Raw genomic sequence first — 53949 nt, 5'->3', positions numbered from 1 at the left:
TCGCCCACGACGAGGCCGGCCACACCCTCCTCGCCGACCGCATCCGAGAATGGCTCGCCCGCGGCGACCGCCACATCACCATCCGCCCCGTGATCAACCTCAACGACCACTGCAACGGCAGCGAAGACACCGGCCACCACGGTCACCAGGGGCCAGACCCCTACGTCCCCACCTTCCTCACCGCCGAGAAAGTCCGCCTCCGCAACCCCACCTGCGTCTTCCCCCACTGCACAAAGAAGTCCAGGTCCTGCGACCTCGACCACCTCACCGCCCACACCAGAACCGGCATCACCTGCGAATGCAACCTCGCACCCCTATGCCGACACCACCACCAGCTCAAGACCCACGCCGGCTGGCGATACCAACAACTCACCCCCGGCACCTTCCTCTGGCGAGAACCCCACGGCCAGACCATGCTCGTCACCCCCACCGGCACAAGCGACCTCACCGACCCCTGAGGTGCGCGGGCAGGGTCAGCGCGGCTCAAGCCGGAGCGCCCGCAGCGCCAGGTCGAGCTCGACCGGCGGACAACCGTCGGTGAAGGTCATCCCGGTGAGGTCACCGGCGCGCCTCAGCCGGTTGATCACGGTGTTGCGGTGGCAGTGGGCCGCCTCGGCGGTGCGGGTCGAGGACCCGCCCGCTGCGACCCAGGCCCGCAGCGTGTCGACGAGGACACGACGCTCGGCGTCGGGAAGCTCCAGGACCGGACGCAGCCAGATCGACACCAACCGGGCGGCGACCTCTGGCGAGCTCAGCAGCAGCGCCTCGGGCAGCTGGCGGTCGAAGGGTGCCAGTCCCGGCTGCCCGTCCTGCACGCGCAGCGCCAGCGAGGCCTGCCGGTAGCCGTGGTCGATCCCGGCGAGTCCGTGGACCACCACCGAGACCCCCAGCGGGGCGCGCAGTGAGGAGGCAAGCTGCTCCAGCGCGGCCAGCGCCTCGTCCGGACGGTCGTCGCGCAGCGCGACCACTCCCACGAGCCCGCCCGTACGACGGACCCAGGCGCTCGCGTGCGGTGCGAGGTGGCGGTCGGCCGCGGTCGGGTCGAGCTCGGTGCCGGTCACGAGGACGAGGTAGTCACCAGACACCGGAAGGTCGAGCAACCTGGAGACCTCGTGGGCGAAGCCCGGCTCCTTGGCGCGCCCGTTGATCAGGCCCTCCCAGAGCTGGGCCCGCAGCTGCTCGTCGGCGCGCACGGCGGCGCGCTCGTGGAGGTGGTAGCTCGTGGCCACCTGGGCCGACGTCTCGTCGACCACCTCCCAGAGCAGCGTGCCGATCTCGCGCAGCTCGACCGCGTCGAGCGCGGTCTCGCCGGCGGCGACCAGGTCGTCCCAGATCAGCCGCCCGCCGATGCGGAACGAGCGCAGGACCACGTCCAGGGGCAGACCCTGCTCGGCACGGCGACGCCCGGTGGTGCGCGCCGCGTCGTAGGCCGGGTTGTCGTCGGCACGACCGTGGGGCGCATCGCGCTCCAGCGCCTCGGCCAGCAGCTCCAGGATCCGGCTGATGTTGTCGTGGCAGGAGCGCCACAGGTCGGTGCGCGGGACCAGTCCCGTCGCGCGGTAGCCCGGGTTGTCCTCCTCGATCGTGACGACCAGGCGCTCGGTCAGGGTGTCGAGGCTGGCGCGCCGGTGCTCGGTGAGGAAGGCGAGGGTGTCGGCGCGCATGGTCGGGGTGTCGGTCTCAGAGCTCGGAGAGGTTCTTCAGCAGCAGCGCCTCGGCCAGCACGACCCGCTCGAACTCCGCGAGGTGCAGGCCCTCGTTGGCGCCGTGGGCGCGGGTGTCGGGGTCCTCGACACCCGTCACCAGCACGCTGGCCTCCGGGAAGGCCTCGAGGAACTCCGCGATGAACGGGATCGACCCGCCAACACCCATGTCGACCGGAGCGGTGCCGTCCCAAGCCTCCCGGAACGCTGCGCGTGCCGCGTCGTACGCCGGACCGGTGGCATCGATCTGGGTCGCCTCACCGGTGTCGACGACCGTGACGGTGAGCTCGGCGCCCCACGGGACGTGCGCCTCGAGGTGCTGCTGGAGGCAGGTCAGCGCATTGGCGGTGGTGTCGCCCGGCGCGATGCGCAGGCTGATCTTGGCGCGGGCCGAGGCCACGAGCGTGTTGCTCGCGCCGTCGACCTTGGGGGCGTCGAGGCCGGTGATGCTCAGCGCGGGCTTGGTCCAGAGCCGCTCGACGGCCGAGCCGGTGCCGATCCACTCGAGGCCGGGCACTGCGCCGGACTCGGCGCGCAGGCGCTCCTCGGGGTAGACGACATCGGCTGCCGGGCCGGCGTGGAGCCCAGCGATCGCGACGTCGCCCGTGTCGTCGTGGAGGCTGGCGATCAGGCGGCTCAAGGTGATCAGCGCGTCGGGGGCCAGACCGCCCCACATGCCGGAGTGGACGGCGTGGGTGAGCGTGCGCACCTCGACGTCCACGCGCACCAGGCCGCGCAGGCTGGTGGTCAAGGCGGGCTCGCCGATGTCCCAGTTGCCGGAGTCGGCGATCACGATGACGTCGGCACGCAGCGCGTCGTGGTGCTGCTTCAGCAGCGCGGGCAGGGTGTCGGAGCCGACCTCCTCCTCGCCCTCGATGAACATCGTGACGCTCACCGGAAGGTCGTCCGCGAAGACCCGCAGCGCCCCCAGGTGGGCCGCGATGCCGGCCTTGTCGTCGGCGGCACCGCGGGCGTAGAGCCGGCCGTCGCGCTCGGTGGGCTCGAAGGGCGGGGAGTCCCACTCGGCGTGGTCGTTCTCCGGCTGGACGTCGTGGTGGGCGTAGAGCAGCACCGTCGGCGCACCCTCGGGGCCGCGCTTGTGGGCGATCACCGCGGGCGCTCCCCCGTCGGCGGAGACGATGTCGACGGAGTCGAAGTCCTCGGCGCGGAGGAGCGCGGCCACGGCCTCAGCGCTGCGCTGCACCTCACCGGCGCGCGCGGGGTCGGCGCTCACCGACTCGATCCGGACCAGGTCCTCGAGGTCCTGACGGATCCTGGGGAGGAGAGCGGTGACCTTGGCGCGGATCAGTGCAGTCATGGTCGCCAACCTATCCAGACGCACACACCCGGCCCGACGTCACCTCGGACGTCACCTCGGGCGTCACCCCAGCGGCAGGTACGTCGACAGGTCGGTGCGCTCGCCGGACGCGCGGACCTTGCCGCTCGCCACGGCGACGGACCAGTCGAGCTCGCCGGTCGCGATCGCGATCCAGGTGGTGGCGTCCATCTCGACCACGGCCGGCGGGGTGCCGCGGGTGTGCCGGACCCCGGGGACGACCTGCACGGCGGCATAGGGCGGCACCCGCACCTCGACGGAGTGGCCGGGCGCGCGCTGCTCGAGGACGGCCATGAAGTGCTTGGTGAGGGCACGGAGGTCGTCGGCCGCGGTCGCGGTGGCGAGCTCGTCGGCGCCCAGCACCCGCAGGCGGGGCGGCATCAGTCGTCGTCCTCGGGCACGGGGTGAACCCTAGTTGGTGGGCACCATGACGGATCGGTGCCATCGCACACGCCCCGCACACGCCCCCCGCGAACGCCTACGCTGCGACGGTGACCCGCGACCTGCACGAGCCGTTGGAGGCAGGACCGGTGCGTGACACGGTGCGGCACCTCCAGGAGCGCATCGCGGCGTTCTTCCTGTGGACCGTGCCGGAGCGGTTGCAGCGCGGCCGCACCCTCGCGCTGCTCCACCAGCTACGCTGCTCAGCCTGGTCGCGAAGACCGCGGCCCTGTGTGCCGAGGAGTCGCGCGACGCGGTCGTGCTCGACACGGTCAACTCGATCGAGGAGCTGACGACCGGGATGTCGCGCAAGATCTGGCAGAAGATCTCGACGCTGCCGCCTGCTGCCTGACTCTCAGCCGATCCCGTCCAGGATCTCGAGAACCTCGGTCCAGGCCGGCGACAGCGGGTCGATGACGACGAAGTGGTCACCCTCGACGGCGACCAGCTCGGCCTGCGCCCCCGCGGCGGTGGCGGCGCTGACGTAGGTGCCGGACTGTCCGATCGGCACGATCGTGTCGGCCTTGCCGTGCACGCACCACACCGGCTGGTCCAGGGGCACCTGCTGCATCGGGTCGTACGCCGCGTCCTCCGGCCCCGGGGCGTGTCCGAGCAGCGCCGCGGCAGCGCCCCCGCCCAGCCCGTCGCGCTCGGAGGCGACCAGGTCGAGCACCCCGGCCTGGGAGATCACGTGGGTGACCGGCACCAGGTCCGGCCAGGCACCGTCGCGACCGCGTGAGGCGGCCCACGCAGCGAGGTGGCCGCCGGCGGAGTGGCCGAGCGTCACGACCGTCGAGGTGTCGACCCCGAGCCCGGCGAGGGCGTCGATCGCCGCGGAGACGTCGTCGAAGGTCTCCGGCGCACCCCCGCCCCCGCCGCCTCCACTGCCGACGCGGCGGTACTCGATGTTCCATGCCGCCCACCCCTGCGCCGCCAGCGCAGTCGCAAGGGGCTGCCCGAGCGAGAGGTCGTACTCCGCCTTCCAGAAACCGCCGTGGATGACCACCACGACGCCCCGGGGCGTGCCCTGCGGCAGGTACAGCTCGCCGTACTGGCTGGGGTCGGCGCCGTAGTCGAAGCGTCCCTCACCGGGACCGTCGGGCTCTCTCACGGGAGCATCCTGCCCGCACGAGGCCAGCGCGAGGCCGACGACCCCCAGAGCAGGGAGCCTCAGCAGCATCCGTCGGTGCACGAACGCCATCTCAGCAGCCCCCTCCAACTACGGCTGGTCGAAACGCCCCTGGCGCCCCTTCTTGATGTCGCCGCGCCGCTTCTTGGCGCCGAGCCGTCGCTCCTTGGAGCCCCGCGTCGGCCGGGTCGCGCGCCGCTTCGGCGACGGTGGCAGGGCCGCGTCGCGCAGGAGCGAGGCCAGCCGCTCCCGGGCGGCGCGTCGGTTGGCGAGCTGGGTGCGGTGCTCGCTCGCCGCGACCGTGATGACGCCGTCGACCAGGCGCGAGACGAGCCGCTCCAGCATCCGCTCCTGGAGGTACGCCGGCACGCTGGGCGAGGCGCCCAGGTCGAAGGACAGCTCGACCCGGGAGTCGGCGGTGTTGACGCCCTGACCGCCCGGGCCCGACGAGCGGGAGAAGCGCTCGGCGAGCTCGGCCGCCGGCACGACCAGCGACCGCGAGATGACCAGGTCGTCGGCCAACGATCAGCCCAGCGCTGCCGGCAGGGTCGCCATCCAGGCCGAGCGCACCTCGAGCAGCGCGAGCTCGAACTGGCCGGACACCACGATGCTGTCGCCGCCGGTGTCGCCGAGCGACGTGAGGGTCACGCCGTGGCGCGAAGCCAGCTCGATCAGCCGTTCCTCGTCGCCCGACGCGACCGTGACGAGCACGCGACCCGCCGACTCGGCGAAGAGCCCGACGAACGCGTCGCCCGGCAACGAGACGTTCGCGCCGATCATGCTGTGCAGGCCCGCCTCGACCAGCGTCTGGGCGAGCCCGCCGTCGGAGAGGTCGTGGGCGCTGGTGAGCAGGCCGACGCCCTCGCGCAGCAGCTCGGCCAGAGCCTTCTCGCCGGCCAGGTCGACCGCCGGCGGGCGACCGCCGAGGTGACCGTGCACGACGTGCGCCCACTCGGAGCCGGAGAGCTCCTCGCGGGTCTCGCCGAGCAGGAAGATCCGCTCGCCGGCGGCCTCGAAGGCCGACGGGGTGCGCTTCGTGACGTCCTGGATGACCCCCAGCACGGCGACGACCGGGGTCGGGAGGATCGCGGTCTCACCGGTCTGGTTGTAGAGGCTGACGTTGCCGCCGGTGACCGGGATGCCCAGCTCGAGACAGCCGTCCTTGAGGCCGCGGCAGGCCTCGGCGAACTGCCACATGACGGCCGGGTCCTCGGGCGACCCGAAGTTGAGGCAGTCGGAGATCGCGAGCGGGGTCGCACCGCCGGTCGCGACGTTGCGGTAGGACTCGGCCAGCGCCAGCTGCGCACCCGCGTAGGGGTCGAGGCGGGCGAAGCGACCGTTGCAGTCGGTGGAGACCGCGACACCGAGGTTGGTGTCCTCGTCGATGCGGATCATCCCGCTGTCGCTGGGCTGGGCGAGCACGGTGTTGCCGCGGACGTAGCGGTCGTACTGGTCGGTGATCCAGGACTTGTCGCACAGGTTGGGCGACGCCGCGAGTCGCAGCACGGTCTCACGCAGCTCGTCGCCGGTCGTGGGACGCGGCAGCGCCTCGGCGACGTCGGCCTGGAGCACGTCCTGGCTGTCGGGGCGGGCGAAGGGCCGGTGATAGGTCGGGCCGTCATGGGCGACCGAGCGCGGCGGCACGTCGACGACGCGCTCGCCGTGCCAGTCGATGTGGAGCCGGCCGGTGTCGGTGACCTCGCCGATGACGGTGGCGTCGACCTCCCACTTGGCGCAGATCGACAGGAACGCCGCGACGTCGTCGGGCTCGACGACCGCCATCATCCGCTCCTGCGACTCGCTCATGAGGATCTCCTCGGGCGAGAGCGTGGAGTCGCGCAGCGGCACGCGGTCGAGCTCGACGTGCATGCCGCCGTCACCGGCGCTGGCCAGCTCGGAGGTCGCGCAGGACAGTCCGGCGCCGCCGAGGTCCTGGATGCCGGCCACGAGCCGGGCGGCGAAGATCTCGAGCGTGCACTCGATGAGGAGCTTCTCCATGAAGGGGTCGCCGACCTGCACGGCGGGCCGCTTCGCCGGGCCGGTCGACTCGAAGGTCTCGCTGGCGAGGATCGAGACGCCACCGATGCCGTCGCCGCCGGTCCTGGCGCCGTAGAGGATCACCTGGTTGCCGGCACCCGACGCCTTGGCCAGGTGCAGGTCCTCGTGGCGCAGCACGCCGACGCACAGCGCGTTGACGAGCGGGTTGCCGAGGTAGGACTCGTCGAAGACGGCCTCGCCACCGATGTTGGGCAGGCCCAGACAGTTGCCGTAGCCACCCACGCCGGCCACGATCCCGGGCAGCACGCGCAGGGTGTCAGGGGCATCGAGCGGGCCGAAGCGCAGCGGGTCCATGACCGCGACCGGGCGAGCGCCCATGGCGAGGATGTCGCGGACGATGCCGCCGACGCCGGTCGCGGCACCCTGGTAGGGCTCGACGTAGGACGGGTGGTTGTGCGACTCGACCTTGAACGTCACGGCATAGCCCTGGCCGACGTCGATGACGCCGGCGTTCTCGCCGATGCCGGCCAGCATCCTGCCGGCGGGAGTCTCTTGCGGGATCTCCGAGAACTGCTTGAGGTGAACCTTGGAGGACTTGTAGGAGCAGTGCTCGCTCCACATCACCGAGTACATCGCGAGCTCGGCGCTGGTGGGGCGCCGGCCGAGGATCTCGCGGATCGACTGGTATTCGTCCGCCTTGAGACCGAGGTCGGCCCAGGGCTGCTCGCGGGTCGGGTCCTGACTGGCGACGGCAACGGTGTCGAGGGTGGGCGTCGTCGCGGTGGTCCCCCGCTGGGGGGAGCCGGGGGAGGTCTCGGGCACGCGGCCAATCTACCGGCGCCGGGCGGCAGGCCCGCACCCGGCGCGGGCAACGGACGGGACCGCTCAGCGTTGGCCGCGGAGCCTCTCGGAACGTCCGCGAATTACAGATCTGTAGTTACTCCGGAGGCCTGTTACGGGTGTGACTCATGAGGTTATGGTGACGTCGCCGTCCGACGGATCGACACCCTTCCCCTGGAGCTCCGCCATGCCTCACGCCCCTCTTCGCCGCCTTTCCTCCCGACTCCGACACGCCTCGAGCCTCGCGGCCGTGGGCCTGCTGACGCTCGCCACGCTGAGCGTCGTCAGCCCAGCGGCGCAGGCGGGAGCGAGCGCCCCCGTGAACGCCCCGGCGACCGCGGCCCGCGAGGGCAACGTGGTGACGCCCGGCGACTTCACCGGCTACGGCTTCGACCAGTGCCACGCGCCCGACCAGAGGGCGATGAACGCCTGGCTCCAGAACTCGCCGTTCCTCGCGGTCGGCATCTACCTCTCCGGGACGTCGCGCGCCTGTCGCGACCAGCCCAACCTGACCCCGACCTGGATCAGCAAGCAGCTGCGCAACGGCTGGCGGCTGCTGCCGATCACCCTCGGCCCGCAGGCCTCCTGCCAGCCGCGCTTCCCGCGCTACTCCGACGACGTCACGATCAATCCCAAGCCGGGCAAGGTCGGCCGCTACGCGCTGGCCAGGCAGCAGGGCATGGACGAGGCCGTCTCTGCCGTCACTGCAGCCAAGGCGATCGGCATCGTCGCGAGGAGCACCCTGTGGTACGACCTCGAGGGTTACGACAACAGCAACACCGACTGCCGTGAGTCCGCGCTGACCTTCCTGAGCGGCTGGACCCAGAAGCTCCACGAGCTCGGCTACGTCTCGGGGGTCTACTCCAGCGCCGGCTCCGGCATCGCCGCGCTCGACGCGGCCCGCATCAACCGTCCCGACCGCTTCACGCTCCCGGACGCGATCTGGGTCGCCCGCTGGGACGGCATCGCCAACACCTCGACCTCCTACATCCGTGAGGACGGCTGGCGCCCCGGCGGCCGCATCAAGCAATACATGGGTGGTCACGACGAGACCTGGGGGGGCGTTCGCATCAACATCGACCGCAACTACCTCGACCTCGGCCGCGGCTCGGTCGCCGACGCAGAGACCCACTGTGGTGACGTCAACGTCTCCCTCTGGGAGTACCCGCTGCTGCGGCCCCCGACCGACACCTACCGCCCGCCGGCAGCGCAGATGAAGGCGCTGCAGTGCCTGCTCCGCGAGCAGGGCTTCTACGACGGCCCGACCGGGGGCAACTACAACCCCAAGCTCGTCAAGGCGATGAACGCCTGGCAGACCGAGCACCAGGTGGCGGTGACCTCGTCGTGGTTCGTGAGGCACTGGATCATGCTGCTGGCCGCCGGCCCGCGCGAGGTGCTCAAGGTCGGCTCCGCCGGTCCCGCCGTACGCCGTGTCCAGCGCGCCCTGAACGCCGCCGCGCTGACGAAGCCCATCAAGGCGAGCGGGGTCTTCGACGCCGCGACCACCAACGCCGTCCGGGCCTACCAGCAGAAGACCGGCACCCCGGTCAACGGCGTGGTCGCCTTCCCGACCTGGGGCCAGCTCGAGGCCGGAGCCCGCTAGCGCACGCCGATGACGGTGTCGCCGGCGACGACCGCGAAGCCGTCGGCGAGGACGACCACCCGCTCGGCGCCGGGCACCTCGATCCCGGCATCGGGGGTGGGGGCGCCCAGCGGGTAGTGGGAGACGACGCCGTCGGCGACGACGTAGACGCCGTCGGCGGCGGGGGTGACGGTGCCGTCGTAGGTCGCGAGCACGGTGAGGTCCTCGTCGAGGACGGCGCCGGAGACGGGGTCGACGGCGTAGGACTCACCGTCCACGGTGAACGGCACCAGGTCGGCAGGTAGGCCGTCCTCGACCGGGAGGGTGCCACGCTCCCCCATCGCGTCGTAGACCACCGCCGTCGGGGGCGCCGCACGCTCGCTCGTCACCACCACCAGCTCATCGGAGAACACCTCGACCGCGGCGCCCTGTGCCTGCGCCGCCCAGCGCTCGGTGCCGTTGAGCGGGTCGAGCGCAAGCACCTCGGAGCCCTTGACCACCACGACCAGGCCCAGGTTGGCGACCAGGGTCGCCTCGGCTCCGGCACCGACGTCGCTGGTCCACAGCACGCTGCCGTCGGCGGCACTCAGCGCGGTGAGCTCGGGGCCCCGCAGGACGTAGGCCATCGCGCCGGCCACGGCGGAGGCATCGACGTCGGGGACCGACCAGGTCGGAACGCCGGTGCGGGCGTCGAGCACCCCGAAGGGCCCGCCCCCGGCCTCGACGTCGACCACGAGCCCGGAGTCGGCGACGCCGACGTAGGTGATGTCGGGGTATCGCCACAGCTCCTCACCGTCGGCGAGCGCGTTGGCGCTGATGCCGGGCCCGTCCTCGGCGCTCACGAGCACCTGGCCGCTCGCGTCGAGCCCCACGACGGGTCGCGAGGGCTGGGCCCTGCTCCACGTGGCCGTGCCTGCGAGGTCGAGCGACACGAGGTCGCCCGAGTCGATCGAGACCACCACCCCGTCACCCACCCCGAGCTCGCCCAGCACCGTGCCGTCCAGCGTGGTCTCCCACACGCGTTGCAGCTCGCGGACCCCGGGATCGGACCCCGACGTCGACGGCGTGCCCGAGGGACTGCTCGAGGTCGTCGGTGCGGTCTCGTCGTCGCCGCCGAGGAGCAGGAAGGCGCTGCCGCCCACGACGGCCAGCGCCACGGCGCCCGCCACGACCCGGGTGCGCAGCCGGGCCCGACGGGCGTCGGAGGCGGCCTTGACCTTCGCCAGGGGCGTCGGGAACCCACAGCGGGGGCACGCGACGTCGGCGGGGCCGTAGGCGTTGCCGCAGTAGGTGCAGCTCGCCGTGGCCGGCGCGTCCTGCTCGGTGCTCACTGCTCGTCCCCCCGGTTGCCGCCCCACCCCATGTGGACCGCGTCGGCCCCCAGTGTGGGCCCAGAGTCAGTCGAGTGTCAGCCCAGTGTCAGCCGACGGGCGGCCCGACGAGCAACGCAACGCCGGTGAGGGCGGCGACGGCCACGATCCCGGCGACCGCGCCCTGGAGCGGGTTGCGCAGCAGCCAGGCCGCAGGCCGCTCGACGGCACCGTGCGGCGGCTCGGTCGTCAGGCGCCAGGAGTCCGACAGCCCGCCGGCCTTCTCGACGTGCCGGTCGAACCAGATCGTCATGAACGGCGGGACCGACGAGACCAGGCCGAGCATCAGCCGGGAGGCCGACCAGCGACGGTCGATGCCCACGACGACGGTGGTCAGGCAGTAGGCGATGAAGACGATGCCGTGCAGCATCCCGAAGACCGACACCGCGACCTCCGTGGTCTCCGTGACGTACTTGAGGAACATCCCGGTCAGCAGCCCGGCCCAGGTGATCGCCTCGGCGGTGGCGACGACGCGGAACAGCCGGGTGGGACCCGTGCCGGTGCGAGCGCTCATGCGAACGACTGCTCCACCAGGCTCGTGAAGAAGCCCAGGCCGTTGGTGCCGGCGCCGGTCAGCTCCTCGACGGCGTGCTCGGGGTGCGGCATCAGCCCGACCACGTTGCCGGCGGCGTTGGTGACACCGGCGATGTCGCGCAGCGAGCCGTTGGGGTTGTCTCCGAGGTAGCGCGCGACGACCTGGCCCTCGCCCTCGAGCCGGTCCAACGTGGCCTCGTCGGCGACGAAACCGCCCTCGCCGTTCTTGAGCACGATGGTGATCTCGGCGCCCTCGGCGTAGGCAGAGGTCCACGGGGTGCGGTTGTTCTCGACGCGCAGGCGCTGGTCACGGCAGACGAACTTGCGGTGGTCGTTGCGGATCAGCGCTCCCGGGAGCAGGTGGGACTCGCACAGGATCTGGAAGCCGTTGCAGATGCCCAGGACGGGCATGCCGCGACCGGCGGCCGCGATGACCTCGGCCATGACGGGCGAGAAGCGCGAGATGGCACCGCAGCGCAGGTAGTCACCGTAGGAGAACCCCCCCGGCAGCACGATGGCGTCGACGCCGCGCAGGTCGTGGTCGCCGTGCCAGAGCGCGACCGCCTGGTGGCCGCCGATCGTGACCGCGCGCTGCGCGTCGACGTCGTCGAGCGATCCCGGGAACGTCACGACGCCGATCTTCATGCGGGCTGCTCCACGTGGACGGTGAAATTCTCGATGACGGGGTTGGAGAGCAGGGTCTCGGCCATCTGGTGCACCTCGGCGAGGACCGCCTCGGTCACCTCACCGGCGAACTCGAGCTCGAAGCGCTTGCCCTGCCGGACGTCGGTGACGCCGGAGAAGCCCAGGCGGGGCAGGGCCCCGAGCACGGCCTTGCCCTGCGGGTCGAGGATCTCGGGCTTGGGCATGACGTCGACGACGACTCGAGGCACGGAAGGCTCCTGCGGTGAGGGCGGCACCGGGTGGGGTGCGCGGACACGACCATCCTACTTTTCAGCGTTCGACGTCGTAGACCTCGGTCTCACAGAACTCGTCGAGCAGCCGCTCCCAGGTCTCCTGGGCGATGACGCCGTCGGGCTCGACGAGCACCTGCGACTGGAAGTCCTGGAGGGCTGCGACGAGGTCGGGGGTGACTCGCCCGTAGCTCTGGAACACCCCTTCCTTGGGGATCAGCCCGAAGAGGTAGAGCCCCCACTGGACCTGGCCGACCAGCCGCCGCACCTGCCGCGAGGTCAGGTCGGAGTCCGGACCGATCGTCGGCAGCGCGTCGACCGAGGACTCGCAGAAGCACAGCTCCCGCTCCTGCGAGGGGTTGGCCAGCTCGCGCACCCAGGCGGTGCCGCTGTCCAGGCCCTCGATCGCCTGGCACGCCTCCGGCACGGTCGCGTAGGGCCCCACGTAAGCGTTGTAGATCGGCTGGCCCGACTCCGGGTGCGTGCGTTGGAAGGCAGCACACGAGTCGGAGGCACGCAGCACCTTCGCGTCGGGCACGCCTTCGACCGCGTTGCCGAGCTTGGCAGCGTAGTTGTCCGCCACCCCTGCGGTCGCCAGCATCACGATCACCTCGCCCGAGCAGGGCTGGTTGACGAAGGCGGCGCCCACGTCGAACGGCAGCGGCTCGGGCTCGCGTGTCGGGTCTGGCGTCGGGTCGCCCGTCGGGGACGGTTCACGATCCACCGCGACAGGACTGCGGTCGGGGTCGTCGTCGCCCTCGAGGACCCGCCAGGCCGCCAGCCCGCCCCCGACGACGGCGAGGACGACGAGCACCGCGAGGACCGGCGTACGACGGCGCCGCCTGCGGCCGGTCAGTGGTGACGGCTGGCCCGGGCCGATCACCGCGGGGGCCGCGGCCTCCGTGACCGGGGCGAGTGCCGGCTGGGCCGGCGCCGTGGCGACGTGGGGGTCCACCGCGGGCACGGATGGCGGGCTCGGCCGGGGGTCCTCGGGTGCCTGCCCGAGCGGCACCTCCATGGTGCGGGTGCGGTAGCGGCGCACGTCGGCGTCACCGACCTCGCCGACCGCGAAGCCGAGCACGGCGCAGGCCCACCGTGCGGTGTCGAGATCGCGGCTGCCGCGGTCACGGGCCAGGATCACGCCGGCGGCCTCGACCGCCTTGGCGCCTTCACCACCGCTGGCGATGGTGCTCATCATCCAGGCGTAGGCACCGAGCCGGACGGTGTCGACCAGCAGGTTGATGTCACCGGTGCTGGCCGCACCCTCGTCGAGGTAGTCGTCGAGCGCGGCCCGGAGTCCGTCGGCGTCGTCGAGCACCTGGGGGCCGACGTGCCCGACCAGCTCAGCCAGGCTCTCGTGCAGCTCCATCGGCCACCTCAGCGTCAACGGGCGTGGTCCCGTGTCGGCATTGTGACGCAGCAGCGCCCCGCCGGGAAGGCCCGGCGGGGCGCGCTGCTGTCATCGGTGAGGCGCCTCAGGTGCGGCGGTTCTGCAGCAGCACGATGCCCAGGGCCACGCCGAGGCCGGCGACGATGGGACCGATGATCGACCAGGTCCGCTCACCCGACATAGCGCTGCCCCCGATGTAGTCGAGACCCTGCAGTGTCCACAGCGCCCCGGCGAGCACCATCAGCCCGGCCACGGCCAGGCCGATGGTCCTCACGACAGCTCGCGCTTGAGGATCTTGCCGGTCGCGGTCATGGGCAGGTCGTCGACGAACTGCACCTGGCGCGGGTATTTGTAGGTGGCCATCTGCTCCTTGCCCCAGGCGATCAGCTCGTCCTCGGTCACAGTCGCGCCCTTGTTGAGGATGACCACGGCCTTGATCTCCTCGCCGTGGCTCTCGTGGGGCACGCCGATGACGGCCGCCAGCGAGACGTCGGGGTGGGTCAGCAGGACCTCCTCGATCTCGCGCGGATAGACGTTGTAGCCGCCGCGGATGATCATGTCCTTGGACCGGTCGACGATGTAGAACCAGCCGTCCGCGTCCTTGCGACCGAGATCACCCGAGCGGAACCAGCCGTCCTGGATCGACTCCTCGGTGGCCTCGGGCCGGTTGTAGTAGCCCTTCATGATGTTGTGGCCCTTGATCGCGATCTCGCCGACCGCGTCGGCGTTGTCGGCGTCGTCGACCTCGTCCCAGCTCTCCGACTGCAGCAGCTTCATCTCGACGCCGGGGATCGGCAGGCCGATCGAGCCGACCCGCACGTCCTGGCCGAAGGGCGAGAACGATGCGACCGGGCTGGTCTCCGAGAGGCCGTAGCCCTCGAGGATCGTGACGCCGAAGCGCTTCTCGAACTCCTTGTGCACCTCCACCGGGAGCGCCGAGCCACCGGCAGCGGCCACGCGGAGGTTGGCCGCGAGCTCCTTGACGTCGACCCCGGAGTCGTCGAGCGCCCCGAGGAGGGCCCAGTACATCGTGGGGACGCCGGCGAAGAAGGTGACCTTCTCCTTGGCCATGGTCTTCAGCGCGGCGTCGGCCTCGAAGCGCGGCAGCATGACGACGGTGCCGCCGAAGGCGAAGGTGCCGTTCTGCACCACGGTCTGACCGAAGGAGTGGAAGAGCGGCAGCACGCACAGGGCGGTGTCCGGGTTGTCCTCGCTCGCGCCGAAGAGGTCGGCACCGGCAAGCGCGTTGTCGCGCATGTTGCGGTGACGCAGCTCGGCGCCCTTGGGCTGACCGGTCGTGCCGGAGGTGTAGAGGATGACCGCGGTGTCGTCCTCGTCGGTGGCGATGGTCTCGAAGGTCGGCGCCTGGCCCGACAGCGCCTGGCCGAACGTCTCCGCGCCCTCGATCGGGGCTGGCGCTGCCGGGTCGACGGTGACCACGAAGAACTGCTCGCACCCGTCGGCGGCATTGAAACCGGCGAAACCCTCGGCGCCGATCGGCAGCTCGGCGGTGCCCTCGAAGCAGAAGTAGGCCTTCGCCTCCGCGTCACCGAGGTGGTAGGCCACCTCGCGCCCCTTGAGGAGCACGTTGAGCGGCACGACGGACGCGCCGGCCTTCAGGATCCCGTAGTAGATGATCGTGAAGTAGGGCAGGTTGGCGCAGCTGAGCGCCACCTTGTCCCCGGGCTCGATCCCGCGGGAGACCAGCAGGTTGGCCACCATGTTGGCGGCGCCGTTGACCTGCGCGTAGGTCATCCGCGTGTCCGCGAGGACGATTGCCTCGCGGTCGGGATATTTCTCCGCGCTCTTCTCGAGCAGGCTGGCCAGGTTGTACGTCGTGTCCGACACGAGTCCTCCGTCACATCGTCGTGGGTGGTGACAACCTACTGACCGCTCACCAACTCGTCACCGGCCACCCGCGCTCCGGCCTCGTGGTGATCCTCGCGATCGACGCGGGCTGAGGTGTCAGGCGGGGTAGCGCTTCGCCAGGATCGCCGCGGCCCGCTTGAGGTCGGAGCGCACGGCCAGGGGCGAGAGCCGGGTGAGCAGCGGCCCCACGGGACGCAGCAGGCCGCTGGCCTCGAGGTGCATCTGCACGCCGACCTCGCAGCCGCCGGGGGCGGGCGCGAACTCCAGGGTCAGCTCGGCGGTGACCATCCGCCAGGTGCCGCGCTCGGTCCAGCGTCGGGGGCGGTCGAGCTCGGTGGTCTCCATCCGCGGGCGCAGCCCCGGGGTGGTGACGTCGATCCAGCTCTGGCCGACGCGGACGAGGCCGTCGATGTCCTCGACCCCCTTGAGGCTGGACTGCCACTCCGGGCGGTTGACCGGGTCGGCGAGGTAGTCGAAGGCGACCTCGGGGCTCACGGGGAAGTGCATCAGAACCTCTCCCCGGTCAGCAGCTCGTAGGCCTCGACGTAGCGGGCCCGGGTGCGATCGACGACCTCTGCGGGCAGCGGCGGCGGCGGTTCGCCGGACGCCTTCTCCCAGCCGGACTCCGGCGAGAGCGCCCAGTTGCGCACGATCTGCTTGTCGTACGACGGCTGGGTGCGGCCGGGCTGCCACTGGTCGGCCGGCCAGAAGCGCGACGAGTCGGGCGTGAGGACCTCGTCGCCGAGGACCATCTCGCCGTCGGCGCCGACGCCGAACTCGAGCTTGGTGTCGGCCAGGATGATCCCGCGCCCGCGGGCGATCTCCTCGGCACGGTCATAGACCTCGAGGGTGAGCCCCCGCAGCCGCTCCGCGACCGGCGCGCCCACCTCGGCCACGACGGCGTCGTAGGAGACGTTCTCGTCGTGGTCACCGAGCGCGGCCTTCGTCGCGGGTGTGAAGATCGCCGTGTCGAGGCGGCTGCCGTCCTCGAGGCCGGGCGACAGGGCGACGCCGCAGACCTCACCGGAGGTGCGGTAGTCGACCAGTCCGGAGCCGGTGAGGTAGCCGCGGGCGACGCACTCGACGCGATACATGTCGAGGCGCTGGCACACGACGGCCCGGCCGCGGACGACGTCGGGGACATCGCTGGAGATGACGTGGTTGGGCACCACGTCGGCCAGCTGCTCGAACCACCACAGCGACATCCGCGTGAGGATCTCGCCCTTGTCGGGGATCGTCGAGTCGAGCACGAAGTCGAAGATCGAGATCCGGTCGCTGGCGACCATCAGCAGGTCGCCCGCGTCGAGGACGTAGAGGTCACGCACCTTGCCCGAGTGCAGGTGGGTGGCGCCCGGGATGACCGGCGCCTCGGGGATGTTCAGGTCGGCCACGCGGCCAGCCTAGGGCGTCCTCCGCCCAGGCCGCGTCGGGACCGTCGGAGCCGCAGTGGCACAGTTGGGTCATGCCGGAGTCTGCCGAAGAGGTCTACGCCCGAATCGTCGCCGCCGTCGGGACCGACGGTCGCCTGCCCATGCCGCCAATCGGCGACTGGGACATCTTTCCGTGGGAGGTCGTCGACGGCGCCCTCGTGCCGAAGGTCCTCCAGCCGCCGAGCGACGAACCCGCCCGCTTCGGCGACAGCATGGACAAGCCGTGCGGGGCCTGCACCAGGCCGGACCCGACGCGCCTGGTCTGGGAGGACGAGTTCTGGGTGCTCACCCACGGCGGTCAGCCCTCGGGCCTGCCGCTGGTGCTGACGCTGCACACCCGCGAGCACCTCGATCTCGGCGACCTCGACGACGAGCTGGCCTCCCAGCTCGGCCGGATCTCCAACCGCCTGGTGCGGATCATGGAGAACCTGCCCGAGATCGCTCGCGTCCACGTCGACCGCTGGGGCGACGGTGGCGCGCACCTGCACGTCTGGTTCTTCGCCCGCACCGCACGGCTCACGAACGTGCTCGGCTCCACCGCGCTCGAGTGGGACGACATCTTGCCGGCCGGTCCCGAGGGCATCTGGCGCGCCGACCTGCACACCGTGGCGACCAAGCTCGCCAACTGGGGCGGCGACGCCCGCTCCTGAGCTCGGCTCCTGCTGGGCTCAGCGCCGCCAGGGAGCGGGGCGATCGTGGAGCCACCACTCCATGCGGCGGGTGATCCACGGCAGGGCGACGTAGGTCATCACCGGCGTCATCACCAGCACCGAGACCAGCACCCGCAAGGGCAGGACGACGTCCGCGAGGAGCGTGACGCCGAGCCAGTTCACCACCAGGCTCAGCGGGAAGAAGATCAGGAAGATCACGCAGGCCTGCTTCCAGCGCGGCGGCGCGGCCGCGGCCGGGCGCAGGTCGCCCACGTCGGTCGAGGTCGGCTCGTCGAACCAACCCTCGATGCCGGTGCGCTTCTCGACGCGTGACTCCACGACGCCCAGGCCGGAGGCCGACGAGCGCCACCAGGCGCGCTGGGGCGACTGCTCCCAGTGCAACAGGGCGTCGTGGTCGGCGAAGCGGTAGAGCATGTGCCAGGTCTCGGAGTCGGTGTCGGGCCGCACCCAGCCGGCGCCGAGGAAGCCGGGGAAGCGCTCCGCCAGCGCCATGCCGGCCGAGAGCCAGCTGACCATCTCGGCCTCGTGGCCCGCTTCGAGGTGGCGGGTGATCGACACGGTGACCGGGGACGTCGTGGCGGGGGTGGTCATGCCTGTGATGGTCGCGGCTGGACCGTGCGAGCAGCAACCCGAGGGCGGCCCCCGGGGCTGTGGGTCTGCGCACCTGTAGCGACGCAGCCCGCCGCGGGCGCTGTCCCGGTCAGGTTCCCCTCACTGAACCAAATCACTGCACTATCGGGTTCCACAGGACCGCACAGGGCGTTCGCCGGCTGTCGGTGCCGCCGACTAGGATCAGGGTCGTGAGTGGACGATGAGCAAGATGGACGCCCTGCGCGCGATGCGCGAGGCCCGCTACGCAGCTGCCCAGGCCGGTGCGCCCGCGAAGAAGGCTGCGCGGTCGCCAGTCGCACCCGAGGCGTCCGCCACGCCCGCCAAGGTCAAGGCGAAGCGGGCTCCCGCCAAGGCTGCGGTCGAGCCGTCCGGCTCCGAGGAGCCGTGCGGACACCGCAACATGGGCGGCAAGACCTGCACGCGCGAGCAGGGCCACGCAGCCAAGAGCCACCGCTACTCCTGAGGCGGGGACGCAGACATGGTCGCGATCCTGGTTCTCGGCGTCTTCCTGCTCATCGTGCTGGCGCTGACGCTCGCGTCCCGCAGGCACGGACCGGCGCGGCAGTCCTGCTGTGCCCCGTCGGACCCGGCTGACGACCTGCGCATGCGTCCCGCCTTCGAGAGCGACCCGCCAGCCGACGACTGAGAGTCCCTGCGAAACTGGCTAGACCCCGGGGACGATCCGCAGGTCGCGCACGGCGCCACCGTCCAGCGCAGCCAGCGCCTCCTGGTAGGTCGGGCTGTCGTGGGCCGCGCGCGCGGCGTCGACAGAGTCGAACTCGATGAGCACCGAACGGGTCGCCTCGCCGGCCTCGTAGGTCTGCTCGGGCATCCCGCGGGCCAGGAAGGTGCCACCGGCGCCGGTCAGCGCCGGTCCGGCCAGCTGGGCGTAGGCCGCCAGCTTGGCCTCGTCGGTGATCTCCCGGTAGAGGCTGATCCAGTAGGCAGTCATGGGTTCATGCTGCCAGCCGCGCCGCGGCCGGGATCTAGAGGATCGCTCCCGGCACGTAGGCCGCGCCGATCGGGTAGCGCTCGGCGAGCTCGGCCACCCGGCGTACGACGACCTGCGTCTGGTGAACCGCGGCGCCGGTGAACGTGATCGGGTCGGCGACCAGCGACTCCAGCTGGGCAGCGGTGAGCCCCAGCCGCGCGTCGGCGGCCAGCTTGGCGAACACGTCGTTGACGGCCTGGCCCTGGCGCATCGCCAGCGCGGTGCCGACAGCGGCCTCCTTGATGGCCTCGTGGGCGGTCTCGCGGCCGACCCCGTTGCGCACCGCCGCCATCAGGACCTTGGTCGTGGCGAGGAACGGCAGGTAGCGGTCGAGCTCGCGCTGGATGACTGCGGGGAACGCGCCGAACTCGTCGAGCACGGTGAGGAAGGTCTGGAAGAGCCCGTCAGCGGCGAAGAACGCGTCGGGCAGCGCCACGCGGCGTACGACGGAGCAGGAGACGTCGCCCTCGTTCCACTGGTCACCTGCGAGCTCACCCACCATCGAGAGGTAGCCGCGGGTGACGACGGCCAGGCCGTTGACGCGTTCGCAGGAGCGGGTGTTCATCTTGTGGGGCATGGCGGACGAGCCGACCTGCCCCTCCTTGAACCCTTCGGTGACGATCTCGTTTCCGGCCATGAGCCGGATCGTCGTGGCGAGGTTGGACGGGCCGGACACGAGCTGCACCACCGCGGAGAGCACGTCGAAGTCCAGTGAGCGGGGGTAGACCTGCCCGACCGAGGTCAGCACCCGCTCGAACCCGAGGTGGCGGGCGACGCCCTCCTCGAGCGCGGCCAGCTTGGACTCGTCGCCGTCGAGCAGGTCGAGCATGTCCTGGGCGGTGCCCATCGGGCCCTTGATGCCGCGCAGGGGGTAGCGACGCAGCAGGTCCTCGAGGCGCTCGACGCCGATCAGCATCTCGTCGGCGACGCTCGCGAAGCGCTTGCCGAGGGTGGTCGCCTGGGCAGCGACGTTGTGCGAGCGTCCGGCCATGACGGTGGTCTCGTGCTCCGTGGCCAGGCGGGCGAGGCGGACGAGCGCAGCGACCGCGCGGTCGCGCAACAGCTCGAGGGACTGCTTGAGCTGGAGCTGCTCGACATTCTCGGTGAGGTCGCGCGAGGTCATGCCCTTGTGGATGTGCTCGTGCCCGGCGAGCGCGGAGAACTCCTCGATGCGCGCCTTCACGTCGTGACGGGTGATCCGCTCACGGGCGGCGATCGAGGCGAGGTCGACTCGGTCGACGACGGCCTCGTAGGCCTCGACCACACCGTCGGGGACGTCGATCCCCAGGTCGCGCTGGGCGCGCAGGACCGCGATCCAGAGCTGCCGCTCGAGCACGATCTTGTGCTCCGGCGACCAGATCTCGGCAAGGTCGGCACCGGCATAGCGGGTGGCGAGAACGTTGGGGACGAGGGGTGCGGTCACGGGCTCCAGTGTCCCACGCCCCAGCCGGGGCCGCCGCCAGGCGTGGGGTGCCAGCCGCGGACCAAGTACGGCGGGCCCGGGCCGGTCACCACCCGTCGGTGCTGCAGCGCGTCATGGTGCGCACGCCGATGATGTCGGCACCCAGGACGACGAAGCCCCCCACCGTCAGCACGAACGGCAGAAAGCCGTGCCGATCGGTGCAGAGGCGCATCCACACGGCGGCGATCGCGGGCACGTCCCACCCCACCCCGGCCTGGTCCCGCTGCTGCTCCGAGGTAGCTCCGGGCTCGGGGAGGTCAGGAGGCGGTCCACCCGGTCGGCGTCGTAGAGCGTGGCTGATGGCAGCCGGGTGGGCGGGCCCGCGAGACCGGAGTCCAGCACCCGCTGGGCATGCCGACGGCTCAGCCCGACGGCCCGGAGTCGCTCGCAGGATGCTCGCGCACTCAGCAGCCGACCGTGGCCCCCTCTCACTAGCGCGGAGGAACCGTCTCCCTGCGAGCACCTGGCCGGCCGCGACCGGACCTCCACCCGGGGGCCGGGACGTTCGTCAGATGCCCGCGGCGATGTCCGCCCGGTGCTGCGCACCGTCGAAGCTCACGTCGGCCACACCGACATAGGCCGCCTCACGGGCATCAGCGACGCTCGAGCCGGTCGCGATGACGGCGAGGACGCGCCCGCCGGCCGTGACCAGGTCGTCGCCCCGCAGGGCCGTGCCGGCCTGGATGACGTGGACGGTCTCGTGGGCCTCGGCAGCTTCGAGCCCGGTGATGACGTCGCCGCTGGAGGACGTCTCGGGATAGCCCGAGCTGGCCATCACGACCGCGACGGCCGCCCCGGTTTTCCATCGAGGGAACGCCACGTCGGCGAGCGTGCCGGTCGCGGCACCCATGAGCAGCGGCGAGAGCGGGGAGTCGAGCAGGGCCATCAGCGGCTGGGTCTCCGGGTCGCCGAAGCGGGCGTTGAACTCGACGACCCGCGTGCCGCGTGACGTCAGCGCCAGTCCGGCATACAGCAGGCCCGCGAAGGGCGTGCCCCGCGCGGCCATCTCGTCGACGGTCGGCTGGAGCACGGTGGCGAGCACCTCGGCGACCAGGTCGGTGGGCGCCCACGGCAGTGGTGTGTAGGCACCCATGCCGCCGGTGTTGGGGCCCTCGTCGCCGTCGCCGATGCGCTTGAAGTCCTGTGCCGGCTGGAGGGGGTAGACGGTGGTGCCGTCGGTGATCGCGAAGAGCGAGACCTCGGGGCCATCGAGGTAGTCCTCGATCACGACCCGGCCGCAGCCCGCCGCGTGGTCGGCTGCCTCCTGCCGGTCGAGCGTCACGACGACGCCCTTGCCGGCGGCGAGCCCGTCGTCCTTGACGACGTAGGGCGGACCGAACGTGTCGAGCGCGGTGGCGACCTGGTCGGAGTCGGTGCAGACGAACGCGCGGGCCGTCGGGACTCCGGCGGCCTCCATGACCTCCTTGGCGAACGCCTTGGAGCCCTCGAGCTGGGCGGCGGCACCGGACGGCCCGAACACCGCGATCCCGCGGGCGGTCACGGCGTCGGCGACACCCGCGACCAGCGGCGCCTCGGGTCCGACGACCACCAGGTCGACGCCGAGGCGCACGGCCAGGTCGGCCACGGCGGTGCCGTCCATCTGGTCGACGTCGTGCAGCGTCGCCACGGCTGCGATGCCGGGGTTGCCGGGGGCCGCGTGGACCTCGGTGACGCCGGGGTCCAGGGAGAGCGCTCGAGCCAGGGCGTGCTCGCGGCCGCCGGTGCCGATGACGAGGGTCTTCACGGGTCGCCAGCCTAGTGGCCAGGAGGATCGCGCAGCCCTCTGCCCGGGAAGGACCCCTCCACCCGCCACGTCAACGCCGAGTCAGATCAGCTCGTGGAGCACGATCGACTCGTCGCGCTTGGGGCCGACGCCGACCACCGAGATGCGGGCGCCCGACATGGCCTCGACGGCCTTGACGTAGGCCTGTGCATTGGCCGGCAGCTCCTCGAAGGTGCGGCAGGCACTGATGTCCTCCCACCACCCGGGGAGGTAGTCATAGATCGGGACCGCGTGGTGGAAGTCGGTCTGGTTGACCGGCATCTCGTCGTGGCGCACGCCGTCGACGTCGTAGGCCACGCACACCGGGACCTGCTCGAGACCGGTGAGCACGTCGAGCTTGGTGAGCACGAAGTCGGTGACCCCGTTGACGCGGGCGGCGTAGCGGGCGATGACCGCGTCGTACCAGCCGCAGCGGCGCGGGCGGCCGGTCGTCGTGCCGTACTCGGCACCCACCTTGCGCAGGTGCTCCCCGAAGCTGTCATCGAGCTCGGTCGGGAAGGGGCCCTCGCCGACGCGGGTCGTATAGGCCTTGACGATGCCGATGACCTGGTCGAGGCGCATCGGCGGGATGCCCGAGCCGGTGCAGGCGCCCGCTGAGGTCGCCGACGACGAGGTGACGAAGGGGTAGGTGCCGTGGTCGACGTCGAGCAGGGTGGCCTGCCCCGCCTCGAGGAGCACGGTCTCGCCACGGTCGAGCGCCTGGTTGAGCAGCAGCCCGGTGTCGCTGACCATCGGCCGCAACCGGTCGGCGTACGACAGGAGCTCCTCGACGATCGCGTCGACGTCGGGCGCGCGACGGTTGTAGATCTTGGCCAGGATCTGGCCCTTGAGCTCCAGCGCCCCCTCGACCTTCTGGCGCAGGATGCCCTCGTCGAAGAGGTCCTGGATCCGGATGCCGATGCGGTTCATCTTGTCGGCGTACGTCGGTCCGATGCCGCGCCCCGTCGTGCCCAGGCGGCGCGAGCCGAGGAAGCGCTCGGTCACCTTGTCCAGGCTGCGGTTGTAGTCCGCGATGACGTGGGCGTTGGCGCTGACCTGGAGGCGGCTGACGTCCACGCCGCGGGCGATCAGGGCGTCGAGCTCGGCGAAGAGGACCTCGATGTCGACCACGACGCCGTTGCCGATCACCGGCGTGCAGTTGGGGCTCAGGATGCCGCTCGGCAGCAGGTGGAGGGCGTACTTCTCGTCGCCGATGACCACCGTGTGGCCGGCGTTGTTGCCGCCGTTGAACTTCACGACGTAGTCGACACGGCTACCGAGCAGGTCGGTGGCCTTGCCCTTGCCTTCGTCGCCCCACTGGGCTCCGATGATGGCGATCGCGGGCATCTGCACTCCTTTGACAACACCAAAGCCCCGGCAGCAACGGCCGGGGCTCTTGCCGCCACACGGTAGCAAAGCGAGCGCCCGGGGTCTCAATCCGCCCGCGCCGGGGTCCTCGGGTCGGCCCCCTCGGGTCGGCCCCTCGGTCGGCTAAGGTCCGACCACCATGGACCCCCTCCTCGTCATCACCAACAGCGACGCCGGCACCGCCGACGAAGAGTCGCTGGCAGCCGCCCTCGCCGTGCTCCGTGAGCACACCTCCGTGGAGGTCCAGGCGACCTCCAACCCCGGCGAGCTCGACGGGGTCCTGCACCGCGCGGCCTCTCGGCGCATCGTCGTGGCAGGTGGCGACGGGAGCATGCACGCGGTCATCTCCGCGCTCTACCGCCGCAACGAGCTGCGCGGGGCGACCGTCGGCCTGCTGCCGCTGGGCACGGGCAACGACCTCGCCCGTGGGCTCGGCATCCCCCTCGACATCGAGGAGGCCGCCCGGGTCCTGGTCACCGGCACCCCCCGCCCGATGGACCTGATCGTCGACGAGGTCGGCGAGATCGTGGTCAACAGCGTCCACGTCGGCGCCGGCGCCAACGCCAGCCGCCGCGGCCAGCGCTGGAAGGACCGGCTCCACTCGCTGGGGTTCGGCAAGGTCAACCTCGGCAAGCTCGGCTACCCGATCGGCGCCGCGCTCACCGCGTTCAACCCCCCGGTGGTCCGCCTGCACGTCCAGGTCGACGGCACGACGGTGACCGACCTCGACACCCAGGTGCTGATGGTCGCCCTCGGCAACGGCTCGTCGGTGGGCGGCGGCACCGAGCTCACGCCCGACGCCGACCCCGGCGACGGCCGGATCGACGTCATGATCTCCTTCGCGACCGGTCCCCTGGCCCGCCTCGTCTACGCGGCGCGACTCGGCATGGGCCGTCACCAGGAGGCCGAGGACGTCACGGCCCTGCGCGCCCGTCAGGTCTCCGTGAGCGGTGAGGCGTTCTGGGTCAGCGCCGACGGCGAGATCTACGGCCCCGAGCGCAACCGGACCTGGCACATCGAGCCGGCGGCGTACTCGATGGTGCTGCCGTGAGTCGGCGCCCTCCGTCCTAGTAGCGTTGCCGCCTGTGGCACGAGGCAGAGGACAGCAGGACGGCAACCCGACCGACTGGGTGACGCGGGCGGCGGACGACGCCGTCCGGCACGCGGGGGAGGGAGCGTCGCGCATCACGTGCGCCTCCGGCATCAGCCCCTCGGGACCGATCCACCTGGGCAACCTGCGCGAGTTCCTCACGGTCCACTTCGTGGTCGAGGAGATCCGCCGGCGCGGCATCGAGGTGCGTCACCTGCACAGCTGGGACGACTACGACCGTTTCCGCAAGGTCCCCGCGGGCATCGACGCCTCGTGGGCCGAGCACATCGGGCGCCCGCTCTCGGCCGTGCCCGACCCGTCGGGCGAGCACTCCTCCTGGGCCGAGCGCTACAAGGCGCCGCTGCGCTCCGCGCTGGCCGAGATGGGCTGCGAGATGGAGGAGGTGTCGCAGACCGAGATGTACGGCGCCGGCACCTACCGCTCGCAGATCCTCACCGCGATCTCGCGACGCGACGACATCGAGACCGTGATGTCGCGCTACCGCACCAAGGCGGGCGCCTCCTCCGAGGACGAGGAGGAGTCCGCCACGGCCGACCGCGGCTCGCTCGCCCGCTTCCCCTACCGGCCCTACTGCCGCCAGTGCAGCCGCGACACCGTCACGATCACGGCCTACGACGACGACACGACCGACCTGACCTACACCTGCGACTCGTGCGAGTTCACCGGCGTCACCCACGTCGCCACGCAGGACGAGGGCAAGCTCGTGTGGAAGGTGGACTGGCCGATGCGCTGGGCCTTCGAGGGTGTCGACTTCGAACCCGGTGGCGACGACCACGCCACGCCCGGTTCGTCCTACACGGTGGGTCGCGAGCTCGTGTCCACGATCTACGACGGGCGCGCGCCGTCGTTCGTCGCCTACTCGTTCGTCGGCGTCGCCGGTATGGCCAAGATGTCGTCGTCCAGGGGCGGCGTGCCGACAGCGGCCGACGCGCTGCGGATCCTCGAGGCGCCGATGCTGCGCTGGCTCTACGTGCGCCGTGCGCCCAAGCAGGTCTTCAACATCGACTTCGGGCCCGAGGTCGTGCGGCTGTACGACGAGTGGGACGCGCTGGCTCGCAAGGCATCCGACCCTGCCAAGCGTGACGTCGCGACCCTGGCCTTCGAACGCGCCTCGGCGACCACGACGGCGGGGCGGCTGCCCACGTCTGCCGTCAGCGTGCCGTTCCGTCTGCTGTCGTCGGTCGCCGACGTCACCGCCGGCTCCGCCGACCTGGTGTCCTCGATCGTCTCGAAGGTGGGTCACGTCCACGGCTCCGTCGCCGACCTGGAGCCCCGGCTGTCGAAGGCGATGACCTGGACCTCGCAGTTCGTGCCCGCCGAGGAGCGCACGACCGTGCGCGACGAGCCCGACGGCGTACGGCTCCTCACGCTCACCGAGGACGAGCAGCTCTGGCTCGCCCAGCTGATGGACCGGTTGCCGGACGAGTTCGAGCTCGACGAGCTGACCACGCTGATCTACGGCGTTCCCAAGCTCGCCCGCGGCATGGGTCTCGACGACCCGCCGACCGACCAGGTCAAGGCCGACCAGAAGGACTTCTTCAAGCTCCTCTACAACCTGCTCGTCGACGCCGACCGCGGCCCCCGCCTCCCCACCCTCTTCGTCGCTCTTGGCCCCTCACGGGTCCGCGAGCTGCTGGGCGCGTCGGGCGGCTGAGCGCGTCGGGCGGCTGAGCGCGAGCTCAGCCCAGCAGCGCGTCGAACGCAGCCGGGCTGGAGTCCCGGAGGAACTCCGAGCAGCGCTCCCACTCGGGCGTCTCGCCGATGGCGCGGGCGGAGAGGGCGAGCAGCGCCAGGCAGGTGAGGAAGCCGCGGTTGGGGGTGTGCTCCCACGGGACCGGGCCGTGACCCTTCCAGCCGTTGCGGCGCAGGTTGTCGAGCGAGCGGTGGTAGCCGACGCGAGCGAAGGCGTAGACGGTCACGTCGTCGGCGCCGCCGTCGCGGGCCTCGGTCGCCAGGGCGGCCCAGGCCGACGGGGACGCCGGGTGCCGTCGTACGACGTCGGCGGGCGTGGAGCCCTCGAGCTCGGCGGTCGCCGGGTCGACGGGGAGGTGGGTGGGAGGAGGTCCGGCCATCAGGTCCATGTGACTCATGCCCTGAAGTGTCCCAGGTGGGGTGTTCACTGGGACGGTGACCCAGACGCAACCCACTCCCGGGGCCACCCAGGAGCAGGACCCGTGGCCAGCGCTGCTCGCCCTCTGCCTCGGCTTCTTCATGATCCTGGTCGACTCGACCATCGTCAGCGTCGCGACGCCGGCGATCATCGAGGACTTCCAGACCGAGGTCAACAGCGTGGTGTGGGTGACCAGCGCCTACCTCCTCGCCTACGCCGTCCCGGTGTTGATCACGGGTCGGCTCGGTGACCGCTTCGGCCCCAAGCGGCTCTACCTGACCGGGTTGACGGTCTTCACGCTCGCGAGCCTGTGGTGCGGCCTGACCGGCAGCATCGAGGGCCTGATCGTGGCCCGCGTCGTGCAGGGCCTCGGCGCCGCGATGATCACGCCGCAGACGATGGCGATCATCACGCGGATCTTCCCCGCCGCACGACGCGGCAAGGCGATGGCGCTCTGGGGCGCGACCGCCGGGGTCGCCACGCTGGTCGGCCCGATCGTTGGCGGTGTCCTGGTCGACAGCCTGGGCTGGGAGTGGATCTTCTTCATCAACGTGCCCGTCGGGCTGGTCGCGTTCGCGCTCGCCTGGCGGCTGGTCCCGACGCTGCCGACCAACACGCACCGCTTCGACTGGCTGGGGGTCGCGCTGAGCGGCGCGGGCATGTTCCTGCTGGTCTTCGGCATTCAGGAGGGCAACCAGTACGACTGGGGCACCATCACCGGTCAGGTCACCGTGTGGCGGATGATCGGCGCGGGCCTGGTGATCTTCGCCGCGTTCGTCCTGTGGCAGCGCCTCAACACCCGGGAGCCGCTGGTGCCGCTCGGGCTCTTCCGCGACCGCAACTTCTCCCTCGCCAACGTGGCGATCACCACGATGGGTTTCGCGATCACCAGCCTGGCGATCCCCCTGATGCTCTACGCCCAGCTGGTGCGCGGCCTCAGCCCCACGCGGGCCGCGCTGCTGCTGGTGCCGATGGCGCTGATGACCATCGGGCTGGCCCGCTTCGTCGGCGGGCTCACCGACACCGTGCACCCGCGCAACCTCACCGGCGTCGGCTTCACCGCGATCATCGCCTCCCTGCTGTGGCTCTCGGCCGTCATGACACCCGACTCGGCGAACTGGGAGATCCTGCTGCCGATGGCTCTGCTCGGCATCGGCAACGCCCTGGTCTGGGCGCCCAACTCGGCGACCGCGACCCGCAACCTGCCGATCCACCAGGCGGGGGCTGGCGCCGGGGTCTACAACGCGACCCGCCAGGTCGGCGCCGTGCTCGGCGCCGCCGGCATCGCGGTGCTCATCGACGTCCGCCTCGCTGCCCAGGGCCTCTCCGGCGGCTTCAGCCCCGAGGCGGGTGGCTCCCAGCTGCCGGCCCAGGCGCAGGCACCCTTCGCCGAGGCCATGGCACAGACGATGTTGCTGCCGGCGGCCGTGCTGGTGCTGGGGCTGCTCGCGTCGTTGATGTTCGAGCGGCCCCAGCACTCAGGGTTCGAGCGCGGCCCGGAGGCCGAGGCCCAGGAGGCCCGGGAGTCCCAGGAGGCCTAGGAGGCCTAGGAGATCGACGTGCCGGCCGAACGGAGGTTCTCGCAGGCCTCGCCGACGCGGGCGGCCATGCCGGCCTCGGCGGCCTTGCCCCACGCACGAGGGTCGTAGACCTTCTTGTTGCCGACCTCGCCGTCGACCTTGAGCACGCCGTCGTAGTTCTTCAACATGTGGTCGACGACGGGGCGGGTGAAGGCGTACTGGGTGTCGGTGTCGACGTTCATCTTCACGACGCCGTAGTCCACGGCCGCGCCGATCTCCTCGGCGCTCGAGCCGGAGCCACCGTGAAAGACCAGGTCGAAGGGCTTGGAGCCGGCGGTGAGCCCGAGCTTCTCGATGACCGCCTCCTGGGCGGCCTTGAGGATCTCCGGGCGCAGCTTGACGTTGCCGGGCTTGTAGACGCCGTGCACGTTGCCGAAGGTCAGGGCCGCCATGTAGCGGCCGTTCTCGCCGTTGCCGAGCGCCTCGATGGTCGCGAGCGCGTCCTCGGGGCTCGTGTAGAGCTGCTCGTTGATCTCGTTGGCGACACCGTCCTCCTCGCCACCGACGACGCCGATCTCGACCTCGAGGATGATCTTCGCGGCGGTGCACTTCTCGAGCAGCTCACGAGCGATCCGCAGGTTCTCCTCGAGGGGTATGGCGGAGCCGTCCCACATGTGCGACTGGAAGAGCGGCAGCTCGCCGCGCTTGACCCGCTCGGCGGAGATGTCGACCAGCGGGCGGACGAAGCCGTCGAGCTTGTCCTGGGGGCAGTGGTCGGTGTGGAGCGCGATCTGCACGGGGTAGCTCTTGGCGACCTCGGCGGCGTAGGCCGCGAACGCCACCGAGCCGGTGACCATGTTCTTCACCGACGGACCCGAGAAGTAGTCGGCCCCACCGGTCGAGACCTGGATGATGCCGTCGGAGCCCGCGTCGGCGAAGCCCTTGAGGGCAGCGTTGAGGGTCTGGGACGACGAGACGTTGATGGCCGGGAAGGCGAAGGCGCCGGCCTTGGCGGCATCGAGCATCTGGGCGTAGGTCTCGGGAGTGGCGATGGGCATCTCGGGTGTGCTCCTCGGGCTGACAGTGGGCGTCGAACGCCACCCTAGTGGCTGCCCGTGGACTGCCGGTGGACTGCCGGCGGGTCACCCGAGGCGAGGATCACGCGTGACCTCGGGACGCCTCGTGCGTTGCCTGGGCAGATGTCTCGGCCCAGCCACACCCTCAGGAGCTCGACGATGATCCGCCGTCCCCTTCGGTCCCGCACGCGGTCCCGCACCGCCCTCGCAGCAGGGGCCGCCACCCTGGCCCTGACCGCGACGATGCTGACCCAGCCCACCCAGGCCACGCCGCCCACCGCCGCGGTCCTGGACCTGTTCGCCCCCCAGCTCGTCACGGTCGACACCCCGACCCGCGGCGACAAGGCTCGCCTGCAGAAGCTGGGACTCGACCTCACCGAGCACGCCGGCCACGACTACGTCGAGGTCGTGCTGCACACGCCGGCCGACGTCGCGGCACTGACGGCGGCCGGCTTCACCTACGACGTGCGCATCGCGGACCTGGTGAAGCGCGGCGTCGAGATCGCCGAGATCAACGAGGCCTACGCCGCCCGTGTCTCGCGCTCGGAGCTGCCGTCGGGCAACACCGACTACCGCACCCTCGAGGACTACAACGCGGACATGGCTGCGCTGGCCAAGGAGCACCCGACGCTGGTCAGGAAGTTCGCGCTGAAGCGCCCCAGCCTCGACGGCCGCACCGTCTACGGCGTGGAGATCGGCCGCAACGTCCGCGCGCCCCTCAGCGGCCAGCCGACGTTCCTCCTGATGGGCGTCCACCACGCCCGTGAGTGGCCCTCGGGCGAGCTCGCCATGGAGTTCGCCGTCGACCTCGCGAAGGGCTACGGCACCAACAAGCGCATCACGTCGCTGCTCGACCGCGGCCGCGTCATGGTCGTGCCCGTCGTCAACGTCGACGGCTTCGACCTCTCGCGCACCGACGGTGAGTTCGTCGACCTGCGCGCGCTCAACGACAGCGACCCCCTGGGTGGCAGCACCTCGATCCTGGCCACCCCGGGCCAGGCCTACAAGCGCAAGAACTGCCGCGTCGTGGACGGCCAGGACACCCCGGACGGCACCTGCGCACTCACGCTCAACAGCAACGGCGGGTTCGGCCTCGGTGTGGACCTCAACCGCAACTACGGCGGCTTCTGGGGCGGCCCCGGCGCAGCCGGGCCAGTGCCCGACGCCCAGGAGGTGTCCACCGGTCTGGCCGACCCGACCTACCGCGGCGCCGGTCCGTTCTCGGAGCCTGAGACCAAGAACATCCAGGACCTCGTCTCCAGCCGCCAGGTCACGATGTTGATCTCCAACCACACCTTCTCCAACCTCGTGCTGCGCCCCAACGGCGTCAACCCGAGCACCATCGGCTTCGACGGCCTGCCCGTCGGTGACGCCCCGGACGAGACGGCCCTCAAGCAGCTCGGTGCGAAGATGACGGCCGCCAACGGCTACGCCAACATCCACGGCTGGCAGCTCTACGACACCACCGGCACCACCGAGGACTGGTCCTACAACGCGACCGGCGGCTTCGGCTACACCTTCGAGATCGGCGAGAACGAGTTCCACCCGCCGTTCCCCGAGGTCGTCGACGAGTACGTCGGTGCCGGGAAGTACGCCGGCAAGGGCAATCGCGAGGCCTACCTCGTCGCTCTCGAGCACGCCGTCGACACCCGCTTCAGCGGTGTCATCAGGGGCACGGCGCCGAAGGGCGCGGTGATCCGGCTCTCCAAGACCTTCCAGACCCCCACCTGGGAGTCCTCCTTCCGCGACCGGATCAACACCCCGGTCCGCGTGGGCGGCGCCGGTCCCTTCTCGATGATCGTCAACCCCTCCACCCGCCCCGTCGTGCAGCCGCGGACCTACCAGATGACCGCCGTGAAGCCCTCGTCGGTCAAGGTGATCGAGGAGACCACGCCGGCCCCCAACGGGTTCACCGACACCACCTTCACCGTCCCGGCGGGCGTCGACCTGTGGCGCACCGAGCTCGACTGGCCGACGCCGGACGACCTCGACCTGACGGTCTTCCGCAAGCAGGGCGGCGAGCTCGTCGAGGTCGGCACCTCCGGCGGTCTCCCGGGCGAGAAGGAGATGGTCGAGCTGCCGAACCCCGAGGCCGGCACCTACGTCCTGCGGGTCATCAACTACGCCTCGGTCGCTCCGTCCTACACCCTCACGGAGTCGTTCTTCGACGCGAAGGTCGTGACCACCCAGGGCAAGCGCGAGAGCTACCGCCTCACCTGCGAGAAGAACGGCAAGGTGCTGCAGAGCATGCGCGTCTTCATCGACCGCGGCCAGGTCAAGCAGGTCGACCTCGGGGAGTGCCGCCGCCGCGCCTGAGGGGTTCCCGGACCACGACGTAGCCTCAAGGCATGCGTCGCCAGAGCACCCTGAGGACCACCACGCGTGAGTCACGACTGCCCGTGCCTGCCCAGCAGGCATGGGCAGTCGTCGCGTCGGGCCGTGCCGGCCCGCAGTGGTACGTCGACGCGGCACCGTTCGTCGTACGCGGCGGGATCGACCGGCTCGTCGGCGGCGCGGGCCGGGCGTGGCCCCCTCCCGACACGGCCCTGCTCGCGACCGGCGACCGCGCCGGCTTCTGGCGGGTCGCCGAGGCCGACCTCGAGCAGCGGCACCTGGTGCTGGTCGCCGAGGTGCGCGCGCCCGGCACCGTCACCCTGCTCACCGACGTGCTGCCGGACGTGGAGGGCTGCCTCGTGCGCCAGACGGTGCGCCTGGACCCGAGCGGACTGCTGGGAGCGGCCTACCTGCTGGCCGACCTACCCGCCCGCGAGGCCGTCCTCGAGCTGACCCACCGCCGGCTGCTGCACGACCTCGCCCGTGACAACCGATCGGGGAGCTGGCCCGTAGACCAGGTATGAACCTCACCGGCGAGCTCGAGCGCAGCTTCGGGGACGGCCCTGCGCCGCGCCCGGTCGACGACCACCTGAGCGCCGGACGTGGCGCCCTTCGTCGCCGGCGCGGCCTGACGGGCGCTGTCGCTGCTGCGGCGGGAGCCGTCGCGCTGACCGTGGTCCTCTCCGTCACGGGCGGCACGTCCCCGGACGCCTCCCCCGACGTCGCGGCCGACCCGACACCGACGCCCACGGCCGAGACGACGCCCGCGGCCCCGCCCAGCCAGGCGCCGTGGACCGACGAGATGGTCCCGATCCGCTACCGCGACGGCGAGTTCGAGGTCCGCCTCGACGCGGTGGTGCACGAGCGCGTCGACAACCCCTTCGACTACGAGGCGCCTCAGGCCTCCGCAGCCCTCGACGTCACCTTCGAGGGTCGGCGGGCGTGGGTCATCGCCACGCTCCGGCGATCCGACGGGCAGCTGCAGTTCGGCTACTCCGAGTCCGTGCCCAGCAACGGGTGGGCGAGCTTCGCCGACTACGTCGCCGACCAGGCGGACCTGACCACCGGCGGCAACAACGGTTGGCCCGAGACCCTGGTCCTGACCGACATCGGCGAGGTCGTCGCGGGTCCCGGCAGCGAGGTCCTCCAGCGCACCGACGACCCGCAGCTTGGCGCCACGTTCGCGGGTCCCGGCGAGCCGACCGGCGCCGCGATCGTCACCGCCGCCGAGGACGGCCAGGGCTACTTCGTCGTCTGGCGCGTCGTCGACGGCGACCTCGATGTCATCTACACACCACCGATCGACGTGGTGGGCAACACCTTCGAGGAGCTCCTCTCCTACGCCCGCAGCCAGTACGCCGGCGGAGAGGGCCTGCGATGACGATCTCCTCTCGGGACGTGGAGTTCACCGACTTCGTGGCCGCCCGCCAGGTCCACCTGCGCCGGATCGCGTATGCCGTGTGCGGCGACTGGAACCGCGCCGCCGACCGTGGCGCAACCAGGAGAAGCCGGGGCTGGACGGCCACGACCGCGCCGCCCGCACCGGCCTGCCGCCCGAGGAACGCTCGGCGCTCTTCGACGCGCTCCAGGACCTCCCGGAGATGCAGCGCAAGGTCGTGGTGCTGCGGCACTGGCTGGGGCTCTCGGTCGCCGAGACCGCGGTCAAGCTCCGGATCGCCGAGGGCACGGTCAAGAGCCACTCCAGCCGTGGCGTCGAGCGGCTCCAGCAGGTGCTGGCCGAGCACTGACGCCGCGCTAGCCGCGCCAGTTGTCGTCGGCCGAGAGGTCGGCGTGCGTGCGAACCCAGGCGTGCATGGCGATCGCGGCAGCGGCCGAGGCGTTGATCGAGCGGGTCGAGCCGAACTGCGCGATCGAGAACGTGCCGTCGCACGCCTCGCGGGCCGTCTCGGAAAGGCCGGGACCCTCCTGCCCGAAGAGGAAGCAGACCCGCCGCGGCACCTCCATCGTCTCGAGGTGCTCGCTGCCGGGCAGGTTGTCGATCCCCAGCAGGCGGACGTCGTGCTCACGCAGGTAGGCGGCCAGGTCCGCGGCCGTCGCGTGGTGCCGGACGTGCTGGTAGCGGTCGGTGACCATCGCGCCGCGCCTGTTCCACCGTCGGTTGCCGACGATGTGCACCTCGGCGGCGAGGAAGGCGTTGGCGGAGCGGACGATCGTGCCGATGTTGAAGTCGTGCTGCCAGTTCTCGATGGCGACGTGGAAGTCGTGGCGGCGCAGGTCGAGGTCGGCGACGATCGCCGCCATGCTCCAGTAGCGGTAGCGGTCGACCACGTTGCGCCGGTCGCCCTCGGCCAGGAGCTGCTCGTCGTACTGCGCGCCCTCGGGCAGCGGGCCCTCCCACGGGCCCACGCCGACCTCGGCCGGACCGTGCGGCATCGGGTCGTACGGCGCCCGGCGCTCGTCGTCGTCCATCGGCTGTTCACCCCGCGCCCGGATCAGGGGGATCTCAGGGGTGAGAGCGGGCACGGCGGTGACCCTACGGCAGGTACCGTTCTCCCGTGAGCCTCCTGGCGGTGCTGCCCGATCTCCATCCCCTGCTGCTCGGCATCAAGTGGATGGAGCCGGAGTGGTTGCTCGAGAGCTTCGGGGGCAGCCTGATCTGGATCAGCCTGGCGATCATCTTCGTGGAGTGCGGGCTGTTCTTCCCGTTCCTGCCCGGTGACACGTTGCTCTTCGCCCTGGGGCTCTTCATCGCTGGTCAGCAGATCGAGGTTCTCGGCATCGGCACGCCGGGCGTCGAGCTCGCCATCGCGCTGGTCCTGATGTCGATCGCGGCCTTCCTCGGCAACGTCGTCGGCTACGAGATCGGGCGCAGGGTCGGGCCACCGCTCTACCACCGCGACGGCCGCATCCTGAAGAAGAAGTACTTCGACAACACCTCTGCGTTCTTCGACAGGCACGGCAACAAGGCGCTGGTCATCGGGCGCTTCGTCCCGTTCGTGCGCACCTACATCACCGTCGTGGCCGGCGTGACCCAGATGGAGCGGCGCCGCTTCTTCCAGTGGAGCGCCGTCGGTGCCGTGCTGTGGGTCTTCAGCATCACGATGCTGGGCTACTTCCTCGGGCGCACCTTCCCCGCGGTCGGCGACAACATCGACTACGCGATGATCGCGATCCTGGTCTTCACCGTGGCCCCGCTGGCCTACGAGGGCATCAAGCACCGCCGCGAGCTCAACCACGCCGACCAGGACGAGAGCGGCGCCGAGCAGGCCTAGCCGCGGGCGGCGTCCAGGTCGGCCTTGGTGAGGACGGCACGCACCTCGAGCCCCACGTCCGCGAGCGGGTTCTCCTCCACCGGGCTGCGGTCGATCGCGCACACGACCACCTCGACGATCGCACCGGCGGCGCGCAGCGCCTGCGTCGCGTCACGGACGGCGCCGCCCGTCGTGATGACGTCCTCGATGATCGTGACGTAGCGGCCCGCCACGTCGGGGCCCTCGGCCAGCTTGCAGGTGCCGTACTCCTTGGCCTTCTTGCGCACGAACAGCCCCGGCGTCCCGGTCATGCTGCTGACCATGGTCGCGATCGGGATGCCGCCGAGCTCGAGACCGCCGAGCAGCTCGCTGCGCTCGGGCAGCAGCGGCACCATCTGGGCGGCCACGCGGGCCAGCAGGGCGGGCTGGGCCTCGAAGAGGTACTTGTCGAAGTACTCCGAGGACAGCTGGCCCGAGCGGAGGGTGAACTCCCCCGTCAGCCGGGAGCAGGCGTCGATGTCGGCGGCGAGCATGGGGTCCGGGGTGGCGGCGTCGGTCACGGGACGAGGCTAGCGGCTGGTGTGCCTGGTCCCCCGTAGGGTGAAACGCATGGCGCTCGCACACCGGCTCGACGGCATCCCGCCCACGATCTTCTCGACCATGTCGGCGCTGGCGATCAGGACCGGGGCGCTCAACCTGGGCCAGGGGTTCCCCGACGTGGACGGCCCGGCATCGACGATCGCCCGCGCGGGCGAGGCCCTGCGGTCCGGGGCCAACCAGTACGCCCCGGGGATCGGCGTTCCCGCACTGCGCGAGGCGATCGCGCGGCACCAGCAGCGCCACTACGGCATCTCGCTGGACCCGGACCGCGAGGTCGTCGTGACCACCGGCTGCACCGAGGCCGTGGCCGCGGCGCTGCTGGGACTGGTCGACCCGGGCGACGAGATCATCGTGCTCGAGCCCTACTACGACTCCTACGTGGCGATGATCCAGATGTCCGGCGGCATCCGCCGACCGGTCACCCTGCGCGCCCCGGACTTCCGGCTCGACGTGGCCGCGTTGCGCGCCGCCGTGACACCGGCGACGCGCTTCGTGCTCCTCAACTCGCCGCACAACCCGACCGGCACGGTGCTGACCCGCGAGGAGCTGGCCGCCGTCGCGCAGGTGGCGGTCGAGCACGACCTGGTCGTGATCACCGACGAGGTCTACGAGCACCTCGTCTACGACCACCACGAGCACGTGCCGATCGCGACCCTGCCCGGGATGCGCGAGCGCACGCTGACGTTGTCGAGCGTCGGCAAGTCCTACTCGTTCACCGGCTGGAAGGTCGGCTGGGCGACCGGTCCGGCCGCGCTCGTGGGCGCGGTGCTGGCGGCCAAGCAGTGGCTGACCTTCACCTCCGGCTCGCCGCTCCAACCCGCGGTCGCGCAGGCACTGGACGAGGAGCCCGACTTCCCCCGCCGGCTCGCGGCCGACCTCCAGTCCCGGCGCGACCTGCTCTGCGAGGGCCTGGCCGACGCCGGGCTGCCGGTGCGACCACCCGCGGGCACCTACTTCGCCTCCACCGACATCACCCACCTCGGCTGGCCCGACGGGCTGTCGTTCTGCGAGGCGCTGCCCGAGCGAGCCGGCGTCGTCGCGATCCCGGCCCAGGTGTTCTACGACGACCAGGACGCCGGTCGTCAGCTGGTGCGCTGGGCGTTCTGCAAGGAGCGCGACACCATCACCGACGGCGTACGACGGCTGGCTGCGGCTGAGCTGCGGGCGTGAGGCTGGCGGCGTGATGGCCGCCCCCGACCATCAGCCCCAGGGCTGCGACGTGCCGGTCGGCAGCTGGTCGGGCTGGCGCTTGGCGAACCACTGGTTGGCGCCGCCGGTGAAGAGCAGCACGATCACGGCGACGGCCGCGATGAGCGTGAGGGCCGAGACGCCCGAGGTGATGCCGATCAGGCTGAACAGCGCGGTGACGGCCGAGGAGACCACGAGCATGATCCGCGCCCAGTTGCGACGCTTGAGGGTGAGGATGCCGAGCACGATGGCGCTGACCGACCAGACGACGAAGACCACCATGACCGCGAGCACCACGGCGGTGAGGTCTCCGGCGGAGATGTCGCCCATGCCCTGCTGGTTGGCCAGCTCGTCGTTGATCGTGTCCTCGACGTCGTCACGCGCGACGAAGATTGCGGCCGTCACGACGAGGAAGAGCAGCAACGAGATCGTCGACATCACGATCGCCACGATCCCGGCGGCCGTGACGGTGCCCGGGCGCTTGTCCGGGTCTCCGGTCGGGGCGCCGTAGGGCTGCTGCTGGCCGTAGGGCGCCGGGGCGGCCAGCGGCGGCGGCTGCTGGCCGTAGGACGGCTCGCCGGCCGGTTGCCCATAGGGATTCGGGCTCGCCGGCGGGGTGCCGTAGGGGTTGTCGGCCGAGGGGAAGTTCGGGTCACTCATGCGAAAACTCAACCACACCACCCCAGCCGGAGCACCCTCAGGCGAACCAGGCGCGCACCTCGGGTCGCATCAGCAGCGCGAAGGTGGCCGTGCAGGCGACGAACGGCAGGGCCAGCACGATGCTGAACAGCGACCCGACGAGGCAGACCACGCCGGCCACGCCGGCGCAGATCATCAGGGCCGTGCGCCCCCAGGCCGTCCGCCGGAATGCCAGCACCGCGAAGGTCACGGCGGCTGCACCCCACAGCAGCACGACGGCGGCACTGACGTAGGTGCCGGTGATGATCGAGGAGCGCGAGAGCCCCTCCGCGGCAAGGTCGGGGCTCTGCCGGTCGATCTCGTCGAAGACCAGATCAGGCACAGCGATCAGGGTGAGCACGCTGAGCGCCATGAAGATCATGCCGAGACCGCAGACGGACCACGTCACCAGGCACGCCCAGAGCACGGCACTCGGACGCGCGGCCGGTCGCTCGGGTGCGGACGCCTGGTGGCGGGCAGGCAGCGTCGCAGTAGCCGAGGGGGCCGAACCGAAGCCCTGCACCGCGCGAGGCCCGGTCGGCGGCGGGGGCGGCGCGACGTGCTGCCCGGCCCTGCCGGCGCCGGGCCCGACGGTGCGCTCGGCGTCGGCGGGTCGTCGTACGACGCCGTCGAACCAGTCCTTGGCCGGCTGGAACCACAGCATCACCGACGACGCGACGACGAGCGAGGCGAGGAACCCGCCGACGGCCATGCCGCTGATGAACAGCGGCAGGGCCAGCACGGCGAGTCCGAGCCGGGCGCTCCTGGTGCGCTTGAGCACGTGGAAGCCGAGGATCGCGGTCGCCGTCGCCGTGGCGCCGGCGACCATCGAGAGGACCCGCAGGATCGTCTCCACCGACGTGGCCGAGAGGCCCAGTCCGTCGCCCGGGGGCTCGGAGAGGAAGGTGTCGATCGTCTGCTGGGTCTCGAGGGTGCCGAGCCCCGCGATCCGCTCGAAGACCGACGCCACGATCAGCGCCGACCCACCCATGATCAGGGCGGCGGCGAAGGTGACCTGGCGTGGTCGCTCGAGGGGCTTGTCGCTCATGGCACCCATTCCACCAGCGCCCTGGTCACACCCTCACCACGGGGCGACTCATGCGGCCACGGCGAGGGCCAGCCCGCCCCCGTCTGCCAGGTCGACCCGCACGGTGCCGCCGTCGACGACCTCCCCGCCGATGAGCAGCCGGGCGAGCGGGTCACCGATGGCGCTCTGGATCAGGCGACGCAGCGGACGGGCGCCGTAGGCCGGGTCGTAGCCGGTCTCCGCCAGCCACGCGCGGGCGGCGTCGCTGACCTCGATGTTGATCCGGCGCACGGCGAGCCGGTGCTCGAGCAGCGCGAGCTGCAGGTCGACGATGTGGGTCAGCGCCTCGGGGGAGAGTGCCTCGAACTGCACGATCTCGTCGAGCCGGTTGAGGAACTCGGGCTTGAAGCTCGCCCGCACGGTCGCGAGCACGGCCTCGCGCTTCGTGTCCGTGTCCAGGGTGGGGTCGACGAGGTAGTGCGAGCCCAGGTTGCTGGTGAGGATCAGCAGCGTGTTGCGGAAGTCGACCGTGCGTCCCTGGCCATCGGTGAGCCGGCCGTCGTCGAGCACCTGGAGCAGCACGTCGAACACCTCGGGGTGCGCCTTCTCGACCTCGTCGAGCAGGACCACGGCATAGGGGCGACGCCGCACGGCCTCGGTGAGCTGGCCGCCCTCGTCGTAGCCGACGTAGCCCGGAGGGGCGCCGACGAGCCGCGCGACGGAGTGCTTCTCGCCGTACTCACTCATGTCGATGCGCACGATCGCGCGCTCGTCGTCGAACAGGAAGTCGGCCAGCGACTTGGCCAGCTCGGTCTTGCCCGTGCCGGTGGGGCCGAGGAAGAGGAAGGAGCCGGTGGGTCGGTTCGGGTCGGCGATGCCGGCACGCGAGCGTCGTACGGCGTCGCTCACCGCGCGTACGGCGTCCTCCTGGCCGATCAGCCGCTCGCCGATGACCTCCTCCATCCGCAGCAGCTTGGCGGTCTCCCCCTCGAGCATCCGCCCGGTCGGGATGCCGGTCCACGCCTCGACCACGTCGGCGATCTGCTCGGCACCCACCTGCTCGCCGACCATCGGCTCGAGCGTGGAGGACTGGTCGGCCTCGACCTGGTGGAGCTTGCGCTCCAGCTCGGGGATCTGGCCGTAGAGGATCTCGCTGGCCTCGTCGAGCCTGCCCTCGCGCATCAGCTTGTCGGCATGGACGCGCACGGTGTCGAGGCGGCGGCGCAGCTCGCCCTCGCCCTCGAGCGACGACTTCTCCTGCTCCCACCGCACCTCGAGGCCGCGCAGCTCCTCCTCGTGGTCGGCCAGGTCGGCACGCAGCCGCTCGAGCCGGTCGACGGAGGCAGCGTCGGACTCCTTCGCGAGGGCGAACTCCTCCATCTTAAGCCGCTCCACCCGGCGCCGCAGCTGGTCGATCTCCTCCGGGGAGGACTCGATCTCCATGCGCAGCCGGGACGCGGCCTCGTCGATCAGGTCGATGGCCTTGTCGGGCAGCTGGCGACCGGTGATGTAGCGGTCGGACAGCGTGGCGGCGGCGACCAGAGCGGCGTCGGTGATGCGGACGCCGTGGTGCGCCTCGTATTTCTCCTGGATGCCGCGCAGGATCTGGATGGTGTCCTCGACCGTCGGCTCACCGACGAAGATCTGCTGGAAGCGACGCTCCAGCGCGGGGTCCTTCTCGATCCGCTCGCGGTATTCGTCCAGGGTCGTGGCACCGATCATGTGCAGCTCGCCGCGCGCCAGCATCGGCTTGAGCATGTTGCCGGCGTCCATCGCGGAGTCCCCGCCCGCTCCGGCCCCGACGACGGTGTGCAGCTCGTCGATGAACGTGATGACCTGCCCTCCGGCGTCCTTGATCTCCTCCAGGACGGCCTTGAGCCGCTCCTCGAACTCGCCGCGGTACTTCGCGCCCGCCACCATCGCGGCCAGGTCCAGGCTGAGCACCCGGCGGCCCTTGAGGGAGTCGGGAACGTCGCCTGCGACGACGCGCTGCGCGAGGCCCTCGACGACGGCGGTCTTGCCGACGCCGGGCTCGCCGATCAGCACCGGGTTGTTCTTCGTCCGGCGCGAGAGCACCTGCACGACGCGGCGGATCTCGGCGTCGCGGCCGATCACCGGATCGAGCCGGCCCTCCTCGGCGGCGGCGGTGAGGTCGACGGAGTACTTCTCGAGCGCCTCGTACGTCGACTCGGCGTCCTGGCTGGTGACCCGACGGTTGCCGCGGACGGCGGTGAGCCCCTCGCGCAACCCCGCCTCGGTGAGGCCCGCGTCGGTGAGGAGGGTCTGGGCCGGGCTCGCCGTGCCCGCGACCGCGATGAGCAGGTGCTCGGTCGCGACGTAGTCGTCCGACCTGTCGCGGGCGAGGTCGAGCGCGGCGGCGAGAACCCGGGTGAGGGCGGCGGAGGCGGCAGGCTGCTGGACGGTGGCGCCGCTGGCCTTGGGCAGCGCCTCCAGGGCGGTCTCGGCGCGGGCGGTGAGCGTGGCCGCGTCGACGCCGGCCTTCGTCACCAGGTTGCGGGCGATCCCGTCGTCCTGGCGCAGCAGCGCGACGAGGACGTGGAGCGGCTCGGTGGTGCTGTTGCCGGCGGTCGTGGCCAACAGCTGGGCGGCCTCGATCGCCTCGCGGCTGCGGGTCGTGAACTTGTCGGCGCCGAACTGGCTCATGGCTTCTCCTTGACGTGCGTGCGGACTCTGCTGCCTGGCACAACGTTCGCAGAGTTGAGTCTGTTCCACTCAACTTTAGGAATTTCGGCCCTGGCGCCCGGACCAGACCCCTGAGTGGGTTCCGGAACGACTTTTAGAAAAAGGCCACCCGTTCCCGAGCACCTTCCCTTACCGTGAAGAGCGGAGCACGCTGCCGGGGGAGGCGGCGTGGGGAGGGAACGACGGTGACAGCAATGTCTACCGGCGCTGGCATGCTTGCGCACACCGTGCACTACGCACTGGTCGTGGGAGGGCTGCTCACGTTGGCCGTGGTGCTGCTCCCGCACGCCCTCGGCCGGTTCCGCGCCGAGCCGGTCGTCCCCCGCGACCACCACGACCTGCGGGTCCTCGCGCTGCGCCACGCGGTCGCCTCCGGCACCCTCACCCTGCCACGCACGACGGTTCCATCCCCGCGCTCGCGGCGCTCGCCCGCTCACGAGCACGGCGGCGTCCTGCCCGGAGCCCTACGGCTTGCCTGCCTCGCCAGCGGCGCCGCGGCCGCCATCCACGCCGCGGCCGGTCCCCACCACCTCGCCGAGCACCCCCTCTTCGGCCTGTTCTTCACCCTGGCCGCGCTCGGGCAGCTGACCTGGGCGGCGCTGGTCACCACGTGGTGCACCCCGCGCCTGCTGGTCGCAGGCATCGTCGGGAACAGCGCGATCCTCGCCCTGTGGCTGACCACCCGCGTGTGGGGGCTCCCGGGCGGACTGATGCCGACCCCCGAGGCCGTCGGCCCGTGGGACCTGGCCTGTGCCGGCTGGGAGCTGCTCGTGGTCGGCACGTGCGTGCACCTGCTCGGCGCCGGGCGCCGTCGACCGGAAGGAACCTCATGACCTGGCAGATCGGCCTGGTGGCCAACACGGTCATCGCGTTCGCCTACCTGCTCATCGCGTTGGCCATCGTCGTCCCGCTGGCGCGCAGCAACCAGCTGCGCACCAACCCGCTCGGTGCCGCGACCGCCGCCATCTTCTTCACCTGCGCGGTGCACCACGGCAGCCACCCGGTGCACATGCTGCTGCCGTCTCTGGGCCTCGCCGACGAACAGGGCCTGGCCATGCGCGCCGCCTGGAGCTGGCCGCTGGCGATCTGGGACATCGTCGGAGCCGCCGTCGCGGTCTACTACTGGACGTTGCGTCGCAACTATTCCTCGCTCATGCAGGGCGCCCAGCTCTTCGAGGACCTGCGCCAGCGGGAGCAACAGGCCCTCGAGCTCAACGACAGCGTCCTCCAGGGCCTCGTCGTCGCCAAGATGGCGCTCGACCTCGACGACACCGTGAAGGCCAACGCGGCCCTGACGACCTCGATCGACAGCGCCAGCCGCATCATCACCAACCTGCTCGGCAGCGAGCACTTCGCCATCCAGCTGCTCCGCAGCGCCCCGGCCGACCTTCCCCCCGAAAGGCCTTCACCATGAGCGCACTCGCCACCACCCGGCCACGACGCGTCGTGATCATCGACGACACCCCCGACCTGCGCGAGCTCCTGAGGCTCGCGCTGACGCGGGGCGGCTTCGAGGTGGTCGCCGAGGCCGGCGACGGGCGTGAGGGCATCGAGGTCGTCCGGGCCCACCGTCCCGACGTGATCCTGCTCGACCTGGCGATGCCGGTGATGGACGGCATCGAGGCACTGCCGACGATCCGTCGCCTGTGCCCCACGGCCAAGATCGTCGTGCTCTCCGGCTTCGGCGCCCAGCAGATGTCGGCCCGGGCCGTCGCCGCCGGGGCCGACGGCTACGTCCAGAAGGGCGCTCCTCTCACCACGATCCTCGACTACGTCCGTGACATCGCCTCGGGTGAATCCCGCAAGCCCGCCCGGACGCTGTCCGTGGTCCCCAGCAGCAGCCGCGCCGTCCAGGCCGAGACCCTGGCAGAGAGGCCCACCATGTCAACGAAGGCCACCGTCCCGGAAGCCCCGCCCGGCGCCCAGGCGCCCGTCGAATCTCGCGCGCACATCTCGGCCTGGGAGGCGATGGAGCTCGCGCCCTACGGCATCATCGAGCTGGCCGACGAGCCGCTCTTCCGCATCATGCACGCCAACGGCATGGCGCTGCGGCTGCTCGGAGCCGCCTCGATCGGCATGCCGCTGAGCATGACGGCGGCCGAGCTCTCCCAGCTCGTCTCCTTCCACCGCCTCGACTCCGACGCGTCGTTCGAGGTCGACGTCGACGGCGGCCGCGTGCGGGCGACGCTCCGGCGTACGGGCTGGTCGGTGCTGGTCTACCTCGACTCCGGTGCCGAGGACGTCGGCCTCCTGCGGCGGGCGATCGCGACCACGGCCCACGAGATCCGCGGCCCGGTCGCGGTGATCTGCGGCATCGCCGAGACGATGGGCTGGGAGTCGGCCGAGATCAACGACGCCCAGCGCGACCGGTTGATGGGCTCGGTCGCGCGGCAGGCGCGGATCCTCGACTCGATCACCGCCGACCTGCTCACCGCGGCCCAGATCCAGCGCGGGACGCTGCGCATCGACATGCAGGTCGTCGACCCGCGCACGATCATCGAGGGCGCGATCGCCGACCGCTACGACGTGGAGGTCTCCGTCGAGGACACCCGCTCGGTGCGCGCGGACCCGCTGCGCTTCGAGCAGATGCTCACCAACCTCCTCAGCAACGCCCACAAGTACGGCGCGGCGCCGTACTCGATCCACGTGCGCGCCGAGGAAGAGCTGGTGTGCATCGACGTCGTCGACCACGGCGAGGGGGTGCCCGAGGAGTTCACCGACCGGCTCTTCCAGGAGTTCGCGCGCGCGAATGACGCCGTCGCCAGCGGCACCGGCCTCGGGCTCTACGTCGTGAAGACCCTCGCCCGTGCGCAGAACGGCGAGGTCGGCCACGCGGGCGGCACCCACGACGGCTCGGTGTTCACCATCAAGCTGCTCGCCTGCTGAGCCCTCGGTCCGGAGCACTCACCCCGGGGCGGGGTCGCGCGGGTCGGCGACCTCGGGTGGCACGCCGTGCTCGGGGAAGGCCGCCACCGCGAGCGTCTCCTCCTCGACCAGGCAGGTCTTGCAGAAGTCCTCGCCGAACGGGGTCAGGTGGATGCTGCGGCGCACGACCTTGGCGAACTTCACCGAGTGCATCGCCGCGAGCACGTCGGGCTGAGCCTCGACGACCTGGTAGGGCATGGGATCACGCAGCGCCTCCCGGGAGAACCACACCAGGCCGAGGCGGAAGAGGTTGTTGAGGTAGGCCGGCACCTGGTCGACGTACCTGACCCCGGAGCGGGCGCCGATCATCGTCAGGCCGGGCGCGATCAGCTGGCTGCTCACCATCCCGATGGGGCCGCCGGTGCGGACGTCGACGCTGGGCTGCGGACCGCCGGTGAGGAGCAGCATCAGGATCCGCGCCTCGTCGGGGGCGAGCTCGGTGAGGATCCGCTCGTAGGCCGGGTGACCCTCGTCGGTGTTCCACACGTCGCGGGAGCGGTCGAGCAGCTGCTGGCCGAGCTCGCGCAGGCTGGCCTGCGGTGGGCCCGACGACACGACGTGACCGTTGGCGGTCTCGGTGCTGCTGGCCTCGACCAGTCCGCCGAGGGACTCACTCGCCGACATCAGCGCCTTCGCGACGGGGGTGCCGGAGGAGACCGAGCGGGCCAGGTCGCCCACGACGACCATGGCCTTGCTGGCATCACGGGCCAGCGAGGCGGCCTCGTCGGGGTGCGTGACCGCCCTGCCGACGCGCAGCCACGCCCTGGCGGAGGTCTTCACCCCCCACTCGGTCGTGTGCAGTGCGGCGTAGGCCGCGACCCGGGCGAGCCCGGGCAGCGACTCCCCTGCCGAGGTCCAGACGTCGGCGGTGAGGTCCTCAGCAGTGCCCTCCTCCGGGGTGCCGTCGTGGCGGCTGTCGGTCACGAGCCGACCCCGAAGATCCACAGGTGCAGGAAGCCGCCGGCCAGGCCCATGATCGCCCCGTGTGCGTAGAGCATCCACTCATCCTCCTTGATGGCCGAGCGCATCATGTCGACGAAGTCGGCAGGAGGGAGCTCCTTGGTGCGGCGCGCGATGAGCACCCGGATCTTCTCGGCCTGCCGGGCGCTGAAGACCGGGTCCTTGAACGGCGTGAGCGTGCGGCCGACCGCCTCCCGGGCGACGGAGTCACGGATGGTGTCGAAGCGGGTGGCGCCGACCGCGACCCGCACGGCACCGCGCAGCGGTCCGGCGGCCTTGTCGATCGCGGGGCGTAGAGCGGTGGCCAACATCTGGCGAGTCCGGTCACCCCGCGGACCGTCGAGCAGGAAGTCGCCGATGCGCTCGAGGGTGATGACGTCCTCGGCGATGATCTGGGCGTAGACCTCGGCCGCCTGGTCCTGGCGGCGCAGGAAGAGCCCGTGGACCTTGATGCCGAGGATCCGCCGGGGCTCCGTCGGCTCGAAGATCAGCCACATGCCCAGCGCGTTGGTCAGCCAGCCGACGACCACGCCAAGGACCGGCAGCAGCCAGGCCTGGTGGAAGATGCTGTCGACGACGGCGACCGGGATGCCGAGCAGGAAGCCGAAGATGAAGCCGAACCACACCATCAGGTTGAGCTCGCGTTGACCGAAGTCGCGGAAGATCCGCACCACCAGGGCGGGGTTCTTCTGGAAGTGGTCGATCACCATGATCTTGGGGTCGAGCAGCTGGTCGATGTGGATGCCGATCTCGGTCGTCACCCGGGTGACGACGGCCGGCAGCTGGGCCTGGACCCGCTCGACGACAGCGTCGCGCACGGGGCGCGGCAGGTCGCGCCACAACCGCGGGTGCTCGCGCAGCATGACCTCGTCGACGAGCTGCGGGATCTCGGGCCGGAAGACGGTGACGATGTGCTCGGCGATCTGGTCGGGTTCGAGCTGCTGGTAGAACTCCGAGGGAGTGCCGAGCTTGGCGATCGCCTTGTCGACGGCGATGGAGCCCATCTTGGCTGCCCGCGCGGGCACGATGCCCTGCCAGCCGATGCCGCCCTGGAGGACGCCCGGCACCTCCTGGATCTTGCGCGGCAGGACCGTCGCGAGCTCGCGCATCCCGGGGATCGTGATGCCGCGGAACTTCACGGGGCTGAAGAGCATCCACAGGCCCGACCAGTTGATCAGGAAGCCGATGACGCCGGTGAAGACCGGGATGGACACGAACGCGACCCAGTGGATGTCACCAGCCCAGTCGCTGAACCAGTCCACACTGCACCCCGTCCAGCACGCGTCGACGCAAGCCCTCCCCATGAGGGCCTGGAGGCCGAGAGTAGTGCCTGGTGTCGCATCACGGACCGGATCTCACCAGCGGTCTGGACGTGACGTCGGCGACGTCGATGCAGGTCAGCGGCCCACCAGCGCCGTCAGGCGCGGCGCAGCAGGTAGACGTCCATCACCCAGCCGGCCTCCGCGGCCGCCGCCGCGCGCGCGGCACTGATCTCCGGCAGCACCGCCCCGAGCCGGCCCGCGACCAGCCGCTCCCCCGGCGCGCCGAGGTTGGCGCCCCACCACACGTCCCACGTGTCGGGGTCGAGCAGCGCGCACACGAGCCGGCCGTCGAGTAGCACGACGAGGTTGTCGTGCCCGGCCGCGACGTCCTCGAGCAGCCGACGACCGGTCGTGAAGAGCACGGGCCGGCCCACCTCGTGCAGCACGAGCCGGTGGCGCGCCGCCAGCAGCTGGGGCGCGCTGACGCCGGGGACCACGTCGTAGGAGAAGGGGACGCGGCCACGTTCGGCGACCTGCTCGACGATGCGGATCGTGGAGTCGTAGAACGCCGGGTCGCCCCAGACGAGGAAGGCGGCATCGCCGTCGCGCTCGAGCAGCACCCGTTCGTACGCCGCGGCGCGGGCGTCGTGCCAGTCGCGCACCGCACCTGGGTAGTCGACCGGGGCGTCGCGGTCACGGGGCGGGTCGGGCACCGCGACCAGCGGCACGCCCAGGTCGCGGCACAGCGCGCGACGTGCCTCGAGCAGAGGGTCCTCGTCGGACTTCTGCGCGGCGATGACGTAGTCGACACCGCGGATCGCCGTCTCGGCCTCCGCCGTGAGGTGCTCGACACCCATGCCGATGCCGACGATCCGGACCCTCCTCACCACTCCTCCTTCACCGGCGCGTCATCGGTCCTCGAGGTCGCCCTCGAGGTCGAGGTAGACCTGCTGCATGGCAGCGAGCACGTCGGCGTCGGGTTCGGCCCAGAGCCCCCGGTCGACGGCCTCGTGGAGCTTCTCGACGATGCCGCGCAGGGCCCACGGGTTCGACGTGCGCATGAAGGCCTGGTTGGTCTCGTCGAGGACGTACTCCTGGGCGAGCGCCTCGTACATCCAGTCGTGCAGCACGCCGGTCGTGACGTCGAAGCCGAAGAGGTAGTCGACGGTGGCGGCGAGCTCGAAGGCGCCCTTGTAGCCGTGGCGCTGCATCGCGCCGATCCAGCGTGGGTTGACGACGCGGGCGCGGAAGACCCGGTTGGTCTCCTCCTGCAGCGTGCGGGTGCGCACGGCGTCGGGTGTCGTGGAGTCGCCGACGTAGGCCTGCGGGTCCGAGCCGGTGAGCGCCCGGACGGTCGCGATCATGCCGCCGTGGTATTGGAAGTAGTCGTCGGAGTCGGCGATGTCGTGCTCACGGGTGTCGATGTTCTTCGCCGCCACCTTGATGCGCCGGTAGTTCGTGCGCATGTCGTCGGGCGCCGCGACGCCGGCGAGGTCGCGACCGTAGGCGAAGCCGCCCCAGGCCGTGTAGACCTCGGCGAGGTCCTGGTCGTCGTGCCACGAGCCGTTCTCGACGACCTGGAGGATGCCGGCGCCGTAGGAACCGGGCATCGAACCGAAGATCCGCGTCGTCGCGCGACGCTCGTCGCCGTGCTCGGCCAGGTCGGCCTGGGCGTGCGCGCGCACGAAGTTGCGGTCGTGGGGCTCGTCGAGGTCGGCGACCATCCGCACGGCGTCGTCGAGCATCGTCAGCACGTGGGGGAAGGCGTCGCGGAAGAAGCCCGAGATGCGCACGGTGACGTCGATCCGGGGCCGGCCCAGCTCGTCGAGGGGCACGACGGTCAGCTCGCCGACGCGACGTGACGCCTCGTCCCACTGGGGCCGCACGCCGAGCAGGGCGAGCACCTCGGCGATGTCGTCGCCCGACGTGCGCATCGCCGAGGTGCCCCACACGCTGATGCCCACGGACTCGGGATAGGTGCCGGTGTCGTCGAGGTAGCGCTGGACCAGCGAGTCGGCCATCGCGACCCCGGTCTGCCAGGCCAGGCGCGACGGGACCGCTCGCGGGTCGACGGTGTAGAAGTTGCGTCCGGTCGGGAGCACGTTGACAAGCCCGCGCAGGGGTGACCCGCTCGGGCCTGCGGGGATGAAGCCGCCGTCGAGCGCGTGCAGGACGGCGTCGAGCTCGTCGGTGGTCCGCGCAAGCCTCGGCACCACCTGGGTCGCCGCGAACTCCAGCACCCGCTGCACCTCGGGGTCGTCGTGGGCGGTGGCCGCGGCAGCCGGGTCCCAGTCGGCATCCTCCATGCGCTGCACGAGCGCTTGCGCCCGCTGCTCGACCTCGTCGACGGTGGTCGTGGCCTCTGCGCCCTCCTTGAGCCCGAGCGCGGCCCGCAGCCCGGGGACCGCTGCGGTCTCGCCTCCCCAGACCTGCGAGGCGCGCAGGATGGCCAGCACCAGGTTGACCCGGGCCTCGCCTGCCGGAGCCTGGCCCAGGACGTGCAGGCCGTCGCGGATCTGGGCGTCCTTGATCTCGCAGAGCCAGCCGTCGACGTGGAGGATGAACTCGTCGAACTCTGCGTCATCTGGTTGCTCGTCGAGGCCGAGGTCGCGGTGTATCTCCGCGGCGTGCATCAGCTGCCAGATCTCACCCCGGATCGCGGGCAGCTTGGCCGGGTCCATCGCGGCGATGTTGGCGTGCTCGTCGAGGAGCTGCTCGAGGCGGGCGATGTCGCCGTAGGACTCGGCGCGCGCCATCGGCGGGATCAGGTGGTCGACGATCGTCGCGTGGGCCCGGCGCTTGGCCTGCGCACCCTCGCCCGGGTCGTTGACGAGGAAGGGGTAGATCAGCGGCAGGCTGCCGATCGCGGCGTCGGTGGCGCAGGACGCCGAGAGGGCGGCGTTCTTGCCGGGCAGCCACTCCATCGAGCCGTGCTTGCCGAGGTGGACGACCGCGTGCGCGCCGAAGCCACCCTCGTCGGTCCCGGCGGCGAGCCAGCGGTAGGCCGCGAGGTAGTGGTGGCTCGGCGCGAGGTCGGGGTCGTGGTAGATCGCGACCGGGTTCTCCCCGAAGCCACGCGGCGGCTGGATCAGCAGCACCACGTTGCCGGCCTGGATGGTTGCGAGCACGATCTCGTTCGCATCGTTGACGAACAGCGTGCCGGGCGCCGGGCCCCACGCCTCGACCATCTCCTCGCGCAGGGACGTCGGCAGGTCGGCGGTCCAGCGCTCGTAGTGCGCCGCGGGGATCCGCACGTGGGCCTCGGTGAGCTGCGCGCTGGTCAGCCACTCCTGGTCCTGGCCGCCCGCCGCGATCAGGGCGTGGATCAAGGTGTCGCCGGCCACCGTGTCGTCCACCTCGTCGAGCCCGGGCACGTCGCCCGGGACGCCGACGTCGTAGCCCGCGTCGCGCAGCCGTCGCAGCAGCCGGATCGTGGAGACGGGGGTGTCGAGACCGACGGCGTTGCCGACGCGGGAGTGCTTGGTGGGGTAGGCGGAGAGCATCAGCGCGACCTTGCGCTCGGCCGCTGGGACGTGGCGCAGCCGTGCGTGGTTGACCGCGATCCCGGCCACCCGGGCGCACCGCTCGGCGTCGGCCGCATAGCGAGGCAGCCCGGCGGGATCGTCGGGGTCGATCTCCTTGAAGGAGAACGGCGCGGTGATGATGCGTCCGTCGAACTCCGGGATCGCGATCTGGCTGGCCGAGTCGAGCGGGGTCACCCCCTCGTCCGAGGCTTCCCACTCCTCGCGGCTGCTGGTGAGGCAGAGCCCTTGCAGGACAGGGATGTCGAGGGCTGCGAGCCGCTCGACGTCCCACGACTCGTCGTCCTCCCCCGCGCTCGCGGTCGCCGGCTTGCTGCCGCCTGCGGCGAGGACGGTCACCACGAGGGCGTCCAGCGTGCCGAGCTCGTCGTACAGCTCGTCGGGGGCAGCGCGCAGGGAGCCGGCGAAGATCGGTACGCCGACCCCGCGGCCGGTCGCGTCGACGGCGTCGGCCAACGCGTGGGCGAAGGCGGTGTTGCCGCTGGCCTGGTGGGCGCGGTAGATGAGGATCCCCACGCGGGGCAGGTCTCCCGCGACCGGCGGGCGCTCCAGGAGTCCCCAGTCGGGAAGCGCGGCCGGCGGCTCGAACCCCTCACCCGTGAGCAGCACGGTGTCGGAGAGGAACGCGTGCAGCTGGGCCAGGTTGGCCGGGCCGCCTTCGGCGAGGTAGCGGTGCGCCTCCGCCGCCGTGCCGACCGGCACGGTCGAGAGCTCCATCAGCTCCGCGCTCGGGGTCTGCTCACCACCGAGCACGACCATGGGCATGCCGGTCCGGCGGATCCGGGCGAAGCCGGAGCAGAGGTCCTGGGGCGAGCCGAGGATGCGGCCGAGGACCAGGTCGGCGCCCTCGATGGTCTCGGCCATCGACTGGTGGCCGGGCCGTGAGGGGTTGGCCCAGACGTAGTCGGCGCCGGAGGCCCGGGCGGAGAGGAGGTCGGTGTCGGAGGTCGACAGCAGTGCGATGCGCATGGTTTCTCCCGGGGTTCTCGCCCCTGTAGGTGGAGGTCCCGTGGCCAGTGTCTGGCTGTGCCCTGACGGGCATCACAGTGGCGGAACCGCCCCGGGGTCTCACCGGGTTCCTGCGCCACGAGACGTGTGCCGTCACCCTAGGGCACGGCGGATCCGGGTCACGACGACCAACGACGCGACCAGCCCGACGGCGACGAGGGCGCCGACGGAGGCGGTCGTCGCGGGCCAGGCACCGGCGCGCCAGCTCAGGCCGACGAGGGCACCGAAGATGCTCGAGCCGACGTAGTAGGAGCAGACGTAGAGCGCACTGGCCTGGCTCGCGTGGCGGCCACCGACCACCGGCGCCCAGCCGCTGGCGACCGAGTGGGCGCCGAAGAACCCGGCAGTCAGGACGAGCAGGCCGAGCACGACGAGCGCGAGGTGGTCGGGCAGCGTCAGCGCGAGACCGGCACCCATGACCACGACGGAGCCGAGAAGCACGCGCCCGCGACCGACGAGGTCGGCCGCACGGCCCGCGAGGGCGGACGAGGCCGTGCCGGAGAGATAGGTGACGAACACCAGGCCGACCACGGCGACCGGCAGCGAGAAGGGCGCGGTCGTGAGCCGGAAGGCCAGGTAGTTGTAGGTCGCGACGAACCCGCCCATGAGCACGAACGGGATCAGCAGCACCGCGAGCATCGCCGGGTCGGTCAGGAGGTCGCGGTAGGCGCGGGGGCGGGCGCGCGTCTCGCCGGCGTCGTACGACGTGGCCGTGCCGGCGGGCAGCAGACGCCAGAAGCCGGCGGTGGCGGCCAGCGCAGCGAGGCCGAGCGCGGCCATGGCCCAGCGCCACGACGACACGTCGACGACCCCCGAGGTGATGAGCCGACCACCGACGCCGCCGAGGGAGTTGCCGGCGACGTAGAGGCCCATCGCGGTCGCGAGGCCCGACGGGTGGACCTCCACCCCGACGTGTCCCATGGCGACACCGACGACCGCGGCGAGCGCCGCCCCGGTCAGGGCCCGGAGGACGAGGAGGACGGCGAAGGTCGGCGCGACGGCGCAGGCGAGCGTGAGCACGGCCGCGACCAGGAGCGCGACGCCCATGGTGCGGGGGCGTCCCCAGCGTTGGCCGAGGGCCGTGGCCGGCACGACGAGCAGGGCCAGCAGGCCGGTGCACACCGACAGCGTAAGACTGGCGGTGGTGGGCCCGACGTCGAAGGCCTCGCTGAGCTCGGGCAGGAGGGGCTGCGTGGTGTAGAGCATCCCGAAGGCCGCCAGCCCGGCCAGGCCCATGGCCAGGTTGAGGCGGCGGAAGCCGGGAGTGCCCGGGCGGTGGAGAGGCCGCTGGAGCCGAGTCTCGCTGGTGCTCATCACCTCCAGAATGCCACCGCGGCGGGCATGAGCGAGAATCACGCCATGGCGTTCACCCGAGGCTTCACCGGCAAGCGTCGCGGCGACCGGGCGACGCGCGGGGACCGGCTCCCGCCCGGGCAGTACGACTCCGGCGAGGACTGGCCCACGCTCACCGCCGAGGCGACGCCGCGACTGACGCCCGAGGACTGGTCGATCACCGTCGACGGCCTCGTGGAGGAGCAGCGCACGTGGTCCTGGTCGGAGGCGCACGCGCTGCCCGGGTCGACGTACGCCGGAGACATCCACTGCGTCACGACCTGGTCGAAGTTCGACATGACCTTCACCGGCGTGAGCGTCGACACCCTTCTGGACGCCGCGCGCCCGCGACCCGAGGCGGCCTACGTGATGGCGCACTCCTCGACCGGCTACACCACCAACCTGCCGCTGGAGGACCTGCGCGGTGGCCGGGCGTGGATCGTGTGGGAGGTCGGCGGCACGCCGCTGTCGGTGCCGCACGGCGGTCCGGTCCGGCTGCTGGTGCCGCACCTCTACTTCTGGAAGTCGGCCAAGTGGGTCTCGCGGCTGGAGCTGATGGACCGGGACCGGCCGGGGTTCTGGGAGGCCAACGGCTACCACGACCGCGGCGACCCGTGGTTGGAGCAGCGCTACCAGGGCGACCCGTGAGCGCTGGTCCTGCTGCGCCGACCGGGGTCTGGACGACAGGGCGGCTGATGGAGGTCACGCGCGACTCCGAGAAGCTGGTGCGGCTGCGCTTCGAGGTCGCTGACCGGGTCGACCACCTGCCGGGACAGCACTACGTGCTGCGGCTGCGCGCCGAGGACGGCTACACCGCCCAGCGGTCCTACTCGATCGCCTCCGACCCGGCCGATCCCCTGCTGGAGCTGATGATCGAGTGCCTGCCTGACGGCGAGGTGTCGGGCTTCATGCACGCCGAGGCGCGCGTGGGCGACGAGTTCGAGCTGCGCGGCCCGATCGGCGGCTGGTTCACCTGGGCCGGCGACGTGCCCGCGCTCTGCCTCGCCGGCGGCTCCGGCGTCGTGCCTGTCGTGGCGATGATGCGCCACGCCCGCCGCCTCGGTGTCGAGCACCTCCTGCGCGTCGTGGTCGTCGCCCGCACCCTGCCCGAGCTGCCCTACGACGACGAGCTCGTCGGGCGCGCCGACATGATCGCCCTGACCCGGGAGAACCTCGGCAGCCGCGTCGCCGCTCCGCCCTACCCAGACGAGCTGGTCGACCTGGTCGAGGGAGTCCAACGCGCCTACGTCTGCGGCTCGGTCGGCTTCGCGTCCTTCGCCCAACGTGTCCTCGGTGAGGCCGGGATGCGCGCCGACGCAATCAGGGTCGAGCAGTTCGGCGCCTCAGGCTAGCCCTGCGCCCACCCGGCGACCGACAGCGTGAGGAACACCCCGACGGTGCGGCTGCCCAGCACCTCGACAGCCGCGGCCCGGACCTGCTCGGCGCGCTCCTGCCGGTCGACCCCCCGGCTCTCGATCAACGTCGACCGCACCTCGATCACCACATCGAGGCCTGGTGCGTCGAAGGGACTCCGCCCCCGGAAGCGCAGCTCGACGTCCCCCGGCTGCAGGTCGTGGTCGTAGGGCTCCTCCGGACACTCCACCGCCAGCGACACCTCGTGGGGCAGCAGCTCGGCCAGGCGTCGCAGCGCGTCGTCCTCGATGTCGCTGGCGTAGGTCACCTCGACGATCGGCATGCCGCACCGTAGCCCGCGCCGGGCTGGGCCGGTCGGACTCGGCTGGGCTGGGCTGGGCTGGGCTGGGCTGGGCCGCGGCCGCGGCGAGACCGCGCGAGCCGGGAAGCGCCCCAGAGCGGGAGGTCTCGACACTCCCGACCAGCTCCCGCCGCTGGGCGAGCAACGAGCGCACGTCGAGACCACGTGAGCCGACCCGTGACCCCAGCTCAAGGGGCCGGAAGATATCTCGAAGAAAGTTTCGTTTGTCATCTCATCAGGTGGGA

The 53949-nt window shown here is 71.4% G+C and carries 54 protein-coding genes and 1 riboswitch; of the genes, 20 read left to right on the top strand and 34 right to left on the bottom strand.

Going from position 1 to position 53949, the window contains the following annotated elements:
• Positions 1-458 (top strand): HNH endonuclease signature motif containing protein (locus BM204_RS22835; RefSeq protein WP_177223730.1); only part of this gene is annotated, 458 nt, incomplete at its 5' end.
• Positions 459-473: 15 nt separating this feature from the next.
• Here BM204_RS22835 and BM204_RS19755 read toward each other — a convergent pair.
• The 3 genes from BM204_RS19755 to BM204_RS19745 form a co-directional block, all read right to left on the bottom strand.
• The gene (locus tag BM204_RS19755; RefSeq protein ID WP_091117018.1) at positions 474-1664 is read right to left on the bottom strand and encodes a PucR family transcriptional regulator; all 1191 of its coding nucleotides are present in this window, start codon (positions 1662-1664) and stop codon (positions 474-476) included.
• Positions 1665-1680: 16 nt separating this feature from the next.
• Positions 1681-3021, bottom strand: coding sequence for a dipeptidase (locus BM204_RS19750; protein ID WP_091117016.1), 1341 nt, complete (start codon positions 3019-3021; stop codon positions 1681-1683).
• Between the two features lie 63 nt (positions 3022-3084).
• Positions 3085-3420, bottom strand: a complete 336-nt coding sequence (locus BM204_RS19745) for a sterol carrier family protein (RefSeq protein WP_170259274.1) — start codon at positions 3418-3420, stop codon at positions 3085-3087.
• 199 nt (positions 3421-3619) lie between these two features.
• Here BM204_RS19745 and BM204_RS19740 point away from each other — a divergent pair, with 199 nt between their 5' ends.
• Positions 3620-3832: a hypothetical protein gene (locus BM204_RS19740; RefSeq protein WP_091117013.1), complete on the top strand. Its 213-nt coding sequence runs from the start codon at positions 3620-3622 to the stop codon at positions 3830-3832.
• A gap of 3 nt (positions 3833-3835) precedes the next feature.
• Here the strand turns inward: BM204_RS19740 and BM204_RS19735 are convergent, their stop codons facing one another.
• The 3 genes from BM204_RS19735 to purL all read right to left on the bottom strand — a co-directional run bounded on the left by BM204_RS19735 (position 3836) and on the right by purL (position 7429).
• A complete protein-coding gene (locus tag BM204_RS19735; RefSeq protein ID WP_246166493.1) occupies positions 3836-4591 on the bottom strand; it encodes an alpha/beta hydrolase in 756 nt (251 codons plus the stop codon).
• A 108-nt stretch (positions 4592-4699) separates the two neighbouring features.
• Positions 4700-5131 (bottom strand): alternative ribosome rescue aminoacyl-tRNA hydrolase ArfB, encoded by a 432-nt coding sequence (gene arfB, locus BM204_RS19730; protein WP_091117012.1) that lies wholly within the window; start codon positions 5129-5131, stop codon positions 4700-4702.
• A gap of 3 nt (positions 5132-5134) precedes the next feature.
• A complete protein-coding gene (gene purL / locus BM204_RS19725) occupies positions 5135-7429 on the bottom strand; it encodes a phosphoribosylformylglycinamidine synthase subunit PurL (RefSeq protein WP_091117009.1) in 2295 nt (764 codons plus the stop codon).
• A gap of 268 nt (positions 7430-7697) precedes the next feature.
• Here purL and BM204_RS19720 point away from each other — a divergent pair, with 268 nt between their 5' ends.
• Positions 7698-9050, top strand: a complete 1353-nt coding sequence (locus BM204_RS19720) for a glycoside hydrolase domain-containing protein (protein WP_246166490.1) — start codon at positions 7698-7700, stop codon at positions 9048-9050.
• Here the strand turns inward: BM204_RS19720 and BM204_RS19715 are convergent.
• The 9 genes from BM204_RS19715 to BM204_RS19675 form a co-directional block, all read right to left on the bottom strand.
• The gene (locus BM204_RS19715; RefSeq protein WP_170259273.1) at positions 9047-10360 is read right to left on the bottom strand and encodes an outer membrane protein assembly factor BamB family protein; all 1314 of its coding nucleotides are present in this window, start codon (positions 10358-10360) and stop codon (positions 9047-9049) included. The two genes, BM204_RS19720 and BM204_RS19715, sit on opposite strands and share 4 nt — an antisense overlap.
• An 88-nt stretch (positions 10361-10448) precedes the next feature.
• Positions 10449-10913: a DUF3817 domain-containing protein gene (locus BM204_RS19710; protein ID WP_091117004.1), complete on the bottom strand. Its 465-nt coding sequence runs from the start codon at positions 10911-10913 to the stop codon at positions 10449-10451.
• Positions 10910-11578: a phosphoribosylformylglycinamidine synthase subunit PurQ gene (purQ, locus tag BM204_RS19705; RefSeq protein WP_091117002.1), complete on the bottom strand. Its 669-nt coding sequence runs from the start codon at positions 11576-11578 to the stop codon at positions 10910-10912. Before purQ ends, BM204_RS19710 begins: the two co-directional genes overlap by 4 nt.
• Positions 11575-11826, bottom strand: a complete 252-nt coding sequence (purS, locus tag BM204_RS19700; RefSeq protein WP_091116999.1) for a phosphoribosylformylglycinamidine synthase subunit PurS — start codon at positions 11824-11826, stop codon at positions 11575-11577. The genes purQ and purS overlap by 4 nt, the downstream gene beginning before the upstream one ends.
• Before the next feature lie 61 nt (positions 11827-11887).
• On the bottom strand, positions 11888-13216 hold the full coding sequence (locus BM204_RS19695) for a hypothetical protein (RefSeq protein ID WP_091116997.1): 1329 nt from the start codon (positions 13214-13216) through the stop codon (positions 11888-11890).
• Positions 13217-13322: 106 nt separating this feature from the next.
• On the bottom strand, positions 13323-13511 hold the full coding sequence (locus tag BM204_RS19690; protein ID WP_091116995.1) for a hypothetical protein: 189 nt from the start codon (positions 13509-13511) through the stop codon (positions 13323-13325).
• Positions 13508-15085 (bottom strand): long-chain-fatty-acid--CoA ligase, encoded by a 1578-nt coding sequence (locus tag BM204_RS19685; RefSeq protein ID WP_091116993.1) that lies wholly within the window; start codon positions 15083-15085, stop codon positions 13508-13510. Before BM204_RS19685 ends, BM204_RS19690 begins: the two co-directional genes overlap by 4 nt.
• A 117-nt stretch (positions 15086-15202) precedes the next feature.
• Positions 15203-15613 carry an SRPBCC family protein gene (locus BM204_RS19680; protein WP_091116991.1) on the bottom strand — a complete coding sequence of 137 codons (411 nt, stop codon included), beginning with the start codon at positions 15611-15613 and terminating at the stop codon, positions 15203-15205.
• Positions 15613-16497, bottom strand: coding sequence for a phosphoribosylaminoimidazolesuccinocarboxamide synthase (locus BM204_RS19675; RefSeq protein ID WP_091116989.1), 885 nt, complete (start codon positions 16495-16497; stop codon positions 15613-15615). Before BM204_RS19675 ends, BM204_RS19680 begins: the two co-directional genes overlap by 1 nt.
• 71 nt (positions 16498-16568) lie before the next feature.
• On the opposite strand from BM204_RS19675, the gene BM204_RS19670 reads away from it, so the two are divergent.
• On the top strand, positions 16569-17186 hold the full coding sequence (locus BM204_RS19670; RefSeq protein ID WP_091116986.1) for a hypothetical protein: 618 nt from the start codon (positions 16569-16571) through the stop codon (positions 17184-17186).
• An 18-nt stretch (positions 17187-17204) separates the two neighbouring features.
• Here BM204_RS19670 and BM204_RS19665 read toward each other — a convergent pair whose 3' ends face one another.
• On the bottom strand, positions 17205-17798 hold the full coding sequence (locus BM204_RS19665) for an antibiotic biosynthesis monooxygenase (protein ID WP_091116984.1): 594 nt from the start codon (positions 17796-17798) through the stop codon (positions 17205-17207).
• A gap of 220 nt (positions 17799-18018) precedes the next feature.
• Between BM204_RS19665 and BM204_RS19660 the strand changes: the two genes are divergently transcribed.
• Together BM204_RS19660 and BM204_RS22830 are read left to right on the top strand one after the other, a co-directional pair.
• Positions 18019-18282 carry a hypothetical protein gene (locus BM204_RS19660; protein ID WP_091116982.1) on the top strand — a complete coding sequence of 88 codons (264 nt, stop codon included), beginning with the start codon at positions 18019-18021 and terminating at the stop codon, positions 18280-18282.
• A 15-nt stretch (positions 18283-18297) separates the two neighbouring features.
• Entirely contained in the window at positions 18298-18465 is a 168-nt protein-coding gene (locus tag BM204_RS22830) for a hypothetical protein (RefSeq protein ID WP_170259272.1), read from the top strand.
• 18 nt (positions 18466-18483) lie between these two features.
• Here the strand turns inward: BM204_RS22830 and BM204_RS19655 are convergent, their stop codons facing one another.
• The 5 genes from BM204_RS19655 to BM204_RS19640 all read right to left on the bottom strand — a co-directional run bounded on the left by BM204_RS19655 (position 18484) and on the right by BM204_RS19640 (position 23381).
• On the bottom strand, positions 18484-18771 hold the full coding sequence (locus BM204_RS19655; RefSeq protein WP_091116979.1) for a DUF1330 domain-containing protein: 288 nt from the start codon (positions 18769-18771) through the stop codon (positions 18484-18486).
• Between the two features lie 34 nt (positions 18772-18805).
• On the bottom strand, positions 18806-20233 hold the full coding sequence (purB, locus tag BM204_RS19650; protein WP_091116976.1) for an adenylosuccinate lyase: 1428 nt from the start codon (positions 20231-20233) through the stop codon (positions 18806-18808).
• An 85-nt stretch (positions 20234-20318) separates the two neighbouring features.
• On the bottom strand, positions 20319-20468 hold the full coding sequence (locus tag BM204_RS22825; RefSeq protein WP_170259271.1) for a hypothetical protein: 150 nt from the start codon (positions 20466-20468) through the stop codon (positions 20319-20321).
• Positions 20469-20780: 312 nt separating this feature from the next.
• Positions 20781-22016, bottom strand: coding sequence for a phosphoribosylamine--glycine ligase (gene purD / locus BM204_RS19645; RefSeq protein WP_091116974.1), 1236 nt, complete (start codon positions 22014-22016; stop codon positions 20781-20783).
• Between the two features lie 81 nt (positions 22017-22097).
• Positions 22098-23381: an adenylosuccinate synthase gene (locus tag BM204_RS19640; protein WP_091116972.1), complete on the bottom strand. Its 1284-nt coding sequence runs from the start codon at positions 23379-23381 to the stop codon at positions 22098-22100.
• Positions 23382-23541: 160 nt separating this feature from the next.
• Between BM204_RS19640 and BM204_RS19635 the strand changes: the two genes are divergently transcribed.
• Both BM204_RS19635 and lysS read left to right on the top strand, forming a co-directional pair.
• Entirely contained in the window at positions 23542-24453 is a 912-nt protein-coding gene (locus BM204_RS19635) for a diacylglycerol/lipid kinase family protein (RefSeq protein ID WP_091116970.1), read from the top strand.
• Positions 24454-24487: 34 nt separating this feature from the next.
• Positions 24488-26167 (top strand): lysine--tRNA ligase, encoded by a 1680-nt coding sequence (gene lysS / locus BM204_RS19630; RefSeq protein ID WP_091116967.1) that lies wholly within the window; start codon positions 24488-24490, stop codon positions 26165-26167.
• Between the two features lie 25 nt (positions 26168-26192).
• Here lysS and BM204_RS19625 read toward each other — a convergent pair whose 3' ends face one another.
• A complete protein-coding gene (locus BM204_RS19625) occupies positions 26193-26603 on the bottom strand; it encodes a DUF3151 domain-containing protein (protein ID WP_091116965.1) in 411 nt (136 codons plus the stop codon).
• 37 nt (positions 26604-26640) lie between these two features.
• Here BM204_RS19625 and BM204_RS19620 point away from each other — a divergent pair, with 37 nt between their 5' ends.
• Entirely contained in the window at positions 26641-28164 is a 1524-nt protein-coding gene (locus BM204_RS19620) for a DHA2 family efflux MFS transporter permease subunit (RefSeq protein ID WP_091116961.1), read from the top strand.
• A gap of 5 nt (positions 28165-28169) precedes the next feature.
• Here the strand turns inward: BM204_RS19620 and fbaA are convergent, their stop codons facing one another.
• Complete coding sequence (gene fbaA, locus BM204_RS19615; protein WP_091116959.1) at positions 28170-29201, bottom strand: class II fructose-bisphosphate aldolase; 1032 nt, start codon at positions 29199-29201, stop codon at positions 28170-28172.
• A 177-nt stretch (positions 29202-29378) separates the two neighbouring features.
• On the opposite strand from fbaA, the gene BM204_RS19610 reads away from it, so the two are divergent.
• The 4 genes from BM204_RS19610 (at position 29379) to BM204_RS19595 (ending at position 33301) form a co-directional block, all read left to right on the top strand.
• The gene (locus BM204_RS19610) at positions 29379-31535 is read left to right on the top strand and encodes a M14 family zinc carboxypeptidase (protein ID WP_218031337.1); all 2157 of its coding nucleotides are present in this window, start codon (positions 29379-29381) and stop codon (positions 31533-31535) included.
• Positions 31536-31567: 32 nt separating this feature from the next.
• On the top strand, positions 31568-32077 hold the full coding sequence (locus tag BM204_RS19605) for a DUF2867 domain-containing protein (protein WP_091116956.1): 510 nt from the start codon (positions 31568-31570) through the stop codon (positions 32075-32077).
• Positions 32074-32934, top strand: coding sequence for a hypothetical protein (locus tag BM204_RS19600; RefSeq protein WP_091116954.1), 861 nt, complete (start codon positions 32074-32076; stop codon positions 32932-32934). The genes BM204_RS19605 and BM204_RS19600 overlap by 4 nt, the downstream gene beginning before the upstream one ends.
• A 79-nt stretch (positions 32935-33013) precedes the next feature.
• Entirely contained in the window at positions 33014-33301 is a 288-nt protein-coding gene (locus tag BM204_RS19595) for a sigma factor-like helix-turn-helix DNA-binding protein (RefSeq protein WP_246166488.1), read from the top strand.
• A gap of 7 nt (positions 33302-33308) precedes the next feature.
• On the opposite strand, the gene BM204_RS19590 is transcribed toward BM204_RS19595, so the two are convergent.
• The gene (locus BM204_RS19590; RefSeq protein ID WP_091117029.1) at positions 33309-33947 is read right to left on the bottom strand and encodes a TrmH family RNA methyltransferase; all 639 of its coding nucleotides are present in this window, start codon (positions 33945-33947) and stop codon (positions 33309-33311) included.
• A 122-nt stretch (positions 33948-34069) separates the two neighbouring features.
• Between BM204_RS19590 and BM204_RS19585 the strand changes: the two genes are divergently transcribed.
• Positions 34070-34786: a DedA family protein gene (locus BM204_RS19585; protein ID WP_246166486.1), complete on the top strand. Its 717-nt coding sequence runs from the start codon at positions 34070-34072 to the stop codon at positions 34784-34786.
• Here BM204_RS19585 and pyrE read toward each other — a convergent pair.
• Positions 34783-35325, bottom strand: coding sequence for an orotate phosphoribosyltransferase (pyrE, locus tag BM204_RS19580; protein WP_307725918.1), 543 nt, complete (start codon positions 35323-35325; stop codon positions 34783-34785). The two genes, BM204_RS19585 and pyrE, sit on opposite strands and share 4 nt — an antisense overlap.
• A gap of 49 nt (positions 35326-35374) precedes the next feature.
• Between pyrE and BM204_RS19575 the strand changes: the two genes are divergently transcribed.
• Complete coding sequence (locus BM204_RS19575) at positions 35375-36535, top strand: pyridoxal phosphate-dependent aminotransferase (RefSeq protein ID WP_091116952.1); 1161 nt, start codon at positions 35375-35377, stop codon at positions 36533-36535.
• 30 nt (positions 36536-36565) lie between these two features.
• Here BM204_RS19575 and BM204_RS19570 read toward each other — a convergent pair whose 3' ends face one another.
• Genes BM204_RS19570 through clpB form a run of 3 tightly spaced genes read right to left on the bottom strand, consistent with a single transcriptional unit; the run spans position 36566 to position 40922 of the window.
• Complete coding sequence (locus tag BM204_RS19570; RefSeq protein WP_091116949.1) at positions 36566-37213, bottom strand: hypothetical protein; 648 nt, start codon at positions 37211-37213, stop codon at positions 36566-36568.
• A 37-nt stretch (positions 37214-37250) separates the two neighbouring features.
• On the bottom strand, positions 37251-38279 hold the full coding sequence (locus tag BM204_RS19565) for a hypothetical protein (protein ID WP_143099847.1): 1029 nt from the start codon (positions 38277-38279) through the stop codon (positions 37251-37253).
• A gap of 48 nt (positions 38280-38327) precedes the next feature.
• A complete protein-coding gene (gene clpB, locus BM204_RS19560) occupies positions 38328-40922 on the bottom strand; it encodes an ATP-dependent chaperone ClpB (protein ID WP_091116944.1) in 2595 nt (864 codons plus the stop codon).
• A 251-nt stretch (positions 40923-41173) separates the two neighbouring features.
• Between clpB and BM204_RS19555 the strand changes: the two genes are divergently transcribed.
• Genes BM204_RS19555 through BM204_RS19545 form a run of 3 tightly spaced genes read left to right on the top strand, consistent with a single transcriptional unit; the run spans position 41174 to position 43847 of the window.
• Positions 41174-41794, top strand: coding sequence for a hypothetical protein (locus tag BM204_RS19555; RefSeq protein ID WP_091116941.1), 621 nt, complete (start codon positions 41174-41176; stop codon positions 41792-41794).
• Entirely contained in the window at positions 41791-42375 is a 585-nt protein-coding gene (locus tag BM204_RS19550; RefSeq protein WP_091116938.1) for a hypothetical protein, read from the top strand. The genes BM204_RS19555 and BM204_RS19550 overlap by 4 nt, the downstream gene beginning before the upstream one ends.
• Positions 42372-43847: an ATP-binding response regulator gene (locus BM204_RS19545; RefSeq protein WP_091116937.1), complete on the top strand. Its 1476-nt coding sequence runs from the start codon at positions 42372-42374 to the stop codon at positions 43845-43847. The genes BM204_RS19550 and BM204_RS19545 overlap by 4 nt, the downstream gene beginning before the upstream one ends.
• Positions 43848-43865: 18 nt before the next feature.
• On the opposite strand, the gene BM204_RS23025 is transcribed toward BM204_RS19545, so the two are convergent.
• The 5 genes from BM204_RS23025 to BM204_RS19520 all read right to left on the bottom strand — a co-directional run bounded on the left by BM204_RS23025 (position 43866) and on the right by BM204_RS19520 (position 51972).
• A complete protein-coding gene (locus BM204_RS23025) occupies positions 43866-44810 on the bottom strand; it encodes an Abi-alpha family protein (protein WP_218031336.1) in 945 nt (314 codons plus the stop codon).
• Positions 44807-46108 (bottom strand): DUF445 domain-containing protein, encoded by a 1302-nt coding sequence (locus tag BM204_RS19535; RefSeq protein WP_246166485.1) that lies wholly within the window; start codon positions 46106-46108, stop codon positions 44807-44809. Before BM204_RS19535 ends, BM204_RS23025 begins: the two co-directional genes overlap by 4 nt.
• Positions 46109-46263: 155 nt before the next feature.
• Positions 46264-46995 (bottom strand): precorrin-6A synthase (deacetylating), encoded by a 732-nt coding sequence (gene cobF / locus BM204_RS19530; RefSeq protein WP_246166483.1) that lies wholly within the window; start codon positions 46993-46995, stop codon positions 46264-46266.
• A gap of 21 nt (positions 46996-47016) precedes the next feature.
• Positions 47017-50619 carry a cobaltochelatase subunit CobN gene (locus tag BM204_RS19525; RefSeq protein ID WP_091116932.1) on the bottom strand — a complete coding sequence of 1201 codons (3603 nt, stop codon included), beginning with the start codon at positions 50617-50619 and terminating at the stop codon, positions 47017-47019.
• A gap of 25 nt (positions 50620-50644) precedes the next feature.
• A riboswitch (cobalamin riboswitch) is annotated at positions 50645-50774 on the bottom strand.
• Positions 50752-51972 carry an MFS transporter gene (locus BM204_RS19520; protein ID WP_091116930.1) on the bottom strand — a complete coding sequence of 407 codons (1221 nt, stop codon included), beginning with the start codon at positions 51970-51972 and terminating at the stop codon, positions 50752-50754. (Overlaps the previous riboswitch by 23 nt.)
• Before the next feature lie 45 nt (positions 51973-52017).
• Between BM204_RS19520 and BM204_RS19515 the strand changes: the two genes are divergently transcribed.
• Both BM204_RS19515 and BM204_RS19510 read left to right on the top strand, forming a co-directional pair.
• A complete protein-coding gene (locus tag BM204_RS19515) occupies positions 52018-52638 on the top strand; it encodes a sulfite oxidase-like oxidoreductase (protein ID WP_091116927.1) in 621 nt (206 codons plus the stop codon).
• Between the two features lie 47 nt (positions 52639-52685).
• Entirely contained in the window at positions 52686-53342 is a 657-nt protein-coding gene (locus BM204_RS19510; protein WP_091116926.1) for an FAD-binding oxidoreductase, read from the top strand.
• On the opposite strand, the gene BM204_RS19505 is transcribed toward BM204_RS19510, so the two are convergent.
• A complete protein-coding gene (locus tag BM204_RS19505) occupies positions 53339-53686 on the bottom strand; it encodes a hypothetical protein (protein WP_091116923.1) in 348 nt (115 codons plus the stop codon). The genes BM204_RS19510 and BM204_RS19505 overlap by 4 nt on opposite strands.
• Between the last annotated feature and the right edge of the window lie 263 nt (positions 53687-53949).

The sequence above is a fragment of the Nocardioides psychrotolerans genome (assembly GCF_900113685.1).
GTDB lineage: Bacteria > Actinomycetota > Actinomycetes > Propionibacteriales > Nocardioidaceae > Nocardioides > Nocardioides psychrotolerans.
The sequence above is the reverse complement of the archived record's forward strand: the minus strand, read 5'-3'. Positions and strand labels throughout refer to the sequence as shown.

Coding starts and splice junctions, on each gene's coding strand:
- BM204_RS19755 (WP_091117018.1), bottom strand. CDS start 1,664: ATGCGCGCCGACACCCTCGCCTTCCTCACCGAGCACCGGCGCGCCAGC.
- BM204_RS19750 (WP_091117016.1), bottom strand. CDS start 3,021: ATGACTGCACTGATCCGCGCCAAGGTCACCGCTCTCCTCCCCAGGATC.
- BM204_RS19745 (WP_170259274.1), bottom strand. CDS start 3,420: ATGCCGCCCCGCCTGCGGGTGCTGGGCGCCGACGAGCTCGCCACCGCG.
- BM204_RS19710 (WP_091117004.1), bottom strand. CDS start 10,913: ATGAGCGCTCGCACCGGCACGGGTCCCACCCGGCTGTTCCGCGTCGTC.
- purQ (WP_091117002.1), bottom strand. CDS start 11,578: ATGAAGATCGGCGTCGTGACGTTCCCGGGATCGCTCGACGACGTCGAC.
- BM204_RS19695 (WP_091116997.1), bottom strand. CDS start 13,216: ATGGAGCTGCACGAGAGCCTGGCTGAGCTGGTCGGGCACGTCGGCCCC.
- BM204_RS19680 (WP_091116991.1), bottom strand. CDS start 15,613: ATGCACTTCCCCGTGAGCCCCGAGGTCGCCTTCGACTACCTCGCCGAC.
- BM204_RS19670 (WP_091116986.1), top strand. CDS start 16,569: ATGCCGGAGTCTGCCGAAGAGGTCTACGCCCGAATCGTCGCCGCCGTC.
- BM204_RS19665 (WP_091116984.1), bottom strand. CDS start 17,798: ATGACCACCCCCGCCACGACGTCCCCGGTCACCGTGTCGATCACCCGC.
- BM204_RS19660 (WP_091116982.1), top strand. CDS start 18,019: ATGAGCAAGATGGACGCCCTGCGCGCGATGCGCGAGGCCCGCTACGCA.
- BM204_RS22830 (WP_170259272.1), top strand. CDS start 18,298: ATGGTCGCGATCCTGGTTCTCGGCGTCTTCCTGCTCATCGTGCTGGCG.
- BM204_RS19655 (WP_091116979.1), bottom strand. CDS start 18,771: ATGACTGCCTACTGGATCAGCCTCTACCGGGAGATCACCGACGAGGCC.
- BM204_RS19640 (WP_091116972.1), bottom strand. CDS start 23,381: ATGCCCGCGATCGCCATCATCGGAGCCCAGTGGGGCGACGAAGGCAAG.
- BM204_RS19635 (WP_091116970.1), top strand. CDS start 23,542: ATGGACCCCCTCCTCGTCATCACCAACAGCGACGCCGGCACCGCCGAC.
- BM204_RS19625 (WP_091116965.1), bottom strand. CDS start 26,603: ATGAGTCACATGGACCTGATGGCCGGACCTCCTCCCACCCACCTCCCC.
- fbaA (WP_091116959.1), bottom strand. CDS start 29,201: ATGCCCATCGCCACTCCCGAGACCTACGCCCAGATGCTCGATGCCGCC.
- BM204_RS19610 (WP_218031337.1), top strand. CDS start 29,379: ATGATCCGCCGTCCCCTTCGGTCCCGCACGCGGTCCCGCACCGCCCTC.
- BM204_RS19605 (WP_091116956.1), top strand. CDS start 31,568: ATGCGTCGCCAGAGCACCCTGAGGACCACCACGCGTGAGTCACGACTG.
- BM204_RS19600 (WP_091116954.1), top strand. CDS start 32,074: ATGAACCTCACCGGCGAGCTCGAGCGCAGCTTCGGGGACGGCCCTGCG.
- BM204_RS19590 (WP_091117029.1), bottom strand. CDS start 33,947: ATGCCGCACGGTCCGGCCGAGGTCGGCGTGGGCCCGTGGGAGGGCCCG.
- BM204_RS19575 (WP_091116952.1), top strand. CDS start 35,375: ATGGCGCTCGCACACCGGCTCGACGGCATCCCGCCCACGATCTTCTCG.
- BM204_RS19570 (WP_091116949.1), bottom strand. CDS start 37,213: ATGAGTGACCCGAACTTCCCCTCGGCCGACAACCCCTACGGCACCCCG.
- BM204_RS19565 (WP_143099847.1), bottom strand. CDS start 38,279: ATGAGCGACAAGCCCCTCGAGCGACCACGCCAGGTCACCTTCGCCGCC.
- clpB (WP_091116944.1), bottom strand. CDS start 40,922: ATGAGCCAGTTCGGCGCCGACAAGTTCACGACCCGCAGCCGCGAGGCG.
- BM204_RS19555 (WP_091116941.1), top strand. CDS start 41,174: ATGCTTGCGCACACCGTGCACTACGCACTGGTCGTGGGAGGGCTGCTC.
- BM204_RS19550 (WP_091116938.1), top strand. CDS start 41,791: ATGACCTGGCAGATCGGCCTGGTGGCCAACACGGTCATCGCGTTCGCC.
- BM204_RS19545 (WP_091116937.1), top strand. CDS start 42,372: ATGAGCGCACTCGCCACCACCCGGCCACGACGCGTCGTGATCATCGAC.
- BM204_RS19525 (WP_091116932.1), bottom strand. CDS start 50,619: ATGCGCATCGCACTGCTGTCGACCTCCGACACCGACCTCCTCTCCGCC.
- BM204_RS19520 (WP_091116930.1), bottom strand. CDS start 51,972: ATGAGCACCAGCGAGACTCGGCTCCAGCGGCCTCTCCACCGCCCGGGC.
- BM204_RS19515 (WP_091116927.1), top strand. CDS start 52,018: ATGGCGTTCACCCGAGGCTTCACCGGCAAGCGTCGCGGCGACCGGGCG.
- BM204_RS19510 (WP_091116926.1), top strand. CDS start 52,686: ATGGAGGTCACGCGCGACTCCGAGAAGCTGGTGCGGCTGCGCTTCGAG.
- BM204_RS19505 (WP_091116923.1), bottom strand. CDS start 53,686: ATGCCGATCGTCGAGGTGACCTACGCCAGCGACATCGAGGACGACGCG.